Origin of the sequence: Engelhardtia mirabilis, from assembly GCF_007748095.1 — a bacterium.
Lineage (GTDB): Bacteria > Planctomycetota > UBA1135 > UBA1135.
Map to the genome: position 1 here is coordinate 4,208,681 of NZ_CP036287.1, position 57,671 is coordinate 4,266,351.

40 protein-coding genes (2 of these 40 running past the window's edge) are annotated in these 57,671 nt (G+C 70.5%); 28 read left to right on the plus strand and 12 right to left on the minus strand.

Features of this window, described 5'->3' with window-relative positions; genetic code table 11:
- A protein-coding gene (locus Pla133_RS15625; RefSeq protein WP_145066865.1) for a sulfate/molybdate ABC transporter ATP-binding protein crosses the window boundary here: on the plus strand, window positions 1–63 show its 3' portion. The gene continues 990 nt to the left of window position 1, outside the view; the window shows 63 of its 1,053 coding nt (coding positions 991–1,053); the start codon falls outside the window, past its left edge; its stop codon occupies window positions 61–63.
- A 70-nt stretch (window positions 64–133) separates the two neighbouring features.
- Window positions 134–1,369, plus strand: a complete 1,236-nt coding sequence (locus Pla133_RS15630; RefSeq protein WP_145066867.1) for an ankyrin repeat domain-containing protein — start codon at window positions 134–136, stop codon at window positions 1,367–1,369.
- Between the two features lie 61 nt (window positions 1,370–1,430).
- Here Pla133_RS15630 and Pla133_RS15635 read toward each other — a convergent pair whose 3' ends face one another.
- Window positions 1,431–3,074 (minus strand): tetratricopeptide repeat protein, encoded by a 1,644-nt coding sequence (locus Pla133_RS15635; RefSeq protein WP_419191580.1) that lies wholly within the window; start codon window positions 3,072–3,074, stop codon window positions 1,431–1,433.
- Window positions 3,075–3,243: 169 nt separating this feature from the next.
- Window positions 3,244–4,356, minus strand: coding sequence for an alkene reductase (locus Pla133_RS15640; protein WP_145066871.1), 1,113 nt, complete (start codon window positions 4,354–4,356; stop codon window positions 3,244–3,246).
- 506 nt (window positions 4,357–4,862) lie between these two features.
- On the opposite strand from Pla133_RS15640, the gene Pla133_RS15645 reads away from it, so the two are divergent.
- From Pla133_RS15645 to ppc, 10 genes are all read left to right on the plus strand, one after another.
- Window positions 4,863–5,186 (plus strand): RNA recognition motif domain-containing protein, encoded by a 324-nt coding sequence (locus tag Pla133_RS15645; RefSeq protein WP_145066873.1) that lies wholly within the window; start codon window positions 4,863–4,865, stop codon window positions 5,184–5,186.
- 248 nt (window positions 5,187–5,434) lie between these two features.
- Entirely contained in the window at window positions 5,435–5,785 is a 351-nt protein-coding gene (locus Pla133_RS15650; protein ID WP_145066876.1) for a hypothetical protein, read from the plus strand.
- Window positions 5,786–6,051: 266 nt separating this feature from the next.
- A complete protein-coding gene (locus Pla133_RS15655) occupies window positions 6,052–8,667 on the plus strand; it encodes a DEAD/DEAH box helicase (protein WP_145066878.1) in 2,616 nt (871 codons plus the stop codon).
- A gap of 199 nt (window positions 8,668–8,866) precedes the next feature.
- Complete coding sequence (locus Pla133_RS15660; protein ID WP_145066880.1) at window positions 8,867–9,856, plus strand: endonuclease/exonuclease/phosphatase family protein; 990 nt, start codon at window positions 8,867–8,869, stop codon at window positions 9,854–9,856.
- Window positions 9,857–10,278: 422 nt separating this feature from the next.
- On the plus strand, window positions 10,279–13,026 hold the full coding sequence (locus tag Pla133_RS15665) for an outer membrane protein assembly factor BamB family protein (protein WP_145066882.1): 2,748 nt from the start codon (window positions 10,279–10,281) through the stop codon (window positions 13,024–13,026).
- Between the two features lie 147 nt (window positions 13,027–13,173).
- Window positions 13,174–13,515 carry an ArsR/SmtB family transcription factor gene (locus Pla133_RS15670; protein WP_419191581.1) on the plus strand — a complete coding sequence of 114 codons (342 nt, stop codon included), beginning with the start codon at window positions 13,174–13,176 and terminating at the stop codon, window positions 13,513–13,515.
- Window positions 13,505–14,047 (plus strand): SRPBCC domain-containing protein, encoded by a 543-nt coding sequence (locus Pla133_RS15675; RefSeq protein WP_145066886.1) that lies wholly within the window; start codon window positions 13,505–13,507, stop codon window positions 14,045–14,047. Before Pla133_RS15670 ends, Pla133_RS15675 begins: the two co-directional genes overlap by 11 nt.
- A 30-nt stretch (window positions 14,048–14,077) precedes the next feature.
- Entirely contained in the window at window positions 14,078–14,641 is a 564-nt protein-coding gene (locus Pla133_RS15680) for a DUF4287 domain-containing protein (RefSeq protein WP_145066888.1), read from the plus strand.
- A 161-nt stretch (window positions 14,642–14,802) separates the two neighbouring features.
- The gene (locus Pla133_RS15685) at window positions 14,803–16,203 is read left to right on the plus strand and encodes an Ig-like domain-containing protein (protein WP_145066890.1); all 1,401 of its coding nucleotides are present in this window, start codon (window positions 14,803–14,805) and stop codon (window positions 16,201–16,203) included.
- Between the two features lie 233 nt (window positions 16,204–16,436).
- A complete protein-coding gene (gene ppc, locus Pla133_RS15690) occupies window positions 16,437–19,163 on the plus strand; it encodes a phosphoenolpyruvate carboxylase (RefSeq protein ID WP_145066892.1) in 2,727 nt (908 codons plus the stop codon).
- A gap of 17 nt (window positions 19,164–19,180) precedes the next feature.
- Here ppc and Pla133_RS15695 read toward each other — a convergent pair whose 3' ends face one another.
- Both Pla133_RS15695 and Pla133_RS15700 read right to left on the minus strand, forming a co-directional pair.
- Window positions 19,181–21,310: a hypothetical protein gene (locus tag Pla133_RS15695; protein WP_145066894.1), complete on the minus strand. Its 2,130-nt coding sequence runs from the start codon at window positions 21,308–21,310 to the stop codon at window positions 19,181–19,183.
- 102 nt (window positions 21,311–21,412) lie between these two features.
- Window positions 21,413–23,248, minus strand: coding sequence for a chemotaxis protein CheA (locus Pla133_RS15700; RefSeq protein ID WP_145066896.1), 1,836 nt, complete (start codon window positions 23,246–23,248; stop codon window positions 21,413–21,415).
- Between the two features lie 512 nt (window positions 23,249–23,760).
- On the opposite strand from Pla133_RS15700, the gene Pla133_RS15705 reads away from it, so the two are divergent.
- The 6 genes from Pla133_RS15705 (at window position 23,761) to Pla133_RS15730 (ending at window position 35,743) form a co-directional block, all read left to right on the plus strand.
- Complete coding sequence (locus tag Pla133_RS15705) at window positions 23,761–26,292, plus strand: hypothetical protein (protein WP_145066897.1); 2,532 nt, start codon at window positions 23,761–23,763, stop codon at window positions 26,290–26,292.
- A 217-nt stretch (window positions 26,293–26,509) separates the two neighbouring features.
- On the plus strand, window positions 26,510–30,211 hold the full coding sequence (locus Pla133_RS15710) for a PSD1 and planctomycete cytochrome C domain-containing protein (RefSeq protein WP_145066899.1): 3,702 nt from the start codon (window positions 26,510–26,512) through the stop codon (window positions 30,209–30,211).
- 1 nt (window position 30,212) lies between these two features.
- Window positions 30,213–31,700, plus strand: a complete 1,488-nt coding sequence (locus tag Pla133_RS15715; protein ID WP_145066901.1) for a DUF1501 domain-containing protein — start codon at window positions 30,213–30,215, stop codon at window positions 31,698–31,700.
- Window positions 31,701–31,708: 8 nt separating this feature from the next.
- Window positions 31,709–33,406 (plus strand): c-type cytochrome domain-containing protein, encoded by a 1,698-nt coding sequence (locus Pla133_RS15720; RefSeq protein WP_145066903.1) that lies wholly within the window; start codon window positions 31,709–31,711, stop codon window positions 33,404–33,406.
- A gap of 164 nt (window positions 33,407–33,570) precedes the next feature.
- A complete protein-coding gene (locus tag Pla133_RS15725) occupies window positions 33,571–35,406 on the plus strand; it encodes an ATP-binding protein (protein WP_145066905.1) in 1,836 nt (611 codons plus the stop codon).
- A gap of 118 nt (window positions 35,407–35,524) precedes the next feature.
- On the plus strand, window positions 35,525–35,743 hold the full coding sequence (locus Pla133_RS15730) for an amino acid transport protein (protein ID WP_145066907.1): 219 nt from the start codon (window positions 35,525–35,527) through the stop codon (window positions 35,741–35,743).
- Window positions 35,744–35,916: 173 nt separating this feature from the next.
- Here the strand turns inward: Pla133_RS15730 and Pla133_RS15735 are convergent, their stop codons facing one another.
- The 3 genes from Pla133_RS15735 to Pla133_RS15745 are packed head-to-tail and all read right to left on the minus strand — an operon-like array spanning window position 35,917 to window position 39,511.
- Window positions 35,917–36,768 carry an FAD binding domain-containing protein gene (locus tag Pla133_RS15735; RefSeq protein WP_145066909.1) on the minus strand — a complete coding sequence of 284 codons (852 nt, stop codon included), beginning with the start codon at window positions 36,766–36,768 and terminating at the stop codon, window positions 35,917–35,919.
- Complete coding sequence (locus tag Pla133_RS15740; protein ID WP_145066911.1) at window positions 36,765–37,244, minus strand: (2Fe-2S)-binding protein; 480 nt, start codon at window positions 37,242–37,244, stop codon at window positions 36,765–36,767. Before Pla133_RS15740 ends, Pla133_RS15735 begins: the two co-directional genes overlap by 4 nt.
- Window positions 37,241–39,511: a xanthine dehydrogenase family protein molybdopterin-binding subunit gene (locus Pla133_RS15745; protein ID WP_145066913.1), complete on the minus strand. Its 2,271-nt coding sequence runs from the start codon at window positions 39,509–39,511 to the stop codon at window positions 37,241–37,243. The genes Pla133_RS15740 and Pla133_RS15745 overlap by 4 nt, the downstream gene beginning before the upstream one ends.
- A gap of 166 nt (window positions 39,512–39,677) precedes the next feature.
- On the opposite strand from Pla133_RS15745, the gene Pla133_RS15750 reads away from it, so the two are divergent.
- Window positions 39,678–40,118 carry a nucleoside deaminase gene (locus Pla133_RS15750; RefSeq protein ID WP_419191582.1) on the plus strand — a complete coding sequence of 147 codons (441 nt, stop codon included), beginning with the start codon at window positions 39,678–39,680 and terminating at the stop codon, window positions 40,116–40,118.
- A gap of 56 nt (window positions 40,119–40,174) precedes the next feature.
- Here the strand turns inward: Pla133_RS15750 and Pla133_RS15755 are convergent, their stop codons facing one another.
- From Pla133_RS15755 to Pla133_RS15765, 3 genes are all read right to left on the minus strand, one after another.
- Window positions 40,175–40,612, minus strand: a complete 438-nt coding sequence (locus Pla133_RS15755; protein ID WP_419191583.1) for a thiol-disulfide oxidoreductase DCC family protein — start codon at window positions 40,610–40,612, stop codon at window positions 40,175–40,177.
- A 132-nt stretch (window positions 40,613–40,744) separates the two neighbouring features.
- Window positions 40,745–42,292, minus strand: a complete 1,548-nt coding sequence (locus Pla133_RS15760) for a hybrid sensor histidine kinase/response regulator (RefSeq protein ID WP_419191584.1) — start codon at window positions 42,290–42,292, stop codon at window positions 40,745–40,747.
- A 205-nt stretch (window positions 42,293–42,497) separates the two neighbouring features.
- Complete coding sequence (locus tag Pla133_RS15765) at window positions 42,498–43,955, minus strand: ankyrin repeat domain-containing protein (protein WP_145066919.1); 1,458 nt, start codon at window positions 43,953–43,955, stop codon at window positions 42,498–42,500.
- Window positions 43,956–44,456: 501 nt separating this feature from the next.
- On the opposite strand from Pla133_RS15765, the gene Pla133_RS15770 reads away from it, so the two are divergent.
- The 8 genes from Pla133_RS15770 to Pla133_RS15805 all read left to right on the plus strand — a co-directional run bounded on the left by Pla133_RS15770 (window position 44,457) and on the right by Pla133_RS15805 (window position 52,424).
- Window positions 44,457–45,467 carry a DnaJ C-terminal domain-containing protein gene (locus tag Pla133_RS15770; protein ID WP_145066922.1) on the plus strand — a complete coding sequence of 337 codons (1,011 nt, stop codon included), beginning with the start codon at window positions 44,457–44,459 and terminating at the stop codon, window positions 45,465–45,467.
- Window positions 45,464–45,715, plus strand: a complete 252-nt coding sequence (locus tag Pla133_RS15775; protein ID WP_145066924.1) for a hypothetical protein — start codon at window positions 45,464–45,466, stop codon at window positions 45,713–45,715. Before Pla133_RS15770 ends, Pla133_RS15775 begins: the two co-directional genes overlap by 4 nt.
- Window positions 45,716–45,973: 258 nt before the next feature.
- Window positions 45,974–47,047 (plus strand): RMD1 family protein, encoded by a 1,074-nt coding sequence (locus Pla133_RS15780; protein WP_145066926.1) that lies wholly within the window; start codon window positions 45,974–45,976, stop codon window positions 47,045–47,047.
- Window positions 47,048–47,050: 3 nt separating this feature from the next.
- Entirely contained in the window at window positions 47,051–47,773 is a 723-nt protein-coding gene (locus tag Pla133_RS15785) for a cysteine peptidase family C39 domain-containing protein (RefSeq protein ID WP_145066928.1), read from the plus strand.
- Window positions 47,774–47,785: 12 nt separating this feature from the next.
- Window positions 47,786–49,249: a RimK family protein gene (locus Pla133_RS15790; protein WP_145066930.1), complete on the plus strand. Its 1,464-nt coding sequence runs from the start codon at window positions 47,786–47,788 to the stop codon at window positions 49,247–49,249.
- Complete coding sequence (locus Pla133_RS15795) at window positions 49,246–50,487, plus strand: carboxylate-amine ligase (RefSeq protein WP_145066932.1); 1,242 nt, start codon at window positions 49,246–49,248, stop codon at window positions 50,485–50,487. Before Pla133_RS15790 ends, Pla133_RS15795 begins: the two co-directional genes overlap by 4 nt.
- The gene (locus tag Pla133_RS15800; RefSeq protein ID WP_145066934.1) at window positions 50,484–51,179 is read left to right on the plus strand and encodes an N-formylglutamate amidohydrolase; all 696 of its coding nucleotides are present in this window, start codon (window positions 50,484–50,486) and stop codon (window positions 51,177–51,179) included. The genes Pla133_RS15795 and Pla133_RS15800 overlap by 4 nt, the downstream gene beginning before the upstream one ends.
- 57 nt (window positions 51,180–51,236) lie before the next feature.
- On the plus strand, window positions 51,237–52,424 hold the full coding sequence (locus tag Pla133_RS15805; protein ID WP_145066936.1) for an ATP-grasp domain-containing protein: 1,188 nt from the start codon (window positions 51,237–51,239) through the stop codon (window positions 52,422–52,424).
- Window positions 52,425–52,454: 30 nt separating this feature from the next.
- Here the strand turns inward: Pla133_RS15805 and Pla133_RS15810 are convergent, their stop codons facing one another.
- Window positions 52,455–55,529, minus strand: a complete 3,075-nt coding sequence (locus Pla133_RS15810) for an efflux RND transporter permease subunit (RefSeq protein WP_145066938.1) — start codon at window positions 55,527–55,529, stop codon at window positions 52,455–52,457.
- A complete protein-coding gene (locus Pla133_RS15815; protein WP_419191585.1) occupies window positions 55,526–56,707 on the minus strand; it encodes an efflux RND transporter periplasmic adaptor subunit in 1,182 nt (393 codons plus the stop codon). Before Pla133_RS15815 ends, Pla133_RS15810 begins: the two co-directional genes overlap by 4 nt.
- A gap of 333 nt (window positions 56,708–57,040) precedes the next feature.
- Here Pla133_RS15815 and Pla133_RS15820 point away from each other — a divergent pair, with 333 nt between their 5' ends.
- A protein-coding gene (locus tag Pla133_RS15820) for an MFS transporter (RefSeq protein ID WP_145066942.1) crosses the window boundary here: on the plus strand, window positions 57,041–57,671 show its 5' end (the start). The gene runs 782 nt beyond the window's last position; only the first 631 of its 1,413 coding nucleotides appear in the window; it begins with the start codon at window positions 57,041–57,043; its stop codon lies beyond the right edge, outside the window.

Sequence of the window (57,671 nt, forward strand, 5' to 3'; positions counted from 1 at the left end):
GGGCCGGGGGCCGCCCTGTGGATCGCGGTCAAGGCGACCGAGATCAGCGCCTACTCGGGCTGAGGCTGCGCGCCCGGCCGATTGGTCCGGCGGCACGGGGACCCTCTGCGCGCGCCCGGGCTATCGTGCCGCCATGGCCGAACTTCCGGAACCTGCACTCCAGGCCCTGATCGGCGCCGCCCTGCGCGGCCGCGCGCCCCAGGTCGAGACGCTGCTCGCGATGCACCCCGGCGCGGCGTCGCGAAACGTCCACGCCGCGGCGGTGCTCCTGGATGCCGAGGGGCTGGCGCTGCTGCTCGAGGCGGGTCCCGACTCGGCGCAGCGCGCGGGTCCCGGCGGCGCGACGCCCCTGGCCCTGGTGGGCGCCTCGCGCATGGAGGACGACCAGCGCGCGGCCGCCGCGGCCAAGGTCCTGCTCTCCGCCGGCGCCGACCCCAACGACGGACGGGCCCTCTTCGCGGCCCTCGAAGGCGAGCGCACGTCCCTGCTCGACGCGCTGATCGCCGGCGGCGGCGATCCGACCTCGAGCGACAACCCCCGGAGGGTGAGCCTCTTGCACTGGGCCGTCGACCTGTGCTGGAAGCCCGGTCCGGTCCGTCGACTGCTCGAGGGTGGCGCGAACCCCGATGCGCGCTGGGGCCCACTCGACGAGACGTTGCTGCACGTGGCCGTACGTCGCCGGCGGTTGGACGGCGTGCGGATGCTGGTCGAGTTCGGCGCGACGGTCGACGCCCCCACCAAGGGCGGCGACACGGCCTGGCGCCACGCGCTCCGACGCCCCTTCCCGGAGGTCGCCGAGTTCCTGGCGAGCCAGGGTGCGAGCACGCAGCTCCGGCCGGCGGACGAGTTGGCCGTGGCCCTGCTGCAGGTCGACCTCGGGCGCGCCGCCCATGTCGCCGACGCCCACCCGGACCTCGTCGCGAGCCTGAATGTCGAGGAGGCGCGGTTGCTCGGCGACCTGGCCGGCCAGGGCAAGCTGGCGGCGGTCGAGTTCCTGCTGGACCGCGGCGCGGACATCGAGGCGCGCGGCTTGGACGGCGGCACGCCCCTCGAACAGTGCGGCTGGTTCGCCCAGCCGGACGTGGCGCGGCTCTTGATCGCGCGCGGCGCCGACATCCACGCCAGCGGCTGTGACCACGAATCGACCCCACTGGGTTGGGCCGTGCACGGCTCGCGCTACTCGGGCGGCGCCGACGGCAATCAGGCCGCCTACCTCGAGCTGGTCGATCTGCTGCTCGATGCGGGTGCAACCGTGGACCTGCCGGGCGATCCTCCCAACGTCCCGGGCCAGCGCCTGTATCGCGACGCGACGGAGACGATCCGCGCGCGCCTGCGAGAGCGCGCGTTCCCCGACGGCGTGCCGCTCTGAGACGGGGGCGGACCCGCCGGGGAGCGAATCCCGGGCGGGCCCACACCGAACAGGCAGGCGCTCAGCCAGCCAGGTCCAAGCCCTTGCAGAAGCAGGAGCCGGGGATGACCACGTCCGAGCGTTTCCAGGCCGCGTCGAAGCGCTCCTGAACGCGGGCCGCCTCGGCCGTGCGCCCCTGGCCGCGCAGGCACTCGGCCAGGCCGTGCAAGGCCCAGCCGTTCTCCGGGTAGCGGCGCAGGTTCTCGCGGTAGACCGCTTCGGCCTCGACGTAGTGGCCCTGCTCGGTCAACAGCGCGCCCAGGGCGTGGCGCACCGGCTCCATCCAACCCCAGGGCTCGTCGTAATTGAGCCGTTCGTCGTAGGCGACGGCGTCGCGCAGGGACGCGAAGGCCTGGTCGTAGTCACCGCGGCGGTAGGCGATCTCGCCTTCCAGCACCCGGTCGGCGACCTCCAGCACGTTGGCCACGGGGTTCTGGAACAGGAAGCGCGACTCGGGCACGGCCGCGCGCGCAGCGCGGAAGGCGAGTTGCTCACGCTGCGCCTCTTCGACGCGGCCGAGCGACGCCAGCGCGACTCCGCGGGCGTAGCGCCACACGGCGCGGGCCGCCTGCCGATCCGCGGCGGGCTCGGGCTCCGCGAGCAGTTCCTCCCACAGGCCGAAGCGCACCATCACGTGGTACGGCGTCGCCGTGAAGACTTCGAACAGGTCGGGCATCTGCTCGATCAAGCTGTCGGGGATCTCCCGCACCAGTTGCCGCGCGTACTCGAGCGCCAGGTCGCGTCGCCCGTCCCACATCGCCCCGTAGGCGACGAAGTGGTAGTTGTGGATGCGGTAGGCCGTGTAGAGGTTCTCGCGGCCAGCGAAGTCGGCGTAGGCGTCGTCGACCTCCACCGCGCGCAGGTTGACGCGCACGACGTCGTCGTAGCGCCCGGTCCAGGTGTAGATGTGGCTGGGCATGTGGACCAGGTGACCGAGGCCCGGGGTGAGCGACTCGAGCGAGCGGGCCGCGGGGATGGCACGCCCGACCTCGGGGCCGGCTTCCATGGCGTGGATATAGAGATGGCACAGGGCCGGGTGGTCGGGCCAACGCTGTAGGCCCTGCTCGAGCACCGGACGGATCCGAGCCAGCTCCGGCGCCGGCTCGCCCTCGTGCGACCAAAGGGCCCAGGGGCGCAGCTGCATCAGCGCTTCGGCCGTGAGCGCCGCCACCTCGGGATCGTCAGGGTAGGCGCCGTGCACGGTCTCCATGGCCTCGGCGTACGCGGCCTCGAGCTCAGCTCGGTCCTGCGGCGCGGGCCAGGTGAAGCGCTTCGACATGGCGTCGATCAGGGCGCGCTCCACCGCGGTGGCGGAGTCCGCCAGCTCGACCGCCCGCGCGATGGCGTCGAAGGCGGCGTGGCTGGCCTCGTCGGACATGAACGGGCTGTTGTAGTTGGTGCCCTGGGCGTAGGCCTGGCCCCACCAGGCCATCGCGCACTCGGGATCGGCGTCGACCGCCTGGCGGAAGCACGCCAGGGCCTCCTCGTGGTTGAAGCCGAAGCACAGCCCCAGCCCGCGGTCGAACCACAGCTGGGCCTCGGGCGAGTCGGTGGACACCGTGCGATGCACGACCCCCACGTCGTAGTAGAGCGGCGCGCTGGCCTCGAAGCGCGGGCTGTTGCAAGCGGCCAGGGCGAGGGCGGAACAGAGCAGGAAGAGTCTCATCGGCGGGCACCGTGCGGTCGGGTTCGGGGTGATGTGAGGTCGAGCCTCACCACCCATGGCGCAAAGCGCCATGGCCGGGTGCCACACAGGACTCGCCACGCGCCAAATTCCTCGCCGGAGCGGCCGTCACAGGCCAGGGCCTGGCCTGCGACGGCTCCACCCGAGTCGGTCAGGCGCTGACTTCTTCCCGGTACACCGGGTAGTCCGTGTAGCCCGTGGCCGGGTCCTCGCTGAGGTACCAGGTCGAGGGATCGGACTCCGCCAGGGGCAAGCCCAGTTCGAGGCGTTGCACCAGATCGGGGTTGGCGATGAAGGGGCGACCGAAGGCGATCAGATCGGCGGCGCCGCTGTCCACCGCCGCCTCCGCCTGCTCCAGGTCGTAGCCGCAATTGCCCATCAGGGTCCCGTGGAAGACGCCGCGGAAGTCCTTCAGGGTCAACGGCTCGCCGAGACCGTGGAAGCCGAAGGCCAGCCCGTCCATGACGTGCAGGTACGCCAGGCCGAAACGATCCAGCTGGCCCGCCGCGTAGAGGAAGGTCTCGCGGAAGTCCGGCGACCCCATGTCGTTGAACACGCCGTTCGGCGACAGGCGCACACCCACGCGGCCCGCCGGGAAGACCTGGGTCACGGCCTCGACGACCTCGCGCAGCAGGCGGTAGCGGTTCTCGAGGCTGCCGCCGTAGGCGTCCGTGCGGTGGTTCGTGCGCGACTGGAGGAACTCGTCCAACAGGTACCCGTTGGCCGAATGCACCTCGACGCCGTCGAAGCCCGCAGCGAGGGCGCGACGGGCCGCGGACACGTAGTCGGCCACGATGCCCGGCAGCTCCTCCTGCTCCAGCGCGCGGGGCGTTTCGTGGGGTTGCTTGCCTAGCGGTGTGTGCACGCCCTCGCCCTCCATGCGGATGGCCGAGGGCGCGACCGGCAACTCGCCGGCGTGGAAGCTCGAGTGGGAAGCACGGCCGGTATGCCAGAGCTGGAGGAAGATGCGGCCGCCACGGGCGTGGACGGCATCGACCACCTGTCGCCAAGCTTGCCCCTGCTCGTCGGTGTAGATGCCGGGCGAACCGACCCAACCGTTGCCCTGGGCCGAGACGGTGGTGGCTTCGGTCAGGACCAGTCCGGCGCCCGATCGTTGGGCGTAGTACTCCGCCATGACCGGGTTGGCGAGGCGCTCGGACCCCGCCCGGCCGCGGGTCATGGGCGCCAGGACGATGCGATTCGAGAGCGGAAGGTCGCCCAGGGTCACGGAACCAAAAAGAGCGCGGTCGGGGTTGGAGGTCATGGGCGAGAGTCGGTCGGGGGTCGCGTGGTGTGGGCAGTCGGAACGTCCGACCGGACAGGCTTCTAGACCGATCGGTCTCGATCGAAAGGGGGAATCCGGGGTTCCGGGTAGCGTCACGGGGCCCAGGGGGCGGTTCGGGCTCGCGACCGGCGGTCCGGAGCGGTGCCAATTCCGGCTCGGGGGCGGCCATCGCTCGGCGAGATTCAGGTCCCACACGACCCGCTGAGGAGTCACTCCCGGGGGCCGCGACACGCCCGGGACATGGAAGCGGCCGACAGGAAGAATGGACTTCCGGTGGATCAAACTTCCAGGGCATCGGAATCCGGGGCTCCTGGGCGCTATGATCTCCGCTCGATCCGAATTCTCCCGATCGGTTGCCAACGCAGCCGCCGGAAGCGTTCGGGTCATGTCCCGCCCGCCTGCCCCGCCCGCTCCGAGTCTCGGGTCGTCCGGTCAGCCGAGCACTTCAGTACCACGACCCTCAGACCGAGCAACAGAACCTGACCATGGGTAAGCGACTTTTTGTCGGCAACCTGTCCTGGGATACCACCGAGGACGACCTGCGCGCGGCTTTCGAAGCCGGCGGACGCACTGTCACCGACTGCCATATCGTCTCCGACCGTGAGACCGGCCGCCCCCGCGGCTTCGCCTTCGTCGAGATGGGCAACGACCAAGAGGCCCAATCGGCCATCGAAGAAATGGACGGCCAGAACCTTGACGGCCGCGACCTCCGCGTCAACGAGGCGCAAGAGCGTCAGTCCCGCGGTGGCGGGGGTGGCGGCGGCGGCGGTGGCCGTGGTGGCGGAGGCGGCGGCGGCGGCCGCTGGTAGGACTGCTCCAGTAGCCCTGATCGGCTAGGACTACTTCGGTAGCCCCATTCGGCCAGGACCACTTCAGCAGCCCGGTTCCAGCAGCCCCGACGCCAACAACCGGGTCGACTCACCGTATTCGATCCGGTTGTTCGCCCGAGAAGACGATTGTGCGCGGCCCCGCTCCAACTGGAAGGGCCGGGCCGACCACAACCAGAGCGGGATCCAGTCGACTCGGATGGATCCCACCCGAACAACCGGGCCGGTCGATGCCTTCGCAATCTGCGAGTGCATCCCATGACCGGCCCGGTCCAAGATCCGCACCTCGCCCGCGCGGCCCTTGCTCGCTTCACCTCTCCGACCGCGTTGCGACGTGGTCCCGCCTTCCTTACGAGGTCAAAGTCATCGGAAAGAAACCCGGACAATCCGTCGAGAAGCGTCGACGGGAACGTGAGAAGCACCTGAAGCGTCAGGACAAGGCTGCTCGCAGACGCGACTACAAGGAAGAGAAGGAGCGTCGCAAGGAAGCGGGCGAAGAAGAGGTCATCATCAACCCGCTCGACGTGCACCTCGACACGGACATTCCGATCGAGGAGCCCGGGAACCTCGTCGACGACTGAGCGCGCCCGCTGATCAGGGCGATGAAGACAGAGTGAGCACGCTGCTCGGCGGCTCGCCGGCCCCCTCCGGACCGGACCGTAGTTCCGAGCAGGCAGAGATTCCGAGGTAGATTCAGGGCAGCGTATGCGCTGCCCTATGGCCGTCCGACGGTCCCGTGCGGGATCCGGAGCCAGGCCCGAGGTTGTGGATCGGGAGGGGCGCCACTACGCTAGTTCGCCCTTTTGTCCGGAAGAGCCCGGACTCGCTCCCCGACCAAGGCCTCTCCGTGACCGAACCGATCCTGGACCCCCGTATCGCTGAACCCCTGCGCGCTGCCCTGCTGCGGCGCGGGTTCGACTCCCTGACGACGGTCCAGGAGGCAGCCTTGCAGGCTTGCGGTGAGAACCGCGATCTGCAGATCTCCTCCCAGACCGGGTCCGGCAAGACCGTGGCCTTGGGTCTGGTGGCAGCGCCCGTACTGCTGGCCTCGCCCGACGCTCCCTTCCCCCCGGTCATCGAGCCTGAACCGGATGCCGGTTCGGACGTTTTCTCCGAGACGGAGGGGACTCCGGAGGCGTCTGAGCTGGCTGCGGTCCAGTCCGAGGCAGCCGATGCCGAAGCGGCGACGTCCGATGAAATCGGCGAGCGTGCGGACGACGATTCGGTCGACGGGGCGATCGAGCCGGCAGCCGAGGTCGATGCAGACAGCGAGAACTCCAACGAACAGGAGCTGGCGGCGTCCCAAGCACCGGCCCAGCGCCAGGACGACGCGCCCCGCAAGTCCTCGCGTCCCCGCGGACCCCAGGTCCTGGTCATCGTCCCCACCCGCGAGTTGGCGGCTCAGGTCCGCAGCGAGCTCGAGTGGCTCTACGCCGACGTCCCCGGCGTGACCCTCGACTGCGTCACGGGCGGCACCAACCTCTGGCGCGAGCGCGAGCGCCTGCGTCGCCCGCCGCGCGTCCTGGTCGGCACCCCCGGCCGCCTGCTCGACCACCTCACCAGCGAGGCCCTGGTCCTCGACCAGGTCTGCCACCTGATCCTCGACGAGGCCGACCAGATGCTCGACCTGGGCTTCCGCGAGGAGCTCGAGGCGATCATCGAGGCGACGCCGGACCATCGCCGCACCCACATGGTCTCGGCGACCCTGCCGGACGGCATTCGGCGCCTCGCCGAGCGCTACCAGCACAACCCACTGCACGTCGAAGGCACCCGCCTGGGCGTGGCCAACGCGGATATCGAGCACATCGCCTGCCGCGTCCACGAGCGCGACCGCTACTCGGCCCTGGTCAACCTGCTGCTCGTGTCGGGCACCGAGCGCACGCTCGTCTTCGTCAACACGCGGGTCGAGACCAGCGAGTTGGCCGAGAAGCTCTCCGACGACGGCTTCGCCGCCCTGCCCCTCAGCGGCGAGCTGGCCCAGGCCCAGCGCACGCGCACCTTGGCCGCGTTCCGCTCCGGCGCCGTCCCGATCCTCGTCGCCACGGACGTGGCCGCGCGCGGCCTGGACGTGCCCGAGGTCGCGACGGTCGTGCACACCGCCCCCTGCCGCGACGCCGAGGTCTACACCCACCGCAGCGGTCGCACCGGCCGCGCCGGCAAGAAGGGCGTGAGCATCTCGATGGTCCCCCACCGCCGTCAGAAGCGGATGGAGTTCCTGCTGCGCGATGCGGGCATCGACGTCGAATGGCGTCCGATCCCCAGCGCCGACGACGTGCGCCGCGTGGTCGAGGAGCGCGCCCGCGAGGCCACCGCCAAGGCCCTGGCCGAGGCCCCGACGCCGACGGAAGAACAGCTCGTCGACGCGCGCGCCATGCTGGAAGACCGTGAGCCTGCCGAGCTGGTCGCGGTCCTCTTGCAGATGGCGCGTCCGTCCAAGTCACCGGACGCCCGCGACATCGGCCAGGCCGACAACGACTCGGACGACCGCGGAACCCTGCGCCCCCAGCGTCGCAACGACGGCCGCGCGCCGTTCCAGCGCGAGGACCGCCAGTCCTTCCAGCACGACGCCCACCGCGGCGCGCCCAAGGACACGGTCAGCTTCCGGATCAACTGGGGCTTCGCCGCCGGTGCCAATCCCAAGCGCCTCTTGGCCCACATCTGTCGCCGCGGTGATGTCCAGGGTCGCGAGGTCGGCGCCATCCGCTTGCAGGCCCACTTCAGCACCTTCGAGATCACTTCGGGCGCCGCCCAGGCCTTCGAAGGTCGCGCCCGCGAGCGCGACGAGCGCGATCCCCACCTCAAGATCCAGCGCGACTTCCCCAGCCGCCGCCCGGTCAACCGCGAGGAGCGCGTCGACCGCCCCGGCTTTGGTCGGGGTGAGGGCAACGAGCGCAGCGGCGGCTTCGATCGGCGCAACTACGGCGGCGGTGGCAATGGACGCCCCACGGGTGGCGGGTACCAGCGCGACGAGCGCCCCGCCGGCGGCGGTTACAAGCGCGCCGATCGCCCCACTGGCGGTGGCTACCAACGGTCCGATCGCCCGACGGGTGGCGGCTATCAGCGGGACGAGCGCCCCGCCGGTGGTGGTTACAAGCGCGCCGACCGCCCCACAGGCGGTGGCTACCAACGGTCCGATCGCCCGACGGGTGGCGGCTACCAGCGGGACGAGCGCCCCGCCGGCGGCGGGTACAAGCGCGCCGACCGGCCCACTGGCGGCGGCTACAAGCGGGAGGAGCGGCCCACTGGTGGCGGCTACCAGCGCAGCGAGCGTCCGGCCGGTGGCGGCGGCTACGTTCCGCCCTACAGGCGCCCCGAGATCGTCGGTCAGAGCGACGCCTCGACGAAGCCCGATGGCGATCAGCCCAAGAGCACGGGCTCGGCCCGTTACAACCACGACCAGTACCGAGGTGGAGGCAAGAACGGTTCGAACGACCGTTCGCGTCGATTTCTGGCCCGGGTCTAGACCCCGCTAGTCCCCAGGACGCCTCGCCTCGGGAGAGCACTTCGGGCCCGCGCCTCGGCGCGGGCCCGAAGTTCGTTCGGGGGGAGCTCGACTGTCGCTCGGGATCGCGAGGACGAGCACTGGTTGATAGAGCGTCTCGCCTGGGTCACAGCTGACTTCGACTCCGGCCCCCTTCGGCGAGTTTGGTTAGAACTCGGGGGTGCGGCGAGTCCTTCGATTCACCCTGGTGCTGGTCGTGGTGCTCAGCGTCTTTGCAACGTGGGCCCTGCGTGCGTCCGACACCTGCTCTGCCCTCGAACTCGCCAGCCACACTCGACCCGCCGTGGCCTACACGATGGCACTCCTGGGCTGCTTGCTCGCCCTGCGTCCGCGACGCTGGTCCGGACCGATCCTTCTCGCTTGCGCGCTCGTCATCGGCTGGCCGACCTTGAGGCTCAGCTGGGGCGCCGGGGCGCGAGCGCCCGATGCACTGCTCCTGCGGGTCGCGGCGGCCAACCTCCTGCTCGAATCCGACGCGCACCGAGCGCTCTTGGAGCTGGTGGATGCGAGCGACGCTCCGGACATCGTCTTCATCAGCGAAGGCAACCAGGCGACGCTCGCCAGCATCGACGCGCTCGGGTCGGCTTACCCCCATCAGCTCCTGTGGCCGGCGCGCGAGAGGTGGCACGTGCGCTCGATGGGCGACGCGATCCTGTCCAAGCGACCGTTCGTCGATCAGATGGTCCACGAGGATGGTGCGATCTTGCAGGTGGCTGTCGAGCACGACGGCGACGTGGTCACGATCCTGGGCGCCCACCCCATGCGCCCGGGGCGACCGATCGACATCGCCCGCCGCAACCGCACCCTAGACCGCCTCGCCGAGCTCGCCGAGCCCTTGGACCATGTCGTCGTGCTCGGCGACCTCAACGTCACCGAGGGCTCGCGCAGCTATGCGCGTCTGCTCCGCGGCGGCAACCTGCGCGACAGCCGACGGGGCTTCGGGCGACAGCCCACTTGGCTGATCGACGATCGCTTCGTTTCATCCGATCAGCGCTGGCTGGCGCGCCTCGTCCCGGCAATGCCCCTGGACCACGTGTTGCTCGGCGACGGACTCGTCTGCACGGAGCGCCATGTCGGCCCCGACATCGGGTCGGACCACCTACCGGTTTTCGCGACCCTGGCTCGCAGGGCCGGGTTCGCGGCGCGCTGAGCCCGCTCGCTTGCGCTCCGCGGCGCGCTGCCGCGCACGATCCGCGCCTGGGTGCCGTGGGGTCGCAGTCTGCGGAATCCGGTAACTGGCGGGAGCTGGCGCCCTAACTTGGGCAGGGCGCGCACCCCGGCGCGCCCGCGCTTCTCGCTCGGTACCCCATGGGCAGTCAGCACTCCGCAGCGGAGCCGTGACTTGCGCCGCCGAGCCACGATTTTCACCCGTCATCAATGCTTCAAACGCCTCTGCTCCCCGCCCTGCTCCTCTCCGCCCTGCTTCCCACGCAGGAGATCTCGACCGGAGCGGCGGTCGACTGATCGACCCCGGTCGACGCACTCGACAGTCCGTCGCTCGGTGTCTGTGCTCTATCTCTCAGCGCCACGACCTCCTTCTCGGTCGTATGCCCCGTCGACCAGTCCGCGTGGTTGGTCGCCAAGGACCGCTCGACCGGCGTCGAACTCTGGAAGCGCCAACTCGTGACGTCGCAGGAGAGCCACCCAAAAGGCCAAGCGTTCGTGGACGTGTCCCCGGCGGGTGATCGCGTGGTCGCCTTGATCGAGCCCAAGATCGGTGCCAGCCCCTTCCCCAGGGTCACGTCCTTCGACGCCGCGACCGGCAGCCTGAACTACGAGTTCACGATCACGCCGTCGTCCGGATTCACCAACGTCGATCCGAAGGGCTTGGCCCTCTCCCAGAACTTCGACTACCTGACCTACAGCGAGAACGATCCGGCCTTCCAGGTCAATGGAGGCGGCGTCCTGGCCATCAACCCGACCACCGGAGCGACGGCTTGGTCGGCGTTGACGGATCGTCCGTCGGGCTCCCTGTCGCTGGACAATCAGCGCCTGTACGTGGGTTCGAACCAGCCCTCGGCGGGTGGTCAGACCACGACCTCGACGGTCACGGCCCTGGCGCTCGCGACGGGCCAGGTTCTCTGGCAGACGCCGGGCCCCCAGTCGACCGTGTACGCCGTCGACGCCTACGGCGCGTCGGGGATCGTGGCGGCGTCCTTCGGTACCAGCGGTGACCTGCTCGCAATGAATGCGAGCACCGGAGCGGTCCTGCGCGCGATGCAAACGGGCAACCCGACCTACCAAGTCCTGGTCGACCCGGCCGGGGCGCGGATCCACGCGCCCGTCTTGGGCCCGCTATCCCCCACCGGCCTCTCGAAGCCGCTCTCGGTAGCGTCCTTCGGCCTCTCCGGCGCCGCGGACTGGTCGGCCCCGTTCCTGACGCCCTGGGGCACCGCCAGCGATAACGATGTGGCCCCGGACGGGATCCAGGATCAGATCCTCGCCAGGGATGCGGTCACCGGCGCGTTGGTCGTAGCGGGGAGCGCACCCGGCAACCAGGTGGTCAAGAGCTTCCACCTGCGCCAACTCGATCCCTCGAATGGCTCGACCGTGGCTACCGCGACCGTCGACCTCACCGGAAAACAGGGGCCGCAGGGCGGAGCGCGCATCGCGGTGGCCGGATCGCGGGTGACGCTCCTCGGCTGGGGCTACCTCTCGCCCAACGAGTCCAAGGGAGTGCTGGCCGAGTTCGGCCTGCCCGGTCTGGTCTTGCAGTCCTCCTCCGTGATCGCCCTCCTGATCGAGACGGCCGATCGTGCTGGCTCTCTGTCGCTCTCGCCAGACGGCTCGATCCTCCTGACCACCAGCTCGACGCTCCTCGACGTCTTCGTGACCGCCGTCGACGCGGTGACGGGCGGCATCCTGTGGGGCCCCATGGCCGCTTCGACCGACGTCCTCCAGCAGGGCAAGTCCCGCGCGGTTATCAGCGGGAACGGCCAGGCGGCTGCGGTCGGGGCCGGGCTGAACCTGGGCGGCACCTTGGCACTCACGGGCCTGGTGCCCCAGACGGCCGCCGTGCTCTGGAAGGCCTCCGTGCCCCAGTGGAACAGCAACGCCTCCAGCATCGTCGAGGCCGGCGTCGATCGGTTCTTCACCGCGACGGACGACTCGATGGACACTTCGCTGGTCCGAGCCCTGGACGCGGCGACCGGAGCGACCCTCTGGAGCAGGTCGTTGGACTTCTCACCGGGCGGTGAAGAGGACGCAGTGGCGATCTTGGCGGGCCAGCCGGTCGTGGTCGCCGGCCAGGCCTACCTTGGATCGGACGTCCAGCCCTACCTGAGTGGATTCCATCCGGGGGACGGCTCCGACGCTTGGACCGCCGTCTTCACGCCCCCGGCCGGCAAGCAGCTCGGCTCGACCCTCGGCCTCGCCCGCAACCAGAGCACCATCGCCTCGGTGGTGCGACTGGACTCGGACCGCAGCCTGCTGATCGGGTTCGCCAGCGCCAACGGCGTCCAGCAGTGGTCGCAAGAACTCGAGTCGATCAGCATCGACGTCGCCGTGGCCTCGGCGCCGGACGGTTCGGCATTCGTCGTCGCAGGGACTCCATTCGGCAGCCAACTCCAGACCTCGTCCGTCGTCGAGGCAATCGACGCCGCCACGGGGACCGAGCTGTGGACTCGGGCGCTCGACTCTCTCATCGACCTGAACGGCCCCCACGACCTCACCATCGACGGCGAGTCGTCCACCGTCTACGTCTCCGCGAGTGTCAGGATTTCGCCGGGCATCTTGGGTTCCGCCGTCTTCGCGCTCGACCTGGCGACCGGCGACGAACTCTGGCGGGCAACCTACCCGACGAGCCAATTCGGCGGCGGCACCACGCCGCTCCAGGTCGCGCTCGATTCGAAGGCTTTGTTCGTGGCGACGACCGATGCCAGCTCCCAGGACATTTCGGTGGACGTGACGCGTTACCAGGTGCCGCGCCTGACCGCGAACCCGAGCGCGATCTCCCTGTCCTCGGGCGGGGTCCAGCGGCTCGACCTGCGCGGGGGCTCGGCCTTCGCCGGCACCTTCCACGCCCTCGCTGGAAGCGCCACCGGCACCGCGCCGGGGATCCCCCTGGACGGCCTGGTGCTGCCCCTGGTCTTCGACGCCTACACGCTGCTGCCGATCCAACTCGAGGGCGGAGGCGTGTTCTCCGGCGGCGCCGGCGTGCTGGATTCGAAGGGTCTGGCCCAGGCGACGATCAGCCTGCCGGCGGGCACCGATCCCGCCCTCGCTGGAGTGACCCTGTTCCACGCCTGGCTCGGAATCGACCTGACCCTGTTCGGGGTTTCGATCACCAGCAATCCGACCGAGCTGCTGCTGGCGAACTGACCCGCTCCCAGCCACGCCGGGTCCGGTCCTCGATGACCTGGCCGCGCCCCCATGCCGGGCGGCCCCACCCAGGGCCGCCCGGCTCGCGTTCGGAGCTCCCTCGGCACCTTGACAGGCCCGACCCGACAGGTAACATTTTGGTTACCCATGGACGTCGACCCCCACAGCCTCGTCTTCGGCGCGCTCTCCAGCGCCACCCGTCGGCGGATCCTCGACGTCCTCAAGGCGCAGCCCGGGTGCAGCGTGAACGACGTGGCGAGCCACTTCGAGATGTCGCGCATCGCCGTGATGAAGCACCTGAAAGTGCTCGAGGGGGCGGGCCTGGTGCTCTCCCGCAAGGAAGGGCGCCGCAGGGTGCTGCACTTCAACCCCGTACCGATCCAGGAGATCTACGACCGGTGGACAACCGAATTCAGCAAGCACTGGGCCGCGCGCATGACGCGGGTGAAGTACGTCGTCGAGGCGCAGGGGGACTCCGATGAGCGCTGACGAAGCAGGCACCAGCCCCGCCGCCGTGACCATGGAGACCGAGGTCTTCGAGGTCATGATCCGCGGCTCGATCGAAGCCGTGTGGCGCGAGATCACCAAGACCGACGAGCTGCAGGGGGCGATCTTCAACGCGCGCATGCACACCGACGGCCTGAAGCCCGGCGGCCAGATCCGCATGCGCACGGCCAGCGGGGCCTACACCAGCGTGGTCGGCCACGTGCTCGAGTTCGACCCGCCGCGACGCTTCGTCCACACCATGGCGTTCACTACCCAGGACGATCCCGAGAGCACGGTGGAGTACGACCTGGAGCAGCAGGGCGACCAGGTGCGCTTCCGGCTGACCGTGACCATGCCCGCCGGCACCAAGTCGGCCAAGCAGATGCGCCAGGGCGGCACGATGATCGTGAACACCCTCAAGCGCATCGTCGAGACCGGTCGGCCCTCCCTGGGCATCCGCCTGCTGTACCGCCTGTTCACGCTGCTCGAGGGCATCTCGCCCAAGCGCTGCCGCAGCGAGAACTGGCCCCTCTGACCCCCCCACCCCTATTCGAGGACGAGACCGATGGCGAAGTCCCCCGACGAGATGGCCGCGACCATGGTCGCGAACCTGAAGGAGAAGACCGGCAAGACCCTGCCCCAGTGGTTGAAGGTCGCCGCGTCGAGCGGTGCCTCCAAGCACGGCGAGCTGGTCAAGCACCTCAAGAGTGACCACGGCATGACCCACGGTTTTGCCAACCTGGTCGCCCACGAGCACTTCAAGTCCGCCGCGGCCAGCAGCGACGCGGGCGACCTGGTCGAGGCCCAGTACTCGGGCAAGAAGGCCGACCTGCGCCCGATCTACGACAAGCTGCTGACCCTGCTCACCAAGCTCGGCGCCGACGTGGAGGTCGCGCCCAAGAAGGCCTACGTGAGCTTCAGGCGCTCGAAGCAGTTCGCGATCGTGCAGCCCTCGACGGCCACGCGCGTGGACCTCGGGATCAACCTGAAGGGCGTGCCGCCCAGTGGCCGTCTCGAGGCATCCGGCAGCTTCAACGCCATGGTCAGCCACCGCGTCCGGATCGAGTCCGCCAAGGACGTCGACGCCGAGCTGAAGGCCTGGCTCACCCAGGCCTACCGGGCCTCCTGACGGCCCGGGTGGCAGTCCCGGTGCGCCTCGTCGGCGGGAGCCCAGGGCTCCTGGCCGACGGGCAACGACCCGCAATCGCCCGACCGACGCCCGCCGGCGCCAGTCCGGGTGGATGAACCCCTTGTCATGTTCGGGTCCAAGAGCAGACCTAGGCTCCGGTGATGGACTCTGCCCAGCCCCGCCACCTCCTGGCCCTGCTCTCTGGCGCTCTACTCCTCGGCGCGCTGCTGACCGCCCCCGCCGCGGCCATCCCCCTGGGATCCGGCGGGGCGCCGGTCGCCGCGCCCGACTTCTACACCACCGCCACCGGCGACAACCTGAGCGTCGACGCGCCCGGCGTCCTGTCGAACGACAGCGACCCCGAGAATGACACCCTCACCGCCGTGAAGATCAGCTCGGCCGGCGCCAGCGGCAACCTGATCCTCTACTCGGACGGCTCGCTGGAGTACGAGGTCGCGACCGGCTTCGTGGGTACGGACACCTTCACCTACGTCGCCAACGACGGGACCCAGAACAGCGCGCCGGCGACGATCAGCTTCGAGGTCACCGGCGGCAGCGTCTTCGGACCGACGACCTACACCAACCAGAACGCCTTCCTGGCGGCGATCAACGCCCAGGGTTGGACCGTCGAACAGGAGAGCTTCGAATCGCCCGTCTGGCCGCGCACCCCGGCCACGGCGGCGAGCGTGACCAACCTGGACGTCACCTGGACCGGCAACAACGGGACCAGCCAGGTCACGACCGGAACCGGACCGGCGATCTTCGGTCAGTACGGCTTCTTCCAACTGCCCCACGGCAGCTACACCACCGGCACCGGCTGCAACACGCCCGGCAACTGCACCGACGGCTGGATCGCCACCTCCGACACGGGCAAGTTCCGGGCCGCCGGCATCTGGATCCACTGCAACGCCGGCACGGCCGGGATCGAGGCCATCCTCGACGGCACGCACGTGGACTTCCAGGGCGCGGGCCTCCCGGCCGGCTCGACGGGCTTCTTCGGCGTCATCGACGCGAGTGGCTTCCAGACTTTCGAGATCCACGAGACCGAGGGCAAGGCCGAGGACGCGTCCTACATCTTCGCGGACCTGTTCAGCTTCGCCCGCGCGCCCGAGCCGCTCGCCATCCCCTACGGCTGTGGCGTGAACCCGGCCGGTAGCCTCACGATCCTGTCCGGCGCGCCGGTGCTGGGCACGTCGATCGAGCTCGGCATCGACAACCCCCTCGCGACCCAGTCGGCCGGCTCCCTGCCGCTGCTTGGCATCGCCGCGGCGCCTGCGCCCGGCTTCCCCTGCGGGCTGGTGCTGCCGGGCCTGGGCATGGGTGGGGCCGGCGCTCCGGGCGAGGTGCTGATCGACATCGGACCGGCTGGCGGTCTGCTCACCCTCTACGGTTCTGCCTGGACTGGCACCGGCAGCCCCGCGTCGATCAGCGCGGCGATCCCGGCGGACAGCGCCCTCGTCGGCTTGTCGGTCTACGCCCAGGGTCTATTGCTCGACCTGGCCCCCGGCGCAGGTGTGCCCCTGGGTCTGACCGAGGCCCTGCAACTGCGCTTGGGTCTGTAGCGGTAGCCGCGATCGGCGCCAGGTTCCGCGGGGCCGGTTCAACCGATCGATGACACCAGGTCGGGGGCGCGGGATCGAGCTGTCGACAAGCCACGGCGCCTCGCGGCCACGACCCCGATCACGCCCGACGAAGCCAGTCGGATGACGCCGACCTGCGCTATCGCGGGGACTTTGCACCGCGGATTGAAGAGCGGGACCATCGGACCCGCTCTCCGGCGCGGCAGGATGGCGCCATGGATCCCCGAATCGAGGGCGCTGGCGTGCGCTTCGACGCCAAGGACCGCCCCCTGCGGCGGGAGGTGGCGCGCTTGGGCGCCCTCTTGGGCGAGTTGCTGCGCGAGCTGGCGCCGCCGGGCGTCTACGAGACCGTCGAGGCCGCGCGACTCGCGGCGCGCCGACGGCGCCGCGGGGACGCGAGCGCGGGCGCCGAGCTGGAATCGCTCTTGGGGGCCCAAGACCCGGCCACCGCGCTCGAGGTGGTGCGCGCGTTCAGCGCCTACTTCGGCGTGGTCAACACCGCTGAGCAGACCCATCGCCTCAGGCGCCGCATGGACTACCTCACAGCCGGCATCGCCCAGCCCGGCAGCCTGCGCGCGACGGCCCTCGAGCTGCGGCGCCGCGGCACGACCCTGGAGCAGGTGCGCGAGGCCCTGGCCACGGTAGTCGTCGAGCCGGTGTTCACCGCCCACCCGACCGAGTCGGTGCGTCGCACGCTGCTGCGCAAGGACCAGCGCCTGGCCCAGGCCCTGGTCGAGCGATTCGGCGAGGCCACCCTCGATCCTGTCGCCCTGGAATCGCTCGAACAGCGCATCGCGCTCGAGATCGCCGCGGCCTGGCAGACCGACGAGCAACTCCCCGGGCGCCCCACCGTCGCCGACGAGGTGGAGCATGTGCTGTTCTTCCTCTCCGACGTGCTCTACCGGGTGATTCCCGCCTTGCACGAGGAGCTCGAGCGGGCCCTGGCCCTGGCCTACGGCGGCGAGGTGCCGGTGGTTCGACCGGTGGTGCGCTTCGGCTCCTGGGTCGGCGGCGACATGGACGGCAATCCGGCTGTCGGCGCCGACACCATCCGCGCGGCACTGGCCCGCCATCTGGAGCTCGTCCTGCGGCGCTACCGCGAAGAGCTCAAGGGCCTGCATGAGCACCTGTCCCAGTCGACCTCGCGGGTCGACGTCGACGATGCCCTGCTCGAGCGAGTGCGCGAGTACGAGGCGCTCTTGCCCGACGCGGCCGCGCGCATCCCCGAGAGCTACTTCGATCTGCCCTACCGCCGGATGCTGTGGCTGATGGACGCGCGCCTCGCGGCCAAGGGTGAGGGCGACGAGCGCGGCTACGGCCCGCCCGACGACTTCCGCGCGGACCTGGCGTTGATCGCGGGCAGTCTCGAACGACACCACGGCGCCCGCGCCGGGCTGGCCCTGGTGCGCCGCGCCCTGTGGCGCGTCGACGTGTTCGGCTTTCACCTGGCGACCCTGGACGTGCGCCAGGACGCGGCCGTGCACCGGCGGGTCGTCGGCGCGGTGCTCGGCGATGGTGAGTACGAGGGTCGCGACGTCCACGAGCGCACCGCGCGCCTCGCCGCCGCCCTGGCCGGCCCTGCCCCCGCGCCGCCTTCTGACCCCCAGCCCGAGAGCGCGGCGACCCTCGAGGTCTTCCGCGCCCTGGCCGAGGCCCGCACGCGTTACGGCCCGCGCGCCATCGGGCCCTTCGTCGTGTCCATGGCCCAGGGTGCCGACGACGCCCTGGCAGTCCTGCTGTTGGCCCGCGTCGGCGGTTGCGAGCTCGAGGGCTCGCGCGTGCCCCTGGACATCGCCCCGCTGTTCGAGACGGTCGACGACCTGGAACGCGGCCCCGACGTGCTGCGCGCCCTGTGCGCCGACGCGACCTACGCCGCACACCTGGACGGTCGCGGGCGCAGGCAGGTGGTCATGCTGGGCTACTCCGACAGCAACAAGGACGGCGGCATCGTGGCCTCGCGCGTGGCCCTCGACCGCGCCCAGGAACGCCTGGTCGAGGCAGCGGCGGAGCTGCGGCTGGAGTTGGTGCTGTTCCACGGCCGCGGCGGCTCGGTCAGTCGCGGCGGCTCCAAGCCGCGCGCCGCCCTGCTCGCCGCCCCACCCGGCGCCCTGGCCGGGCATGCGCGCTCCACCGAGCAAGGCGAGATCATCGGCGCCAAGTTCGGCCTGCGCGGGATCGCCACGCGCACCCTCGAGTTGACCCTGGGCGCCCTCCTCGAGCGCACCGCCGGCGGCGACCCGGCCCAGCCGGCAACCGACGAGCAGCGCGCGATCGCGGCCACCCTGGGCCAGGCCAGCCGCGCCTGCTACCGCGCCCTGGTCCACGACGAGCCCGACTTCATCGCGCTGTTCGAGGCCATGACGCCGCTCGACGTGATCACGCGCTTGCAGATCGGCTCGCGCCCGGCGCGGCGGCGCTCGATGCGCGGCGTCCAGGACCTGCGGGCGATCCCGTGGGTCTTCGCCTGGACCCAATGTCGCTTGGTCCTTCCCGGTTGGTACGGCGTGGGTACCGGCCTGGAAGCCGCGATCGCCGAGCACGGGCTCGACACCGTGCGCCGCGCGGCCGAACAGTGGCCCTTCCTGACGATGCTGCTCAGCGACGTCGAGATGGTCCTGGCCAAGAGCGACCTGGGTATCGCCGCGCGCTACGCCGAGCTGGCGGGCGACGTGGGCACGGCCCTGTTCCCGCGCCTGCGTGCCGAGCACGAGCGTTCGGTGGCTCAGGTCCTGGAGCTCGGCGGCGCGCGCGAGTTGCTCGAACGCGACCCGACGCTCCAACGCTCGATCCGCCTTCGCAACCCCTATGTGGACCCCATGAGCTTCGTCCAGATCGACCTGCTGCGCCGCTGGCGGGCGGGCGGCCGCGAGGACGCCGGGCTCGAGCGGGTGTTGATCCAGACCGTGCGCGGCATCGCCCGTGGTCTGCGCAACACCGGCTGAGCCCGGCGCCCGTCCGCTCACTCCTCGATGTCGGTCACGGTTGTCGTGGCGAAGGGCGCCAGGCCGCCCGGGACGTAGTCGTTGCTGACCCAGGTCAACTCGTCCGTGACGATCGTCTGGGCCACGGCCTGCTGGTGGTTCGGGAAGGTCCCCATGGCGTAGTGCGTCGACGTACCTCCCGATCCAGCCGCGAGGTCCACCAGCGGGCTCGCGCCGGCCTTGACCAGCAGGAGGTCGCTGTCGGAGTTGCCCGAGAAGCCACGCGAGTTGCCCACGGCGAGCAGCCCGCCGTCCGGCAGGGTCCGCACGCGGCTCAAGCTGTCGTAGAGCGGCGTGTCGTAGACGCCCACTTCGATCAGGGACTGCTCGGCGCCCAAGACCCAGATCCAGGCGTCCTCCTCCACCTGCTCGCTGCACTTGCCGACCATCGCGAAGCCGGCGCCCAGGGGCACGACGTCGTAGGCGCGATCGCGCACGGACATGCCGAAGACGGCGACTGTCCCCTGGAGCGCGCCGTGCAGGTACTCCTGGTCCGAAGCACCCGTGACCAGGTCGACGGTGCGAGTCCAGATCGTGAAGTCCGGGTCCGGCACCAAGGCCCCGATCGAGCGGTGGCCCATGACCAGCAGCTCGCCCGAATCGGTCTCGGTCACTGCCGTGGCGCGACGTACGTTCCCGCCCTGGTCGGGCACCACGCTGCTCCACACCCGTTGCCCCTCGGCGGAGACCTTGGTGACCAGCGCGCCGGGAGTGGCGCCACTCTCGTCGTAGCGGCCGACCATCACGAGCGCGCCGTCCGAGGTCAGGATCATGTCTGCGAAGGAATCGCCCAAGTAGCCGTAGCCGAACATCTTGACCCAGACCACCTGTCCCTGTGGGTCCACGCGCATCAGCGTGCGTCGATTGACGTTGCCGGCCACGGAGGTCGTTCCACCGAGCACGAAGTCGCCTTCCGGAAGGGTCACCACGCGCTCAGGGATGAACCAGCGCCAGTTGCCTTGCTCGTAGACCTCGACGCGCTTCGAGAAGCCGAACGACCCGCCGCCCGCGTAGTCGGCGAACCACACGCTGCTGCCGACGGCGCCGGCCAGCAGGGTCCCCGACGCGCTCGGCGTGCCGTCCGAGGGGCGCGCGCCGACCCAGTGCCAGGCATCGATTACCTGACCCTGGCGGTCGACCTCGACCACTCCCGTGTTGCTATCGACGCCGATCACCGTGGACCAGGGGTCGCCCGGACGAGGCAGCACGAAGGTCGCTTCGTCGTAGCCGCCGAGGTCGAGGGTCTGGGCCCAACGGGGATCGTCGAGTTGGCCCGCGTCGCCGATCGCACCACCGGCGTCGGCGCCGGCGAGGGGTAGGCTGGCCAAGAGCTGCGGCGGCACGAGGAAGCCCGCGGGCAGGCTGCCGAAGGCGGCGTAGACCGCCAGGTCGCCGTCGATGGACCACCAGGGGTCGGCTGCGGGCGCGACCTGTAGGGTCACCTCCGGACCGACCAGGAATGAAGGCGACGGCACCGGGATGCCCGCCACGGCCACCTGGAACTCGACCGCGGCGAAGGCCCCCACGGTGAAGCTCGCGGCCGCGCCGCCTGTGAGTTCCGGCTTCGAAGTCAGGAGTTGGTCCGGCTGCGGCAGGGCCACGTCGAAGGCGAGTCCGGGGTCGAACTCCATCGCCGCGGAGAAGGGCGCCTCGAAGGCGGCGTCGAAGTGGGTCTGCGCGCCGATGGACCCCGAGGCGCTCAGGGCACCGAGGAAGCGCAGGGAGACGGTGACGTCGACACCGCCGACGGGAACCGTCAGCAGTAGCAGGGGCGGCAGACCCGGGTCCGTGAGCCACAGCTCGTCCACGCTCGCGGCCAGGCCGGCGTCGACACTGAAGCTGGCCAGACCGGTCACCTCGCCGCCGGCCTCGAGCACGTGCTGGCAACTCGTCGACGGGTCCCAGCTCGAGCAGACGAAGGGCACCAGGTCGAGTCCGATCTGACCCGTGAGCCGCACCTGGTCGCCATCAGTGGCGGGGTCCCCGTCGGCGTCGTAGAGCACGAAATCGTCGTAGGGGATTCGAAAGCCCTCCAGGTCCTGAGCGGCGGCGGGGGCGGCGAGGAGCAGGGAGGCCAAGGCGGCGCGGGTCGTGAGGGTGCGGGGCATGTGATGACTCCGGAAGGGGGTTCGCTCCCGGGCAGAGCCCTTTCCCGCGAGGGCGCACGCGATTCTTCGAGCAGCGCGCCGTGGCGGGCCGACGGCCCCCACTCAGGCCGCCGACCGACGGACCAGGAACTGGTCCAGCTTCTCGACCGTGACCATGAACCCGATGCAGCCGTTCCCGAGCACGAAGGCGCCGCTCACGATCGGATCCTCCTTGAGCCAACTGCCCGTGGAGACGACCAGGGCCTTCTGCCAGCCGATGACGTCGTCCACGCGCAGGACGAACTTCCGCTCGGTGCGATCGTGCAGCAGGATGGCCGTGCCCACGAAGGCGTCGTCGGGACCGAAACGACGTCTCCCGGACAGGCCCTCCAGCTCCACGATCGGCACGCTCGTGTCATCCAGGTGTGCCGTCCTCGCGCCCGAGGGCAGGAAGGACGTCTTGACGCCCTCCCACGGGAAGAACTTGAGCACCGACTTCGACGGAAGCATGTAGACCACCTGGCCCACGCGCGCCGCGAGCCCCTCCACCACCGGGGAACCCAGCTTGGGCAACTCGAGGACGAAGGTCGTTCCCTCGCCTTCCTTGGTGGAAGCGCGGACCCGCCCTCCCTCGCTGCGCAGGGCGGAGAGGACGACGTCCATGCCGACGCCCCGGCCCGAGAGGTCGGTGGCCTTCTCCTTGGTCGACAGCCCGGGGTGGTAGATGAGCTCGATGCGCTCCGTCTCCGTGAGCGTCGCGGCCCGCGCCTGGGTGATGACCCCCTGTCGAATCGCCTTGTCGGTCACTGCGCCCAGGTTGATCCCACGACCGTCGTCGCGGATCGAGATCTCGATCGTCTCCTCCTCCTCGGAGATGCAGAGTTCGATCGTGGCTTCCTCGCGCTTGCCGGCGGCCCTGCGATCCTCGGGTGCTTCGATGCCGTGGTCGATGCTGTTGCGGATCATGTGGACCAGGGGATCGCCCAGGATCTCGATGATCCGCTTGTCGAGCTTGCGCTCGTCGCCGGTCTTGACGAACCGAATCCGCTTGCCACTCGAGCGGCACAGCTCCCGCACGAGCCGGTCCAGGGGTCTGGTCAACTGCATCGCCGAGACCATCCGGATCTTGTGCATCTGCTCGTAGAGCCGATCCATGACCCCGTCGAAGTCCCTGGCGATTCCGAGCACAGCCCCCTTGTTGGCGGCGCTGCTCGACTCGCTGAGCGCTTCGTGGATCCAGTACTTCAGGCGCTCATCGATGCTGTAGAGCTCTCCCGCCAGGACCATCAGCCTGTCGAACTGCTCGATGCCGACCCGCAGGGTGATCGAGGGCGGGCCATTGACCTGCGCCGCGGCCGAGGTTGGCGCCTCCTCGGTGGGCGCCTCCTGCTTTGCCCCCGCCTTCGTGGTCTCGGCCTGCCCAGCGCCCTCGGGGCTCGAGTTGCCCCCATCGAGCAAGGCCGCCAACTCGCGCAACTTGGGATGGTTGCGTAGATGGTCGTCGGACTGGGCAGCCTCGAGCCAGGCCCGAAGGGCATCCGGGAGGGATCCTGCGTCCTTGGCGAAACAGGCCTCGAGGGCCGCACGACAGTCCTCCTGCAGCTCTCCGAACGGTTCGGCACCCGTCTCGGGATCGATGCCCTGCAACAGCGCCAGGAGTGCATCCGTGGATTGCACGAGGACGGCGATGCGCTCGCTCGTGACGTCCAGCTTGCCTTCGCGCAAGCTGTTGAGCCCCTCCTCGATCTCGTGCGCGAACGCAGGCACCACCGTCAGCCCGGCCATGCCGGAGTTGCCCTTGATGGTGTGGAAGCTGCGGAAGATCTGGTTGATCAGGGACGAGTCGTCGGGACGCTCCTCGAGCTCCCGCAAGAGCGGGTCGATTCCATCGAGAATCTCCAGGCTGTCGACGACGACAGCCTGGAGCATCTCGAGATCGAGGGGTGACGACTCACTCACGTTTTCCCCGAGGTCGGTGGGTAAGGGTGCAGGGGGATCATCCGCGGTGGCAGGGGCTGAAGGGCCCGCGACCGCGGTCTCGATCGACCGTCGGGAGGTGTCGCCATTCGGCCGTCAACGGCTCCAAACCCAACTTGTCTCGGCAGCGGAATCCTCGACATCTCCAGAGAAGCTCACCGGGTATTCACCACTCCAGAGAAGCGATTTGACTTGGGCCCAGAGCCTGATATCGAGGCAGACCGACGCTTCGATTTGTTGCTCCGATGCCCGAGGCCGCGCGCCCTCTGGGACCTTCGTGAATCAATGCCCACGACAGCGGACGGGTAGGGCCCTCGGGCGCGAAGGGAGGGCGCGACGGCACCCGAGTCGGCTCGTGGCCAGGAGGTACCGAGGCCGGGTTCCAATCGGACTCGAGCCACTCTGTCGAGATGTGTGCATCCGCGCAGGGGCCCGCTCCGTAACGGCCGGTGTCACCCCCGCCCCCCCAAACCCGAGCCGCCCCTCAGAGATCGATGAACACCCATTTCCGACTGCTCCCCTGCGCGGCCCGCTGCGGCATCCTGCTCGCCGCTGCAATTGCGGCCGTGCCGTCCACCGGTCGCGCCCAATCCGTCCTGTCCGTCAGTGGCTCGGGTGCGAGCATGGATGCCACGCAGGTCTACTTCGCGATCACCGCCAAGTCCGAGGATCTGCGTATCTGCGGCCTCTCCTATGTGCGCGACGATCAGGATTCGAAGGGGATCGCCTATTTCTCCTCGGCGGATGTCTCCGTCTGGTCGGCCCCCAGCGGTACCAGCACGACCAGCCAGGCCGGATGGCTCCCGAGCTTCGTGGGCACGATCACGCCCGAGTTTGCGTCGACCCTGACCTATGTCCCGTTCGACATCGACATCGAGATCCCGGCCGGTGAGACCCGCTCGGTCTCGGTCATCTCCGTCGATGGTGCAGGAGGTCCGATCGACGAGACGATCGGCCTTGCGGTCCAACAGGTCTCAGGACTCGGCATCACGGAGAACGACGATTTGATCGTCGGTCCCGGCAGCTCGAGCGGCTCCACGACCACATTCACCGGCGGTCAGACGCCGGCCGTCTTCTACGGGCTCTTGCACTATGCCGTGGGCGACGATCCCTGTGGCACGGGCGACCTGCCGATCACGCTGCTGCCACCCATGCTGTACGACGGTCCCGAGCCGGGCGGCGTCGGCCCCTTGTCGGCCGGCCAGGTGTATGTGGTCCAGCCCGGCACCTTTGGCTGGGCCGAGATCCCACCGGGCAAGACCCTCACCACGGCTCCGAACACGATCATCAAGCTCGGCAACGGTAGTGAGGCCGCCAGCCGAATCAACGTCAAGGGCACCGCCAACTGGAACGACACCGCCGTCACTTCGATCTACGACGACGAGATCGGGGGCGACACCGACGGTCAACTCGGACTGACCTCGCGCGAGCCCATGGCCGGGGACTTCGAGGGCCTGCACTTCCAGGCCAGCTCGGACGACAGCATCTGGGACGGCGGTAGCGTGCGATTCGCCGGCAGCAACTCCTCCCTCGCTCCCGTTCACCTGTTCGACACGGACGCGACGGTCCGCAATCTGATCGTGACCGACAACGCTGCCCCCGGCGGATTCGTGATCGACGCCAATGACCGCGGTCAGCCGACGGTCGAGCGCAACTTCATCGCGGACAACGGTGGTGCAGCGATCGGCGGGGTCAGCTTCGACATGCTCGGCGGGTTCCTCGACAACCTGGCCCTGAACAACGCCGTGGGCGACTACCTGCAGATCACCGGCAGCAAGATCGGCTGCACCTCGACGGGTCCCACCGCGGTGACCAAGGACGTGAACGTGACCACGTCCCACTTCCCCGGTCCGGTGCTCGTGATCGACGGGAACGTCTGCGTCCAATCGGGCGCGATGCTGACCTTCGGTCCCGGCATCGCCATCAAGTTCACGCCGGGGACCGGCGGTGCGATCGAGGCGCGCAGCGGCAGTGTCCTGGAGTTCAACGGCACCGGTGCCGAGCCGATCCGCCTGGCCTCCCTCGGCAATGACTCGCTGGTAGGCGATACCGACAAGAACGGCGCGGACACGGCTGCGCCCGGCGACCTCCGGGGGATCCACTTCGCCCCGGGTTCGATCGGGCGCATGGTCCACACCGAGGTTCACGACGGCGGGGTCGGGGGTGCGGCCATCACCCTGCAGTCCAGCCAGGTCGCGGCCGAAGCGTTGGTCTCGGAGCGGTCGAGCACCCGCGGCCTCGAGGTCTCGGCGCTCCAGGGCGACCTGTTCAACTTGCAGGTGCGCGGCAGCCTCGGCGACGGCATCTACGCCAGCGGCTTCGGCGGCTCGATCGAGCACGCCACCGTGACCGACAGCGGGGGCGACGGGTTCGGCACGGCGGGCGGGACCTTCAGCGGCAAGGTCCGCAACTCCATCGCCTGGAACAGCGTCGGCTCGAACTTCGGCCTGGGCTTCGACGCCGGCAACGTCAGTTACTCACTGGGTGGTTTCACCACAGGAAGCGGCAACCTGAACCAGGATCCGCTGCTCGACGTCCAAGGCGTGCCCAGCGCCAACTCCCCGGTCGTCGACGCCGGGCAGAGTGGTGGTGGCCAGTTCACCGACCTGGACGACGGAGATCGCTTCGCCATCGGGACCCTCGGCCCCTACCCCGACATGGGCGCCTTGGAGTACCGCAAGGCCGACCTGACGGCGGAGCCATTCGCGGCGGGCGAGTCCGTCTCGATCACGGCCACCTCGCCCTTGGGTGACGGCCTACCCACCGTGTTCGCGGTCGGGGTCCCCAACGCCGTCTACCTTCCCGGCCTGGGCTTGATCGGCTTCGACGTCGCGAGCTTCCTGATCCTCGGCCTGGGCCTGACCGGCACGGAATTCCTGGTTCCCACCCCTGCCCAAGCTCCCGGCGGCACGTCGCTGGTCGGCGTGCACTACGCCTTCCAGGCCTTCGTCGCCACCCCCGCCGACGGCCTGGTCCCGACGCCCTTCGCGGAGCTCACCGCGCAGAGCAAGGTCTTCGCCGACTGATCGCCGCGGAGTCGCGCCCGGCTCCGACTTCGCGCGGGGCGACCTCGACTTCGGGGCCGCCCCGCGCGACCTGGTCGGACTCGTGCAAGGCGTCGGGCGTGGATCCAGGCCATCTGCGTCGCGCAGCCGCGTCCCACAGCGCGAGTGCGGGACCGAGCCCCCCTCGACCGACGGCCGTGCAGCGCGATCCGGGGTCGACCCACTAACATGGGCGTCCATGGGTCTCCCCTCCCTCCCTCGCCCCGAGCGGCCGATCGCGGCCCTCGCCCTGCTCCTGCTGGCCGGCACCGGCGCATCCCTGGCCCTGGCCGGCGCGCCCACCGGCGGCGACGCCGATCCCCGAGTGCCGGTGCGCTATTCGCGCGACGTGCGGCCGCTGCTCTCCGACCGCTGCTTCCTCTGCCACGGCCCAGACGAGGCCGCCCGCGCGGCGGACCTGCGACTGGACACCCACGCCTTCGCCACGGCGGAGCGCGACGGGGGACCGGCCATCGTCCCCGGTGACGCCGAGGCCAGTGAACTCTGGTATCGGATCACGACCGACGACGCCGAGGACGCCATGCCGCCGAAGCGCTCCCACCGCGAGCGCTTCAGCGCCCAGGAGCGCGAGCTGATCCGGCGTTGGATCGACGACGGGGCGCAGTACGAGGAGCATTGGGCGTTCGTACCCCCCGTGCGACCGACGCCGCCGACGGTCGCGGACTTCGAGCACCCCGTGGATGCCTTCGTCGCCCGGCACCTCGGCGAGCTGGGGCTAGCGCCCTCGCCCGAGGAGCGCTCCGACCTGTTGCTGCGTCGCCTGTTCCTGGACCTGACGGGTCTGCCCCCGACCCCCGCCGAGTTGGACGCGTTCCAAGCCGACTACGATGCCCCCGGGTCCGATCGCGACGCGGTCTGGCTCGCTTGGATCGACCGCCTGTTCGGCGAGGAGCCCTACCGCTCGCGCTATGCGGAGCGCATGACTGCGCCCTGGCTGGACCAGGCCCGCTACGCGGACACCTCGGGCATCCACATGGATGCCGGGCGTCAGATCTGGCCCTGGCGCGACTGGGTCCTCGCGGCCTTTCGCGACAACATGCCCTTCGACCGCTTCCTGACCGAGCAGCTGGCCGGGGACCTCCTGCCTGACGCGACCGTCGATCAGTTGGTCGCCAGCGGCTTCAACCGCAACCACGTCACCACCGACGAGGGCGGTGCGATCGACGAGGAGTACCTGGTCGAGTACGCCGTCGATCGCGTCGACACCACCGGCCAGGTGTTCCTGGGTCTGACCGTCGGCTGCGCCCGCTGCCACGACCACAAGTTCGATCCGATCACCCAAGAGGACTTCTACCGCTTCTTCTCGTACTTCAACTCGAACGAGGAGCCCGGGCTCTACTCCCAAGTGCCGAATCCCAACCGCGCCCTCGAGCCCTTCATCGAGGTGCCCAGCGCGGAGCAGGTGCGGGCGCGTGAAGAGTTGGCGTCGGACCTCGCGGCGCTGCGTGCGGAGCTGGGCGAGCCCAGTGAGCAGGACCGCGCGGCCTTGGCCCAGTGGCGCAGCGCGCTGCCCGGGGACCTGGGCCTGCAATGGGTCTCGACGACCCTCGTCGATGCGAGCTCCAGCGCCGGCACGACCTTCGTCGAGTTGGACGACGGTAGCCTGCGCGCCGAGGGCCCCGCGCCCGCGACGGACGTCCACCGCATCACCCTGCGGACCGACGCCACCGACCTGCGCCTGTTGCAGCTCGACGCCCTCGGTGACGCGCTGCTGGAGAACGGCGCCCCCGGCCGCGCCGACAACGGCAACGCGGTGCTGACCTCGATCCGCGTCGAGGCGCGCTCCGTCGCCGACCCGAGCGTGTCCGAACCGGTCGAGTTGACCTGGGCCTGGGCCGACTACGCCCAGACCAACGACGACTACGGCGTGCTGCGTGCCTTCGACCAGCGCCACAACACGGGCTGGGCCATCGCCGGACACACGGACGGCTCCGAGCGCACGGCGCTGTTCCTGGCCGACCATCCGTTCGGCTACGAGGGCGGCACCGAGGTCACGGTGACCCTGGGCTACGAGTCGATCTGGAACGGCCACTCGTTCGGGCGCACGCGCCTGGGCCTGGCGACCCTGGGCGAGGCGGGCGTCGCCGACCTGCCCCTGGCCCAGGGGCCCTGGTACCAGGCCGGTCCCTTCGAGCTTCCCACGGCTACGGGCGCCTACCAGCGCGTCTTCGGGCCGGAGTCCGACACGAGCCTGGACCCCATGCTCGAGTTCGAGGCCCTCGAGGGCTCGCCTCGCCGCTGGACCTACCGCAGCGACTTCGCCGACGGCGTCGTGACCTCCCTCGCCGGCGGCGTCAACGTGCACTACGTCGCCAAGGAGATCTGGTCGCCCGAAGACCGCTCGGTCGAGGTCTCCCTCGGCAGCGACGACGGCTTCACGATCCTCGTGAATGGCGTCCAGGTGGCCGCCAGCGAGTTGCCGCGCGGCGCGGCCGCCGACCAGAACCGTGTCACGCTCCCCCTGCGCGCCGGTCGCAACGCACTGGTATTCAAGGTCATCAACACCGGCGGCGCGGCGGGCTTCTACTTCAGCGCACTCGAGGGCGACGAGGTCTTGGGCCAGGGTCTGGTCGCTGCCCTGGTGGAACCGGGCGCGCGCGCCGACGCTGCGCCCGACTACGTTCCGCGCGAGACGGCCGCCGCCCCCACCCTCGGCGCGTCGATCCTGCACGGATTCCGGCTGACCCGCTCCCCCGACTACGCCGCGCGCCTGGCCCGCGAGGCCGAGTTGGTGGCCGCGACCGAGGAGCTCGAGGCGTCGATCCCGCGCACCATGGTCATGCGCGAGCGGATGGAGCCGCGCCAGACCTTCGTGTTGAGTCGGGGCGAGTACGACAAGGCCGATCCCGAGCGCCCGGTGGAGCCGGGTATTCCCTCGCTCTTCGCGGGGCTCGCCACCCAGGGCGAGGCCGCGGGCGGCGAGCGGGCGACGCGCGTCGACCTGGCGCGCTGGATGACCTCCCCCGACAACCCCCTGGTCGCACGGGTCGCCGTCAACCGCTACTGGCAACTGCTCTTCGGGACCGGGCTCGTCGCCACCTCCGGGGACTTCGGCTTCCAGGGCTCGTGGCCCACCCATCCGCAGCTGCTCGACTGGCTAGCAACCGAGTTCGTCGAGAGCGGCTGGGACGTGCAAGGCCTGCTGCGCACGGTCCTGACCAGCGCGACCTACCGTCAGTCCTCGCGGGTGCGACCCGAAGTCGCCGCGATCGACCCCGACGGCGCGCTGCTGGCGAGCTACCCCAGGCGCCGGCTCGAGGCGGAGGCCATCCGCGACCTGGCCCTGTACACCTCCGGCCTCCTGGTGGAGGAGTTGGGCGGCCCCTCGGTCAAACCCTACCAGCCGCCGGGCCTGTGGCAGGAGATCGCCATGTTGGGCTCGAACACGCGCCTGTTCGAACGCGGCACCGGCGAGGACCTGTGGCGGCGCAGTCTGTACACCTACTGGAAGCGCGCCGCCCCGCCGCCGGCCATGCTGACCTTCGACGCGCCGACGCGCGAGTCCTGCGTGATCAAGCGCGGCGTCACCAACACCCCACTGCAGGCCCTGGTCCTGTGGAACGACGAGCAGTACGTCGAGGCCGCGCGCAAGCTGGCCGAGCGCAGCCTGGCGGAGGCCGAGGGCGACGCAGCCGTGCTGACGCTGATGTTCCGTCGCTGCACCGGCAGGGCGCCGGAGCGAGCGGAGTTGGCGATCCTGACCGCCGCCCTCGACGACCACCGCGCGCGCTACGCGGCCGCTCCCGAGGACGCCGCCGCTCTGGTCGCCGTGGGCGAAGCGATGCTCGCGGAGGGCGCCCCCGACCCGGCCGAGCTGGCCGCCTGGACCCTGGTGGCCAGCGCGATCCTGAACCTCCACGCCACGATCACCCAGGGCTGAGATGACCAACGACGAACACTTGGATCCGATCGACGAGCGGCGGCGACTGCTCACGAGGCGACGCTTCTTCGGTCTCGGCGCCGCCGGCGTGGGCGGCTTGCTGGGCCAAGCTGCTCTGGGTTCGCTCCTGACCGGTGGCTCCGCGTCCGGTTCAACGGCGGCCAACTCCAGCGGACTGGCGGCGGGCCCCCACTTCCGGCCCAAGGCCAAGCGTGTGATCTACCTCCACATGGAGGGCGGGCCCAGCCACTTGGACCTGTGGGACTACAAGCCCGGCCTGCGCACGCGTTTCGACGAGGACCTGCCGGACTCGATCCGCAAGGGCCAGCGCCTGACGACGATGACCAGCGGGCAGTCGCGCTTTCCCGTCGCGCCGAGCATGTTCCGCTTCAGCCGCTACCCCAACGAGCAGGACGGCGCCTGGGTCAGCGAGGTCATGCCCCACACCGGCGGCATGGCGCGCGAGCTCTGCATCGTGCGTTCGATGCACACGGACGCGATCAACCACGAGCCGGCAATCACGTTCTTCCAGACCGGCAGCCAGCAGCCCGGGCGCCCGAGCTTCGGCTCCTGGATGAGCTACGGCCTGGGTAGCGCCAACGAGAACCTGCCCACCTTCGTGGTCCTGATCACCCAAGGCATCGGGAACATGCAGGCCCTGAGCGAGCGCTTCTGGGGCAGCGGCTTCCTCGACGGACGGCACCAGGGTTGCAAGATTCGCAGCGGCAACAACCCGGTTCTATACCTGAGCGACCCCGACGGCGTGGAGCGCGACGACCGCCGGCGCATGCTCGACGCCGTTGCGGCCCTGAACCAGCAGGAGGCGGAGCGCACCCTGGACCCCGAGGTCTCCACGCGCCTGGCCCAGTACGAGATGGCCTACCGCATGCAGATGTCGGTGCCGGAGCTGGTCGACTTCTCGGACGAGGACCCGCACACGCTCGAGATGTACGGACCGGAGGTCTCCAAGCCCGGCAGCTTCGCCGCCAACTGCCTCCTGGCGCGCCGTCTGGCGGAGCGCGGGGTGCGCTTCATCCAGCTCTACATGCGCGGCTGGGACGCCCACGGCAACCTGCCCAGCGAACTTCGCAGCCAGGCCGGCGCGGTGGACCAACCCCAGGCCGCACTGCTGCGCGACCTGGCCCGGCGCGGCCTGCTCGAGGACACGATCGTGCTCTGGGCCGGCGAGTTCGGTCGCACCGTCTACAGCCAGGGCACACTGACGCAGACCAACTACGGGCGCGACCACCACCCGCGCGCCTTCTCCCTGTGGTTGGCCGGAGGCGGCTTCCAGCGCGGCATCGTCCACGGCGCCACCGACGACTACGGCTACAACATCGTGCGCGATCCGGTCTCCGTGCACGACCTGCACGCGACGATGCTGAACCAACTGGGCTTCGACCACGAGCGCCTGACCCACCGCACCCTCGGCCGCGACTACCGCTTGACCGACGTCGCCGGACGGGTCGTCCCCGAGCTGCTCGCCTGAATCGCCCCGTGATCGACCTCTCCATCTTCGAATCCGTGGACTGGGCCGCGGCCGTGGCGCGCTTGCACCCGGTCGTCCTGCACCTGCCGGTCGGGCTGTTGGTCGCCCTCGCCTGCGTGGAGCTGTGGCGCCTGGTGCGTCGTCGGCGCGAACCCGACGGCAGCCGCGCGGTGCTCGTCTTCCTGCTCGCGGTCACGGCGCCGATGGCTGCGGTGTCCGGTTGGCTGTTGCACGAGACCGAGAGCTACGGCGCGGGCGTCGAGTGGCACGAGTACCTGGGTATCGCGCTGATGGTGCTCTGCCTGGGCACGGGTCTCGCGTTCTGGCGCGGGTCGCGGGGCTACGCCTGGCTGTTGGCCCTGTCGGTCGGTCTGCTCCTGCCCACCGCACACCTGGGTGGAAGCCTGACCCACGGCGACGACTTCCTGACCGAGCCCTGGACCGAGGCGCTCGAGGGCGCGGACGCAGATCCGCAGGCGTCGGGTCCCCTGGCGGACTCGCTCGCGACCGACTGCTGGATCGAGGTGGCGCCGGTGAGCCACGACTTCGATGCGGTTGCGCCTTTCTTCGACAGCTACTGCACCCGCTGCCATGGCGAGCGCAAGCAGAAGGGCGGTCTGGCCCTGCACGACATGGCTTCGCTGCTGGCGGGCGGTGAGGACGGACCGGTAGTGCTCGCCGGCGATCCCGCCGGAAGCCCCCTGGTGCGCCACCTGCGACTGCCGCTGGAGGACGACGACCACATGCCCCCGGCCGAGAAGGCCCAGCCCACGGCCCAGGAGATCGAGGCCGTCGCGGCCTGGATCGGGACCCTCGGGGCGCCGGGCGCCGAGGCCGTCGTGACCGGCGACGCGGACGGCCGGGCTGCAGCGCTCGCGGTCCCAACGGCCGCGCCCAGCATTGCCGAGCCGCAGGTCGCCGAGTCGACCTCGGCGGCGTCCACCGACGAGCCCGCCACCCCGTCAATCGAACCGAACGCCATCGAACGCAGCGCCTCGATCCGGAACCTGCGCGAGCTGCTGGTACACGTGGAGGGCCTGGGTCGCGACTCGGACGACCTCGCCGTCGACTTCACCGCCGCCACGATCGAGCCTGGCCAGATCGCGGAACTGCTGGACTCCATCGCCAGCTCGGTCGTCGAGCTGAACCTGAGCGCGACCCCGCTCGCGCCCGCCGACCTCGAGTATCTCGCGCGGATACCGCGCCTCGAGCGACTCGACCTGCGGCGCTCGCCGGATCCGTCGACGGACATCGGCCCGCTCGCCAACTGTCCGGCCCTGACCCTCCTGAACCTCTCGGGCACCGGGCTCGCCCCGGGAGCCGTCGACAGCGTCGCCTCCATCGCGAGCCTAGAGACCGCCTACCTCTGGGGCTGCGGACTCGACGAATCCGAGCTGCAACGCCTCGCGGCCCTGCGCCCTGCAGTTCGAATCGTGGGCTCCGTCGACGGTCCCGATGCTCCCCGGGAGGTCGAGCCAGACGTGGTCTTCGTGCGCGCCGATGTCGCGGCTGAAGCGCCGCCCGCGATCGCGTCGACCACCTCGCTGGCGCCGATCAACGACATCTGTCCGGTCTCGGGCACCCCTGTCGACCCGCGCTTCACGATCGCCCACGAAGGCCGCGTGGTCGGCTTCTGCTGCTCCAACTGTCCCAAGACTTTCTGGGACGATCCGAGCCGCTTCGAGGTTCTCCCCGCCGGCAACTGAGACCGTCGCGGGCGGCTGAGATTGCCGCGCGCACTCACAGATCGCGACGGCCGCCGATCCATCGCAGCTTCGAGACGCGTCGAGCATTTGGTCGGCCCACAGGCTCACCAGGCCCCCTATGTTGACCGGGGCTCCAACCGCCCCTGGACCGCGGCTCCCCCAAGATGTTCCTGCTCGAGATCGTCGATCTGATGGCTCTGGTTGGCCTGCTGGTCCAGGCCTTCACTGCATGGGTGTTCGTAGCCGTGCTGGCTTCGCTCCAGGTCGACCGCAGAGCGAATGGTGCGTATCGAGCCTTCCTGCAGGCCTTCGTGGTCCTGTCCGTGGCGTTGACGCTGATGAGTGTGCGGTTCTTCCGCGCCCACGATACGCAGACCTCCTACGACCTGTGGGCCGACGGCGCGCTGCTCCCGACCCTGTGCTACATGGCCTACATGGGCCTCAAGGCGGCATTCGGCCTGCTGCTCGTGCGCGGTAGCTCGCGGCTGGTCGGCGTCGATCGGTCCCCGCGGCACCCATGGGCTCCCTGGGGGTTGGTGCTCGCCTACTCGGCGACGCCGATCGTCGTCTCCAACATCGACCTGCTCCTGGCTCTGCAAGCACCGATGATGATCGCTTGCTCCGCCGTCGCGCTGCGCCTGCTCTCGCCCTCGCGAGGGTCGGGCACCGGGACTCGGCTCCTGTGCTGGTCCTTCATCGGCCTGATCGTCTCGTGGGCGGTCCATGCCACCTCGGCGCTGACTACCCAGTTCGGCGACACGGACCTGCTGCGCCCCCTGCTCTCGCTGAACTCGTTCACGGACCTCGGCGTGCAGATGATCCTGGGCGTCGGCCTGGTGGTCGGGCTGCTCGAGTCGTCCCACCAGGAGTTCCTGCGGTCCGAACAGGAACGACAGCGGCTCGCCCGCGCCCTGGCCAGGGACGAGCGCCTGCGGGCCCTCGGGACGGCCGTGTCGGGCGTCGCGCACGAGCTCAACAACCCGCTGACGGTGATCTCCGGCTACTCCGAACTGCTGCTGCTCGACGATCCGAACGACCGCCGCGCGGTGCTGATCCACGAGCAGGCTGCACGCTGCAGGGGGATCGTGCGCAACCTCTCGACCCTGGCGGGCCAGTCGCTCCACCCGACCCAGGCGGTGGAGGTCGACGAGCTGCTCGAGCGTGTGTTGCGAGGACTGCCGGACGGGGAGACCACCGGCGGGCGGAGCGTACGCGTCGAGCCCCTCTCCCACCTGTGGATCGCCGCGGACCCCCTGGGGATCGAACAGGTGCTGTCCAACTTGATCGTCAACGCCCTGCACGCCAGCCCGCCGGGTGGCACGGTGTCGGTCGGCGGTCGCGCCACCGACCAGGGAATAGAGCTCACGGTCAGTGACCAGGGCTCCGGCGTCGATTCGCATCTGCGCGAGCGGATCTTCGAGCCCTTCTTCACGACCAAGTCCCCGGGCAAGGGCACAGGGCTCGGCCTCTCGATCGTGCACGCGATCGTGCGCGGGCACGGCGGCTCGATCAGCGTGGAGCAGGCGCCAGAAGGCGGCGCTCGATTCCGCCTGCTGCTGCCCCGCGCGGATCCGCGACCGACGGAGCTGACTCCCGCGGCGCGGCCCCGGTCCACGGCCGGTCGGCCACTGCTGATCGTGGACGACGACGACGCCGTACGCACGATCCTGCGCGAGCATGGCGAGGCGCGCGGTTGGCGGGTGCGCGAGGCGAACACGGCCGAGGCGGCCCTGGGCCAGGATCTGGTGGGCGTCGCAGCAGTGGTCTGTGACCTCCGCATGCCGGGCATGGGGGGCGCCGGATTCCACGACAGGCTCGCGGCGAGCCAACCCGCGGTCCTGGCTCGGGTCGTCTTCGTCACCGGCGACATGGCGTCGACGGAGTCCACGGCCTTTGCTGCGCGCTGCGAACAGCCGCTGTTCGAGAAGCCCTTCGACTATGAAGAGCTCTTCGAGCAGCTCGAGTCAATCGCTTCCTCGACGGCCAAGACCCGCGCCTGAGCCGTCCGGGCGCCGCACCGAGCGCGGACAGCGCCGCGAGTGATGCCTGCCACGCGGCCAGCCTGGGATTTCGGACATTCCCTCGTCCCCCACTCTGCCCGGCACCGATCGACCCCGGATGGACCTCTCCGCTGCAGACCTGATCGCCAACCTCGTCATCAGCAGCGTGGGCTTCGGCCTCTTCATCTTCGGCAAGAAGCAGGGGCGCGTGGCCCACTTCACCGTCGGGGTGGCCTTGATGGGCCTGCCCTACGTGGTTCCCGCGGCCGCCGCCATGTGGGCGATCGCAGCAGCGCTGAGCCTGGGGCTGTTCCTGCTCGGGCGCATGGGCATCTAGTGTCCTGGATCAGGCATTCGGCGTCACTTCCCGGAGGTCCGATCGATGCTGGCTAGGCGCGCTGACGACGCGTATCCGCTGCGATACTCGGAGGAGGCGCTGGTGACGCCAGCGGCGATCGGAGCCCGGGAAGTGACGCCGAATATCTGATCCAGGACACTAGCCCACTTCGGTCAGGCTGAGATATCGCCGACGAGCCGCCGCACCACTCGCCCTAAGACGTGGGCGCGGTAGCGGGCGGTCGAGCGGGCGTCGTCGATCGGGTTGACCTCGGCACGGGCCTCGCGCGCGGCTCGGGTTGCGGTGTCCGCGCCCACGGGCGCTCCTTCCAGCAGGGCCTCTGTCCTGCGCAGACGGATCGGCATCGCCGCAACCGCGCCCGCGCCCAGGCGCACGTCCGCCAGGTGCTCCTGGCCGCCGACCTCGACGCGGCGGGCGCTCAGGGCGACGACCACCTTGCTGATCGCCTGGGCCTCGCGGGTGCCGACCTTCTTGAAACCCTGGAACTGGTCGGGCAGCGCGTGGGGCACGCGCACGCGCACGATCAACCCTCCGGGCTCGAGGACAGTCTCGCGGTAGCCCCGGTGGAAGTCCGCATAGGACACACGCCGCTCGCCGGAACTGCTCGCCAGGACCAGCTCCGCTCCCAGGGCCAGGAGCACCGGCAGCGAGTCCCCGACCGGCGAGGCGTTGGCGATGTTGCCGCCGATGGTCGCGCGATTCTGGATCTGCCAGCCGCCGATCGTCGCGGCGGCCTGGACCAAGATCGGCGCGTGCTCGGCCACGAGCGCCTCCCTGCGCAGTTGCGAAAAGCTCACGGCGGCACCGATGTCGATCCAACCGCCGTCGTCGCGTACGCCCGCCAGTTCGGGCAAACGCTGTAGATCCACCACCGCGCCGTGACGGCGGCCCGTGGCCGTGTCGACCACCATCAGGTCGGTGCAACCGGCGACGGCGACGGCATCGGGCGCCCCCATGGCGTCCAACGCTTCGGCCAGGCTACGAGGCCGGAAGGTGCGGGTCACAGCGCCCCCCGTGGGCGTTGGTCGACCAGCTTCTCCACCGCGCGGAAGATGCGTTCGTAGCCGGTGCAGCGGCACAGGTTCCCGGCCAGGGCCTCCCGAATCGCGGCGCGATCCGGCCGCTCGCTGCGCTCCAAGAGGACCGCGGCCGTGAGCACGATGCCCGGGGTGCAGGCGCCGCACTGGACGCCGCCCTCGGTGACCATCGTGTCCTGCAGCGCGGCCAGGCCCGGGACGGCGGTGGCATCCTCGATCGTGCGCACGTCGCGCCCCTCGACCTGGAACACCGGTACCAGGCACGAACACACGACATCGCCGTCGAGCAGCACGCTGCACGAGCCGCACTCGCCCTCGCCACAGCCCTCCTTGGTGCCGACCAGGCCCAGGGACTCGCGCAGCACGTCGAGCAGTCGCGTCATGCCGTCACCGACGAAGGTGCGCTCCTCCCCATTCACGCTCAGCGTCCAGCCCTCGCTCATCGCAGGCCCTCCAGCGGCTCTCCGGCCTGCAGCGCGCCCGCGACCGCTTCCGGCCCGAGGGTGCGACCGGCCAAGAGGTCCTCGAGCAGCACCTCGGGCGTGGCCGGCGCCCGCGTGGCCACGATCCCCGTGGCGTTCTCGATCGCAGCGACCAGGGCCGGCCCGCCGCCATCCATGGGCAACTCGCCCACGCCCTTGGCGCCCTGTGGACCGGAGCGCGTCGGGTTCTCGATCAGGATCGTGTCGAAGTCGGGTGCGTCGACGGCGGTCGGGATCACGTAGGTCGACAGGCTGTCCTGCAGCGGCCGGCCCTCGGAGAGGCGCAGGTCCTCCAGATGCCCGAAGCCGAAGGCCTGCAGCGACCCGCCCTCCACCTGTCCCGCACACAGCACCGGGTGGATCGCCTTGCCCACGTCGAAGACCAGGGTCGCGCGCTCGACCCGCGTCGCCAGGGTGTCCGCGTCCACGCGAACCTCGGCCACGTGCACGCCCCAGCCGTAGGCCGAGTAGGCCGTGCCGGTGTAGGTCGTCTCGTCGAAGGTCTGTCCGGGGGCGGGTTCGAAGCGTTCCTCGACCTCCAGCTCGCCGTGCTGCGTCAGGTAGGCCCGCGCCAGCTCGACGAACTCGGCGGGCGAGGCCGGCGGCGCACCACCCTGTCCCAACTCGCGCACCAGACGGCGCCCGGCCCGCTCCAGGATCCCGCCCACGACCATCACCGTTCGCGAGGCGACGGTCGGACCCGAGTCCGGCACCTTGGACGTGTCGGGATCGACCACCCGCACCATCTCCGTCGGCAGGCCGAGGGCGTCGGCGACGATCTGCGACAGGACGATCGTCGTGCCCTGGCCGAAGTCGCAGGCGGCCACGCGCACCTCCACGCAGTCGGGGGCGACCAGGGCCAGGCGCACGGGCGAGCGCATGCGCTGCTCTCCCTCGCCGGTGAAGCCCGCGCCGTGCCAGGACAGGGCCAGGCCGATGCCGTGCAGCGCGTGACCTTCGCCGGACGCGCGCGCGTCCTCGATCTCATGCCAGCGGCGCTTGAAGTCGGTGCGCGCCTGCGCGGCGGCCAGGCACTCGAGCGCGCTGACGCTCTCCTCGAGCACCTGGCCCGTGGGAGTCACGTCGCCCAGGCGGTAGGCGTTGCGTTCGCGCAGGGTCAGGGGGTCCGTGCCGATCAAGCGCGCGATGCGGTCCATCTGGCGCTCCACCGCGAATTGGGTCTGGGGCGCGCCGAAGCCGCGGAATGCCCCACTGGGCACCGTGTTGGTGGCGAGGGCGCGGCCCTCGATCCGCACGTTCGGACAGGCGTAGGCGCCACCGGCGTGCAGGACAGCGCGGGAGAGCACGACGCCCGAAAGGGTCGTGTAGGCACCACCGTCCAGGATCACCTCGATCTCCATGGCGCAGAGCTTGCCGGCGGCGTCGACGCCCGTGCGGTGGCGCACACGCGAGGGATGGCGCTTCGGCGTCGCCTGCATGTCCTCGTGGCGGTCGTAGACGATCTTCACCGGCCTGCCCACCCGCCGCGCCAACAGGGCCGCGTGGGCCGCGATGGCGTCGGGGAACTCCTCCTTGCCGCCGAAGCCGCCGCCGGTGGGCGCCTGGCGTACGCGCACCGGCTCGTCGAAGAGCAGCGCCAGGGCCTTCTGCACGTAGTAGGGGCACTGCAGGGAGCCGATCACCTCGAGCTCGCCCTGGGCCGTGGGCCGCGCGACCATGCCCTGGGGCTCGATGTAGACGTGTTCCTGGTGAGCCGTGTCGTAGACCCCCTCTACCACGTGGGTCGCGGCGGCGAAGCCGGCCTCCAGGTCGCCGCGCTCGATGCGGCAGGAGGCCAGGATGCGCGGACTCGCCAGGGCCTGGTCCAGGTCGTGGATGCCGCGCTCCACCTCGTAGCGGACTTCGACTCGTCCGACCGCCGCGCGGGCGCGCTCGCGGGTCGGCGCGGCGACCAGGGCCACCGGCTCCGCGAAGTGGTTCACGCGACCGTCCGCGAGGACCGGCCAGTCGTCGGCGATCAGGCGCAGCACGTTGGGGCCGGGCAGGTCCCGCGCCGTCAACACGACGACATCGGGATCCGCCAGGGCCGCAGCGGCGTCGATCGCGACGATCCGCGCGCAGGCGTGGGGTGAGCGCACCGTCGCGCCGTGCCACAGTCCATCGAACTCCAGGTCGTCCACGTAGCGGCAGAGGCCGCGAACCTTCTGCGCCCCGTCGGTGCGCGCGGGGCTGGTCCCCACCATTCGTCCGTGGTCGATGTGTGCCATGGTCTCGTGCCGGCGCAGCGTGCCCTGGTTGCCGCGCACATTGCAAGGGCAGGGCCGTGTTGTGGGGCCCCGGGGACCCGGCTAGGATCGCCGAGGCGGCGCCGACATGCGTTGGCCCGTTGCCGCGTACCGCGCACCCAGGGGAGCGCACGACCCCCTACCGAACGTGAACGACCCCTTCCTCCGAGCCGCGATCGACGAGGCGCTCCTGGGCCTGAGCGAGGGCGGCATCCCGATCGGGAGCGTACTCGTGATCGACGGCCACATCGTCGCACGCGGACACAACCGGCGCGTGCAGCAGGGCAGCGCCGTGCTGCACGCGGAGATGGACTGCCTCGAGCGAGCGGGACGCCTCGCCGCCGCGGACTACCGCCGGGCCACCCTCTACTCGACCCTCTCGCCCTGCGACATGTGTAGCGGGGCGATTCTGCTGTACGGGATCCCACGAGTCGTCGCCGGTGAACACCGCACCTTCCGCGGCCCCGAGGACTACCTGCGCTCGCGTGGCGTGGAACTCGACGTGCGCGACGACGGGGAGTGCGTCGAGCTGATGCGGCGCTTCATCGAAGCGAGGCCGGAACTGTGGAACGAGGACATCGGGGTCTAGCCCCGACACTTGCCCGCATCAGCCACCAGGATCCGCGCCCGAGGGGCGCACCAACTTCAGCGCAGGAAGCGCGCCGGACGCTTCGGATCCGGCAAGCGGCAACTGTCCGCTGATCCGAACCAGCGCAGGCGACGGCGGGCGATCCACTTGTAGACCCCGTCGCGCAGCAGGGGCGGCAGGACCAGGCCGGCTGCGAGCAGGGGCCATGGCGCCCGCAGCCGCGCTGCGATTCGAAGGGCGGCTCCACTACGCAGGTGCATGCGGCCGGCCTCGTCCCGCAGGACGATGGTCTCGAGTCGATCGGGGTCTGCGCCGATCGATCGAATCAGGTCTCGGGCGAGCTGCGACTGCAGGGGCGCGAAGACGAAGCGCTCCTTGGGGTCGCGCTCGAGGATGAACTGCACGCTGCGCTCGCACAGGCCGCAATCACCGTCGTAGAGCACCAGGGGGCGCCCCGCGGCCACGTCGGTCAGGTCCGTCGGAGTTTCGAGCACGCCCCAAGATAGGCCATCCCCGGTGGCTAGACAGGGTCGAGTGGGGCTCGACTACGGTCCGTGCACGCCCCCCCCCGGAACGCTCGGGAGCGCGACTGCCGGCCGGGTTGCAGTCGCCGCCGCCGCGCCGCGTCAACGATCCAAGGCCGCGCGCACTCGCTGGGCGATCGTCGCGCCGTCGAAGGGCTTCTCGAGCACGTCCAGGTCCTCGCCCAGCTCGTGCAGCACGGTCAGGTTGTCGTCGGTGTAACCGGACATGAACAGCACGCGCGGAGCGTGCCCGAGTCGCGTCAGCTCCGCGACCAGGGTCGCGCCGCCCATCTGCGGCATGATCACGTCGGTCACCAGCAGATCGATCTCGTCCGGTCGCGCGCAGTAGGCCTCGAGCGCCTCCACGCCCGTCTGGCAGGTCATGACCCTGTAGCCGCGGCCCTCCAGGGCGCGCAGCACCAGCCGAGCCACCACCTCCTCGTCCTCCACCACGAGGATCAGCTCATTCCCACGGTCGCGCCCCGAGACCGAGCCGGCACTCGGTGCACGCTCGGGGATGGGCTCGCTGGTGATCGGCAACAGCACCTCGACGCGCGTGCCGTGGCCCACTGCACTTCGAAGGGAGACCGAGCCTTCGCTCTGCTTGACGATCCCGTAGACCGTGGCCAGGCCCAGTCCCGAGCCCTTGCCCGTCTCCTTGGTGGTGAAGAAGGGGTCGAAGGCGCGGTCGAGGGTCTCGGGATCCATGCCGCAACCGGTGTCGGTCACCGACAGGGCGGCATACTCCGCATGGACCGGGTCCGCGCCCGTGATCCTGCGAACGTGGTCCAACGAGGCTCTCGAGGTCTCGATCGTCAGTTGCCCCCCATCGGGCATGGCGTCGCGCGCGTTGGCCGCCAGGTTGAGCAGCACCTGGCTGAGCTGCCCGCTGTCCGCCCTGACCGGAATCGACTCCGTGCTCAGATCGAAGACGAGGGTCACGTCCTCACCGATCAAGCGCTCGACCAGTCGCAGGAGCTCGCGGGTCAGGCTGTTGAGGTCGAGAACACTGGGCAGCAACTGCTGCTTGCGGCCGAACGCCAATAGTTGGCGCACGAGCTCCGCCGCACGCGCTCCGGCGTTCTCGATCTCGGTCACGTGCTCCAGGGCCTGGGGCGAGTCCGCGAGCAGCTCGTGCAAGAGGTCGGCGTGACCCAGGATCGCTACCAGCAGGTTGTTGAAGTCGTGGGCGATGCCGCCGGTCAACTTGCCGACGGCCTCCATCTTCAACGCCTGACGCAGCTCCTCCTCGAGGTGCTTGCGAGTAGTGATGTCGCGCCAAACCACGTGCAGGGACCGACGCCCCGGCTCACTGACCGCGGTCAACAGGACCTCGACCGGAAAGACCTCGCCGTCGGCACGCTTGTGATCCCACTCGAACCGGTGGCTGCCCCGCTCGAAGGCGATGGCCATCATCTCGTTGGCCTTCTCGAAGGAGTCTCGGCCGTCCGGCTGGGTCGGTGGCGAGAGCTCCGAGGGATGGGTCTCGAGGACCTCGCCCTTGCTGCCGTAGCGCAGCATCCGCACCGTCGCCTGGTTGCAGTCGACGAAGGTCTCGCCCTCGATGATCAAGATCGCGTCCGCGGAGCGCTCGAAGAGCTCGCGGTAGGGATCGCGCGCGGCGTCCGGGTTCTCTGGTTGAGGCGACATCACCTGGAGGTCCGAGGTCTGGGGGCCTGCTGCAGAGCCATGAGACCGACTCACGCTTCGCAGGAGAATGCAAAAACGCAGTCGCTGGCGAGAGGTGCTCGATCCGAGGACAGTGGGGCTCGCGCGCACCCCGGCCGCGATGCGATCGGGAGCAGGTCCCCCAAATGGGGGATCCGCTCTCCGCATGCGGCGCTCAGGCTCGGGCTCAGAGTTCTCGCAGACTCGCCGCCACCCGCTCGTGACCGCCGGCGAGGGCCAGATCGAGGGGCGTCGCGCCCGCCCGTACCTGCCGGTAGCCCACGGCATCGATCCGCGCGCCCCGCTGGACCAGGTAGCGCACGAGCTCGTCGTGCCCGCGCCAGGCAGCCAGGTGCAGCGCCGTCTCGCCGCCGCTCTCCTGCTCCAGATCCGCCCCGTACTCGAGCAACAGCTCGGCCGCCTCCACCGAACCTCCGCCGATGGCCGGGTACCACATCACGGCAAAGTCGTGCGGGCCTCGCTCGTGGATCAGCAGTGGGTCCTGGGCCAGCAGCCAACGCGCGTGCTGCAGGTCCCCCACGCTGATCGCCGTCGGCAGGGAGAGCGGAGCACCGTGGTCGAGGTGTACCTGAATGAGCTCGGCCTGCCCCGTGTGCCCGCAGGCCTCGATGGCCAACTCGTCATCGGCCGAGATGGCGTGGACCAGACGCGGCTCGGCGGCGAGCAGTTCCGCCACCCGCGCGCGATTGAAGTGCGACAGTCCCGTGATCTCGCTCTGTGCGGCTTGCGACACGTCATCGAGGGGATCGAGCACGAAGGGCTGGCGACTCTGGTCGAAGGCGAACCGGGAAGCGCGGTGGTCCCGCGCGATCGACGACTGCCGCTCCAGGAGCTCCACTCCCGGCGCCCACTCCAGCTCACGAGCCAGGTCCAAGGGCCGACGTCCGTGCTCGTCGCAGGCGTAGGGATCGCCGCCCTTGCGCAGGACCATGGCCACGAGCCGCGTATCGCGCGCCCGCACCGCGCCGTGCAGCACGCTGTCGCCCCTCGCCTGGGGCACGTTCGGATCGCCGCCGTTGCTGAGGATGTCCATCCCCGCGAGCAGGGCCCCCACCGGGTCGCGGCACTGCATCGCCGCCCGCGCCGGACTGAAGCCGCTGCCCCCCACCGGACGCCCGTCCGAGTCGCATCCGAGCGACCGCAGCCGGTACTGCTCGGCGCCACCAACCAGAGCACTGGCGTAGAGCGGATTGCCGCCGATCGGATGGGAACGGTTGATCGCCCGGGAATCCGCGGCCGCGAGCTGTTCCACCAGCGGCCAATCCGCCGCCAACACGGCCTCGACCAGGTCGAGCTCGAGGCCCCGCTCCCGGAGCAACTCACCGATCTGCCCGTGGCCCGACAGGTGCGCCAGCACGAACGCCGAGCGCCCCTGACCGTCGACCACCCGCACCAGCCGCGCGTCGGTAGCGAGCATGCGACCGACGCCCGGTGCATCCCCCCGTTGGACGAGTTGCAGGAACCGGCGACTGGACGTCTCGAAGGAAGTGGGCGGAGTCGCGGAGCAAGCCCCCAGGGCCGCACCCGCCGCGCCACCGCCGATCAGGGCCAGCAGCCGACGACGGCTGAGCGGTGGACCCAGGTCGAAGCAGCCGGCGTTGCGACGATTCGAGGCGGTGCTCATGGGCGCTATCCTGGCCCGCCCAGCGAGCGGGCGACAACGAACCTGCCCCCCCGCAGCCCGGGATCCCCTCGACGGGGGGCCCGTGGCCGACGCGAGTCGGGCCTCCCCGCCCCGACCGTCGCGGCCGAACCGGGGGAGTGTCCTCGCGGGTACCACCCCGACGACCAAGCCCGCTTCGGTCACCAGGATTCGTGGCCAGTGCGTCCGACTCGTCCGTCGGCCGCCGCTTGGGCGTGCTGGGCGCGGATCCTGATGACCGAAGTGGGCAAGTGTCCTGGATCGGAAATTCGGCGTCACTGCCCGGAGGTCCGATCGATGCTGGCTAGTGTCCTGGATCCGAAATTCGGCGTCACTTCCCGGAGGTCCGATCGATGCTGGCTAGGCGCGCCGACGACGCGTATCCGCTGCGATACTCGGAGGAGGCGCTGGCGACGCCAGCGGCGATCGGAGCCCGGGAAGTGACGCCGAATTTCGGATCCAGGACACTAGACTCCGCCCAGATTGAAGTTCCAGGACTACTACGAGGTCCTCGGGGTGGAGCGCGACGCGAGCCCCGAGCGGATCAAGAAGGCCTACCGGAAGTTGGCCTTGAAGTGGCATCCGGACCAGCACTCCAGCGGCGACACGGCCGAGGCGGAGGCGCGCTTCAAGCGCATCAGCGAGGCCTACGAGGTGCTGTCGGACCCCGAGAAGCGGGCCCGCTTCGACCGCTTCGGCGAGCACTGGGAGCAGGGCCAGGACTTCCAGCCCCAGCCCGACCAGCCGACCATGTCGCGCGAGGAGTTCGAGCGCGCCTTCGGTGGCGGCGGCGGCTTCTCCGACTTCTTCCAGAGCATGTTCGGCGATCAGGTCCGCGGGGACTTCGGCGGCGGACCGGGGCGTCACGGGCGCTACCGCTACCGCGGCGCCGACGTGCGAGCCGAGCTGCGACTGTCGATCTCCGACGCCCTCGCCGGCGGTCGGCGCAGCTTCCAGATCGCCGCCCAGGCGACCTGCCCGAGCTGCGCCGGCACCGGCTTCGTGGGCCAGCACGTCTGCCCCTCCTGCGCCGGGGTGGGCAGCGTGCCGCAGTCCAAGACCGTCGAGCTCAAGATCCCCACCGAGCTGCGCGACGGCTTGCCCCTGCGGCTCAAAGGTCTGGGCGAGCCCGGCCCGGAGGGCAGCGAGAACGGCGACCTGTTCCTGACCCTGCGCCTGGACGACGACGACCGCACCCAGGTTCAGGGTGACGACTTGGAGACGCGTGTGACGGTCACGCCCTGGGAAGCCGAGGACGGCACCAAGGTCGACGTGCGCACGGCCAAGGGCCTGGCCAGCGTCAAGGTGCCGCCCGGGTCCCGCAGCGCTCGGCGCTTGCGGCTCAAGGGTCAAGGCCTGGCCAAGCGCGGCGGCGGCCACGGCGACCTGTTCGTGCGCCTGGAACTCGACCTGCCGCGCGAACTCACGGAGCGGCAGAAGCAGCTCCTGCGCGAACTCGGCGAGGCCGCGGCAGCGGGCGGAGGCTCCCAGTGAATCGCGAGCCGATCCTGCACGAGGGCGAGCGGTACCTCAGCCTCGAGGTCGTGGCCGAGATCTACCAGGTGCGCGCGGTGGTCCTGCGCGAGGTCTACGAGCGCGGCCTCCTGGGCGAGGGCCTGACCCACGATTCGACGGTCTGCATCGCCACCCTCGCCCTGGATCGAGTCGCGACGATCGTGCGCCTGCACGAGGTCCATGGGCTCGATCCCGACGCGATCGCAGCGCACCTGGGCGCGGATTGACCGGCGCGCGACGGCGGGGTGCTGCTCGCGCCCCACATCGCCCCGTGAGCGGTTTTCGCTCCGATCGGGTGCGGTCGACGACCACCACCCTCCCCGATCGCGGTCGAGCCGGTTGGCCCCATCCCGCGTGCAGTCGGCGCCCCGCATGGTTCGGCCGATTCGAGTCGATCCTCGGCGGTCCGGGCCCTCCTGCCACTTGCGCGGGAACCGGGTGAAGACGAGTATTCGTCACCCCCCGTCGTGCGCGGCGAGGGATCCATGAACCTTCGAGGTACCTGCTCCATCCTCTTCTGCCTGGACCTTGCGCGCGAGATCGATCTCACCAAGGCCCAGGACCGACTCACGGCCTGGCACCGGGCGACCTTTCACCACAAGAGCCGCGTGTTGACCGGCGACGCAGCGCTGCCGCCCCTGCGCCTGTCGATCGACGTGGTGCCGCCGGCCCTGGGCACCTGGAGCATGGCCCCGCAGGTGGAGTTCGCCATCTACGAGCAGGGCGCCCTGTGCGTCACTTGGCGCCTGCCCTTCGACGGTCCCTTGGACGAACTGGTCGACCTCTCGGTCGACCTCTACGACCACGCGGAACTCCGCGACCACTCGCGGCGGCTCGGCGTGGACCTCTTGGCTTCCCTGGACTCCGCGGCCGACCGGCCGCTGGTCTCCGATGTGATCGAGGACTACGTGGTGTTCGAGATCTCGGACCCTGAGGTCGACCTGGAGCATCCCGGCGAAAAGCTGCGTGGCGATCTGGCGCGGATTCTGCGGGCCGAGCGGGACACCCTGTCGACCCAGGAGGTCGAGGACGCCCTCTCCGACCGAGTCTCCTACCGCAAGGGCGAGGTCTGCTTCGTCGACTGGCTGGGGGCCCTGCTCGTGGGCCGCTCCACCGAGGACGAGCGGCTGGTGCTCGAGCTGGCCACCGTCGAGCTGCTCGAGCTGCGCCTGCTCGACGCCCAGCTCGACCAGGAGATCGATGAGGCCTACCGCATGATGGAGCGGCGCCCGAACCCCTGGACGGCGCTGACCGTGCAGGGCCGCGAGTTGCACCGCATCGGGCGCATGCAGGCCGACGGGGCCGTGCTCCACGAGCGCGTCGACAACGCCCTCAAGCTGCTGGGCGACGACTACCTCGCCCGGCTCTATCGAACTGCCGCCGATCGCTTCCACTTCAACGACTGGGACGTATCGATCGAGCGCAAGCTGGGCTTCCTTCGCAACACCTACGAGAGCCTGGCCGGCCTGGCCTCACACCGCCGATCCGAGTTGCTCGAGTGGATCATCATCGTGCTGATCGCGGTCGAGATCGTCCTGTACTTCTTCCCACTGCGCTGACCCATGAACGAGCGGCCGGAGGGCGAGCGGCTGGTCTCATTCGAGATCCAGCGGCAGCCGAACGACGAGACCTGCGGGGCCACCTGCCTGAGCGCGATCTACCGCTACTTCGAAGCCGAAGTCCCGGTCGAGACCCTCATCGAGCAGATCCCGACCCTGGAGGACGGGGGCACCTTGGGGGTGCTGCTGGCCACCGACGCCCTCAAGCGCGGCTACGACGCGACCCTGTTGACCTGGAACCTGCGTCTGTTCGATCCCACATGGTTCGGCCTGCCGGCGGGAGACCTGCAGGACAAGCTGCGCGCGCGGGCGGCTGCCAAGCAGAACGCCAAGCTGGGCTTCGCGGCCCAGGCCTACATCGACTTCCTCGACCAGGGCGGGAAGATCGAGATGCGCGACCTGACGCCCGGGTTGCTGCTGGGTTTCCTGCGTCGCCGCCTGCCGATCCTGACCGGCCTGTCGGCCACCTTCCTGTACCGCGATCCGCGCGAGCGCCCGGCCGACGACACGCCCGATGACATCGCCGGTGATCCGGTCGGGCACTTCACCGTGCTCACCGGCTATACCCCCTCCTCGCGAGAGCTGCTGGTCTCCGACCCACTGCACCCCAATCCCCTCTCGGTGAAACACACCTACCCGGTCGATATCGATCGCCTGGTGGGCGCCATCTACCTCGGTGTCCTGACCTACGACGCCAATCTGGTCGTGATCGAGCCGCGAGGCTGAGGCCCATCTCCCATGCGGACCATTGTCGTCGTCAGTCGCCCCAGTGACTGGCCCTTGGAGATCCCAGGGGTCGAGGTCGTGCGCGCCCGTGACTACCTGACCGACCCGGCCTGGGTCGCCGAGCGGGGCGTGCGGATGTTCAACCTGACGCGCTCCTACCGCTACCAGTCGGAGGGCTACTACGTGTCCCTCCTGGCCGCGGCGCGGCGCCACCGGCCCTTCCCGGATCTGATGACGATCCTGGACATGAAGAGCCGCTCGCTGGTCCGCAACGTGGACGACGAGCTGGACGACCTGATCCAGAAGAGCCTGCAGGACATCCGTTCGGAGCGCTTCGAGCTGAGCGTCTACTTCGGCAACAACCTGGCCAAGCGCCACCAGCGCCTGGCGCGCAGCCTCTTCGCGCGCTTCCCGGCGCCCCTGTTCAGGGCCGTGTTCCAGGGCGGTGAGCGCTGGCACCTGACGAGCCTGGCGCCGATCGCCCTGCGCGAGGTGCCCAAGAGCCACTGGGAGGCGCTGCAAGAGGCGGCGGTGGAGCACTTCGCGCGGCGGCGCTATCGCACCCGCTCGCGCAAGGAGTCGCGCTACGACCTGGCGATCCTGCACGACCCCGAGGAGGAACTGGCGCCCTCCGATCCCAAGGCCCTGGAGCGCTTCCGCACCGCGGCCGAGAGCGTGGGCTTCGGGGTCGAGATGATCACCCGCGACGACTTCGGACGGCTGGGCGAGTTCGACGCCCTGTTCATCCGCGAGACCACCGCGATCAACCACCACACCTTCCGCTTCGCCCACCGGGCCGAGGCCGAGGGCCTGGTGGTGATCGACGATCCCCAGTCGATCCTGCGCTGCACCAACAAGGTCTACCAGACCGAGGCCCTGGCCCTGGCCGGGGTGGCCGTGCCCAAGACCTGGATCACCGACCGCGTGGACGCCGACGAGGTGGCCGAGCGGATCGGATTCCCGTGCGTGCTCAAGCTGCCGGACAGCGCCTTCTCCCAGGGCGTCGTCAAGTGCGCCGACGCCGCCGAGCTCGAGGAGGTCGGCGCGCGCATCCTGGGTCAGACCGAGCTGCTGCTGGTCCAGGAGTTCACGCCCTCCGAGTTCGATTGGCGCGTGGGCGTGTTCGCCGGAGAGGTGCTGTACGTGTGCCGCTACCTGATGGCGCGCGGGCACTGGCAGATCGTCAAGAAGAACGACAGCGGAGGCTTCCGCTACGGCCGCACGGAGCCGGTGGATCCGGCCGAGGCGCCCGCCGCCGTACTCAAGGCCGCCCTGCGTGCCGCGGTCACCATCGGCGACGGCCTGTACGGCGTCGATCTCAAACAGTTCGGTCGCCGCGTGGTGGTGATCGAAGTCAACGACAACCCCAACATCGACGCTGGCTGCGAGGACGCGCTCCTCAAACAGGAGCTGTACCGTCGAATCATGGCTGGCATGCTGGCGCGGGTCGAACAGAAGAAGGGCGTGGGGAGATGACAGAGCGGACGTTGGGCCTGTTCGAGGGTTACGGGATCGAGATCGAGTCGATGGTCGTCGATCGCGAGAGCCTCGACGTGCGCTCGATCTCGGACCAGGTGCTGCGCGAGGTCACCGGCGCGGACGAGTGGATCGAGGACCACGACGACGGCCCGATCGGTTGGTCGAACGAGCTCGTGACCCACGTGCTCGAGCTCAAGACCAACGGACCGGCGCCGTCCTTCCGGGGGCTGGCCGCGCAGTTCCGGGACAGCGCGCGCCGGCTGGGTGTCGCCCTCGAGCGGCACGGCGCGCGCACCATGCCGACCGGCATGCACCCCTGGATGGACCCGACGCGCGAGACGCGCCTTTGGCCCCACGAGACGGGGCCGGTCTACCGCGCCTACGACCGCCTGTTCGACTGCCACCGCCACGGCTGGGCCAACCTTCAGAGCGTGCACCTCAACCTGTCCTTCGACGGCGAGGACGAGTTCGCGCGCCTGTTGGCCGCGGTCCGCATCGTGCTGCCGCTGATCCCGGCCCTGGCCGCCAGCACGCCGATCGTCGAGGGGCGCGTGACCGGCCTGCTGGACAACCGCCTGGAGGTCTATCGCACCAACGCCGAGCGCACACCGGCCATGACCGGCGACGTGATCCCCGAGCCGATCTTCGGCTTCGACGAGTACCGCGAGGTGGTGCACGGCGCCATCGACCGCGAGCTGGCCGTGCTGGGCGCCGATCCGATCCTACGCGGACAGGAGTGGACCAACGCCCGCGGCGCGATCGCGCGCTTCGATCGCATGGCGGTCGAGGTGCGCCTGATCGACGCCCAGGAGTGCGCCCGGGCGGACCTGGCCGTGGCCGCGGCCGTCGCGGGCCTGGTGCGCGGCCTGGTGGAAGAGCGCTGGGCTGCCCACGAAACCCAGCGCGGGGTCCCCACCGCGCCCCTGGCGACGTTGCTGCAACGCACCATCCGCACCGGCCCCGCGACGCCCGTCGACGACCCGGCCTACGCCGATCTGTTCGGCTTCGGGCCCGACGAAGTCGAGACGGTCGGCGAGCTCCTCAAGCGCGTGGTCGAGCCCTCCTTCGCCGACGCGCCCGAGCTCGAGGAACCCCTGGACGTGATCCTGCGCTCCGGCACCCTCGCCCAGCGCGTCCTCGACTCCACCGGTCCCGAGCCCGACCGCGGCACCCTGCGCGAGGTCTACCGCGAGCTGTGCGACTGCATGGACGAGGGGCTCGTCTTCCGGCCGTGAGCCCCGAGTTGGTGCTGTCGTGTGAGCACGGGGGCAACCGCGTGCCGGCCCGCTACCGCAACGTCCTGCGGGGTGCCGAAGCGGCCCTGGCCAGCCACCGCGGCCTGGACCAGGGGGCCGCGCAGCTGGCGCGCCAGGCGGCACGGGCCCTGGGCGCGCCCCTGGTGCTCTCGACCACCACGCGCCTGTTGGTGGACGCCAACCGCTCGCACGACAACCCGGGCTGCTTCTCGGAATGGACGCGCGGGCTGCCCGCCGCGGAGCGAGAGCGACTCCTGGAGCGCTACTGGCGTCCGCACCGGCTCGCGGTGGAACAGGCGGTGGTCGCCAAGGGCCGCCGCCGCGTGCTGCACCTGTCGGTGCACTCCTTCACGCCGGTCTGGAAGGGCGTACAGCGGGACGTGGACGTCGGCCTGCTCTACGACCCGGCGCGGCGCCTCGAGCGAGCCTTCGTGGACGCCTGGTTGGCCGAGCTGGCCGCGTCGCGCCCGGACCTGCGCCTGCGCCGCAACCGGCCCTACCGGGGCACGTCCGACGGATTGACCACGGCCCTGCGCCAGCGTTTCGCGCCGGCGCGCTACCTCGGAGTCGAGCTCGAGGTCTCCCAGCAGTTGACGCTCGGACCTGCGGCGCCGTGGGCCCGACTACGGCGCGAACTGGTGCGATCTCTCGGACGCGCCCTGGCCCGCTGAGCACCGGGACTGGACTGGGGCCGGCCCGCCCCCTATGACTGGCTCCGCGAGCCCCCCATGTCCAAAGGCGACGGCCCACTGCTCCTGATCGGATTCCGCCTCGGCGTGCTCCGCGCCCTGCGCGAGCTCGATCGCCGCGCCATCGTCGTCGTCGACCGCGGGCGACAGGTGCCGGCGGACGAGCGCATCGAGGCGGTGCGCGAGGTCGACCTGCACGGTCCGATCGGCGCCATCGAGTCGCAGGTGCGCGCGGCCCTGGGCCAGCGCGAGCCCGCCGCTGTGCTGGCCCTGGCCGAGCGCACGGTCGTCGTCGCCGCGCACCTGCGGGCCGCGCTCGGGCTGCCGGGCAACTCCCCCGCCACGGCCCTGGCCTGCGCCGACAAGGTCGTGATGAAGCGCGCCATGGACGCGGCCGGCGTGCCCGTGGCGCGTTGGTGCGAACTGCGGCGCGATTCCACTGCTGCCGAGTTGGTCGAGCACCTGGGCCTGCCGCTGGTGATCAAGCCGCGACGTGACTCCGGGGGCCGGCAGCAGCGCAAGCTGGACGACCTTCCGGCGGTCGAGCTGGCCCTGGCCGAGCTGGCCCGGGGCGACGGCTACGACCAGGGCTACGGCTGGCTGGCAGAGGGCTGGATCGACGGGGTCGAGATGAGCGTGGAGAGCTTCGTGCGCGGCGGCGCCTCCCTGTTCGCCAACCCGACCGAGTACTTCGTGCGCCGCCACGCGAACATCCTGCCCGCGCAGCTGCCGCAAGAGACCTGGAGCCAGGTGCGCGAGTTCGCGGCGGCCGCGGTGCGCGCCGTGGGCGTGGAGCGCGGGATGACGCACCTCGAGCTGTTCCAGACCGCGCGCGGCCTGGTCTTCGGCGAGCTTGCCGTCCGGCCGCCCGGGGGACGCTTGATGCAGTTGATCGAACGCGCCTGGGGCTTCGATCCCTGGCGGGCCATGCTCGAGCTGGAGCTGGGTCTCGAGCCGCGGTTTCCCCACGCGCCCGCGCGCTGCGCCGGGGTTTGGCTGTTGCACCCGGGCGCTGGCACCGTGCGTGCGGTCCAGGGCATCGACCAGGCCCGCGCTGTTCCGGACGTGCGGCGAGTCGTGCTCAAGGTCGGCCGCGGCGACCACGTCACCGAGCGTCTGGGCTCGGGCCAGGACGTGTGCGCCGTCTACGCCGAAGCCGAGGAGCGCGATGCCGTGGCCCGGGCGCTCAGCGCCGCGACCGACGCGATTCACTTCGAGCTCGACTGACCGCGACACTGATCGCGCGGCCGGCTGCGCTCAGCTCCGCTGGGCGCGCCGGCGGTGGAAGATCAGGTACACGGCCGGGATCAACACCAGGGTGATCAGGGTCGAGCCGGTCAGGCCGCCGACGACGGTGCGCGCCAGGGGCGCCTGGGCGTCCGCGCCCTCGCCCACTCCCAGCGCCAGGGGCACCAGGGCCAGCACCGTGGTCAAGGTCGTCATCAGGATCGGACGCAGGCGGCGCCGTCCGGCCTCGGCCACGGCGGCGCGCACGTCGCTGCCGTCGGCCACCAAGCGCCCGGCCTGGTCGACGAGCAGGATCGCGTTGTTGACCACGATGCCGCCGAGCATGATGCAACCGATGTAGGTCTGCAGATTGAACGTCGTGTTCGTCAGCCAGAGGGTCAGCAGTACCCCAACGGCGGCCACCGGCACCGAGAGCATCACCACCAGCGGATCGCGCAGGGACTCGTACTGGCAGGCCAGCACCATGTAGACCAGGGCGAGCGCGAGGGCGAAGGAGATCACCAGCTCGCGGAAGGCCTGGGCCTGCTCTTCCACCGATCCGGCCACCTCCAGGTCATGGCCGCTCGGGCGCGCGATCTGCGCCAGGCCCGCCTCGACGTCCTTGGCCACCGAGCCCAGGTCGCGGCCGGTGACGCCGGCTTGAACCGTCACCAGGCGCTGCTGGTTCTTGCGCTCGATCACCAGGGGGCCGCGGCTGGCCACGGTGCTGACGAGATTTCGCAGGGCGACCAGGTCCCCCGCCGGTGTCTGCAGGGTCAGGTCGAGCACCTCGTCCAGGGAGCGCCGCTCGGCGTCGGCGAGCTGTACCAGGATGCGGTAGGAGTTGCCCCCGGCGCGGAACTCCCCCGCACGCGAGCCGGCGAAGGCGGTCTGGATCACGTCCGACACCTGGCGCACGCTGAGGCCCACGTCGGCGATCTTCTGGCGGTCGACGCGCACCTCCTGCTGGGGGATGCCGGCGTCGCGGCTGACCTTCACGTCGGTGACGCCGTCGACCGAGCGCACGACTTCCGCGGCGCGTTCGGCGAGGCTACCGAGGGCGTCCAGGTCATAGCCCCGCACCTCGACCTGCAGACCCTCCTGCTGGCCGAGCACGCGCTCCAGCAGGAACTGGCCCTGGGGCGCGCGGGTGCGCACGACCATGCCCGGGATGCGGCCATCCACCAGGCGCCGCAGCTCGTCGGCGACCTCGACGTTGGAGCGCTCGCGCTGGGCCGCCGGCACCAGGGTCAAGCTGATCTCGCCTGTCGAGGCTGCGGACGCGTTGCGACCGGAGGCCCCCACCGTGACCACGGAGGAAACCAACTCCGGCACGGCCGGCAGGACCAGGGCCTCCATCTGGCGTGTCTGGCGGTCGACCAGGTCGAGGCGCGTGCCGATCTCCATCTCGCCGGAGACGCGCACCTCGCCCTCGTCGCTGGGCGGCAGGAACTCGGAGCCGATCAGGGGGAACAGCGTCAGGCTCGAGCCCAGCATCAGGGCGGCCACCAGCACCGTCGTCCAGGGCCGATCGAGGGCGGTTCCCAAGACGCGCCGGTAGCCCTCGTCGAGCTGGGCCAGGCCGCGGGCGGCGCCGCGCGCGATGGCCGAGCGCGGACCTCCGGCTCGGTCGGCGCCCTCCAGTAGGCGCGATGCGAGCACCGGCACCAGGCTCAGGGAGACCAGCAGCGAACAGACCAGCGCGAAGACGATCACGTAGGCCAGCTCCTGGAACAGCACCCCAGCGACTCCGCGCACGAAAGCCAGGGGCAGGAAGATCACCAGGGTCGTGATCGTGCTGGCGACGATCGCGGTGGCGACTTCGCTGGCGCCCTCGACCGCCGCGCGGCGCACGGGTAAGCCGTCCTCGACGTGCCTGCGGAAGACGTTCTCGAGCACCACGACCGAACTGTCGACCATCATCCCCACGCCCAGGGCGAGGCCGCCGAGGGTCATCAGGTTGAGGGTGAAGCCGCCGAAGTAGACCAGCGCGAAGGTGGCCACGACCGAGATCGGGATGGCCAGGGAGATGACCAGGGTGCTGCGCAGGCTGCCCAGGAAGAACAGCAGCACCAGCACGGCCAGGCCGCTGCCGTAGAGCACCGACTGGGCCACGTTGGAGATCGAGCGCTCGATGAAGTTGCCCTGGTTGGAGACGGGCACCACGCGCAGCTCCGGGTAGAGGGCGTTGACCTCGTCGATCGTCTCCAGGATGCGGCGCGACACCGCGACGGTGTTGGCGTCGGCCTGCTTGCGCACGGCGACGCGGATACCCCGGTCGCCGTCGACGCGCACCAGGCGCGTGAGCTTCTCGTAGGTGTCCACGACCCGCGCCACCTGGCCCTGGGTCACCACCGCGCCGTCGCGCTCGAGCAGCACCGTCTGGCGGATCTCGTCCAGGTCGACGAACTCCGAGGGTGCGCGCAGGGTGACATCAAAGCGGCCCTCCTCGAGCTTGCCCGCCGGGCGATCGAGGTTGGCGTCGCGCACGGCGGTCAGGATGCGATCGAGGGGCACGCCCAGGGCGTTGAGCTGCAAGGGGTCGAGCTCGATCCGCACCTCGCGGTTGAAGCCGCCCCACACGTCCACCTGGGCGACGCCGGGCACGCGCGCGAAGCGGTAGCGCACCTGGTCCTCGACCAGGGCCGTGAGCTCGACCGGGTCGAGCTTGCTCGAGATGCCGAGGATCACCACGGGGAAGCTCGAGACGTCGAACTTCGAGACCCGCGGCCGCCCGACCTCCTCGGGCAGCTCGTCGATCTCGCTCTCGAGCTGGGCCTGGAGCTCGATCGAGGCCGCGTCCAGGTCGGTGCCCCAACTGAAGCGCACGCGCACGGTGCTCGAGCCCTCGGAGGACTCGGAGGAGATCTCCTCCACCCCGGGGACCGTCGCGACGACCTCCTCGACGATCTGGGTCACCAGCCGCTCGACGACCTCGGGGCTCGCGCCCTCGAGCTCGGTGCGCACGGTCACGGTGGGCAGCTCGACGTCCGGCAACAGGTCGATCCGCAGCCGGTCGAGGGAGACCAGGCCCAGGACAACGACCATCAGGGTCACCATGCCCGTGAAGATCGGTCGGGCGACGCTCGCGCGGGGCAGGTTCATCGCGCGGCGGTCGGCTCGGGGGACTCGATCACCACGACCCGCGCGCCGTCGTCGCAGAGTTCCTGACCGAGGGTCACCACGGCGCCGGAGAGGTCCGCGCCGAGGACCTCGACGCGATCGCCTTCGCGAATGCCGAGCTCGACCGGGCGCCAGTGGACGTGCGCGCCGTCGGCGTCGACCAGCAGCACGCCGGTCTTCCCTTCGCGTTCGGTGACGGCGTCCGCGGGCACCGACAGGGCCTCGTCCACGTGGGACAGCTCGAGGGTGGCGCGCACGAACATGCCCGGCTTGAGGGCCGAGTCGGGGTTGGGCAGCTCGATCTCGACCCGCGCCTGACGCGTGGCGCTGCGGAAGACCGGCGCGATTCGGACCACGCGCCCCTCGAAGCTGCGCCCCGGGTAGGCGTCCGTGCTGAGCACCGCGCGTTGGTCGACCGAGAGCAGGCGGTAGTCGCGCTCGGCCACGTAGACCACCGCTTCGATCGGGTCCAGGCGCACCACGGTCATCAGCGCGGCGTTGGGCCCCACGTTGCTGCCCTCGTCCACGGACCGCTCGGCCACGACCCGAAACTGATCGTCACCGTTCCAATCGGCGGTCACGGCCGTGTAGGCCAGGCGGATGCGTGCGGTCTCGAGCGCCGATTCCGCGCGGGTCACGTTGGCGCGCGTGACCTCCAGGCGCGAACGGCTGGCGGCCTCCTCGGAGACCACCGTGTCGAGCTGAGACTCCGAGGCGACGCCGTCCTCGCGCAAGCTCCGCAGCCGCGCCAGGGCGCGCTCGGCGATCGTCTGAGCGCTGCGCGCCTCGGCCTCGACCGCGCGGGCGGCGGCCAGGTCGGCCTCGGCCTGCTGCACCGCCTGGACGAACTCGTCGTCGTCGAGGCGCGCGACGACCTGGCCGCGCTCGACGGGGTCGGCCAGGTCGACCTCGAGCGCGAGGATGCGCCCGCCGACCTTGGGGGCCACGACGAACTCGGCGGAGGCCTCGAGGCTGCCGCTGACGGTGCGCCGGTCGGTGAGCGGCCCGCGCTCCACGGCCCCCACCTCGACGGGCACCGCGCGCTCCTGCTGCGGGCCGGCGGCGCCCGAGGCCCCGCGCTCCGTGCAAGAGCCGAGCAACAGACCGAGCACGCTGGCCGAAGCGAGGATCCTGCGGCGGCGGAGTTGGATTGCGTTCATTGGCGCTGGGGCCAGCGCTGCGTCCATCCGCAGGGGCTCGGCGGCGGAGAGCTTGGCGTTCGACCGAGTGGCTGTCGAGTCGCCGCCGCGCCGCAGACCCCGGGGACGCGCAGCGCCAACCGCAGAAGCGCTGGCCGAGTCCGACTGCGGGCGGCGCCGGCCCCCCGATACTCGTCCAGGATTGTGGGGCCCGAGTCCCGAACCGGGCGCCGACGCCAAGACTTGCCGGTGCCCATCGAAGCCGTCGAACAGAGGCAGGGAACTTCGCACGCCAGCGAATAAGCCGCGCTCGCCGCCCTGGCAACCGGAGCGCGGGAACGGTCTGCTGAGCCCGTGCCCGGCTCCCCCCTGATCGCACTGACCGTCGCCGAGCGCGCGCGGGCCATGTTCCTGTCGCGCCTGGACGCCATCGTCTACGCGGTCATGGTCGGGCTCGGGGAGGCCTACTTCCTGGCCGACGCCGTGCGCCTGGGCGCCTCGGCCACACAGATCGCCCTGCTCGTGGGCCTGCCCCTGGCCGTCGGTGCCACGGGCCCGGTCCTGGCCCTGCGGCTGCTGGCGGCCCTGGGGCGCCGCAAGCCGGTGGTGGTGGCCGCCGCGGTCGGCCAGGCCCTGATGTTGCTGCTGCTGGCGGCGCTCACCCGCGAGGGGTCGACGGGGCCGAACCTGCTGATCGCCCTGGCGACCGCCTATCAGGTCTGCGCCCAGACGGCCGGCACCGCCTGGAGCTCCTGGTATGGCGACCTGGTGCCGGCGGACGTCCGCGGCCGCTACTTCGCCTCCCGCAACCGCGGCGCCTACGCCGGGACCCTGGTGGGCCTGGTCGCCGCCGGGCTGATCCTGAGTCAGCTCGAGCCGGCCCGCGCCGGCGTGGCCGGAGCGGGGGGCGGGGCCGGCTTCGCCCTGGCCTACCTACTTGCCGGAGCCTGCCGAGTGGTCTCGGTCGGACTGCTCGCGGCCTCGC

What these genes read in the sequence shown, in the direction of transcription:
- Pla133_RS15630 (WP_145066867.1), top strand. Translation starts at nt 134, where the DNA reads ATGGCCGAACTTCCGGAACCTGCACTCCAGGCCCTGATCGGCGCCGCC.
- Pla133_RS15635 (WP_419191580.1), bottom strand. Translation starts at nt 3,074, where the DNA reads ATGAGACTCTTCCTGCTCTGTTCCGCCCTCGCCCTGGCCGCTTGCAAC.
- Pla133_RS15640 (WP_145066871.1), bottom strand. Translation starts at nt 4,356, where the DNA reads ATGACCTCCAACCCCGACCGCGCTCTTTTTGGTTCCGTGACCCTGGGC.
- Pla133_RS15645 (WP_145066873.1), top strand. Translation starts at nt 4,863, where the DNA reads ATGGGTAAGCGACTTTTTGTCGGCAACCTGTCCTGGGATACCACCGAG.
- Pla133_RS15650 (WP_145066876.1), top strand. Translation starts at nt 5,435, where the DNA reads ATGCCTTCGCAATCTGCGAGTGCATCCCATGACCGGCCCGGTCCAAGA.
- Pla133_RS15670 (WP_419191581.1), top strand. Translation starts at nt 13,174, where the DNA reads ATGGACGTCGACCCCCACAGCCTCGTCTTCGGCGCGCTCTCCAGCGCC.
- Pla133_RS15675 (WP_145066886.1), top strand. Translation starts at nt 13,505, where the DNA reads ATGAGCGCTGACGAAGCAGGCACCAGCCCCGCCGCCGTGACCATGGAG.
- Pla133_RS15680 (WP_145066888.1), top strand. Translation starts at nt 14,078, where the DNA reads ATGGCGAAGTCCCCCGACGAGATGGCCGCGACCATGGTCGCGAACCTG.
- Pla133_RS15685 (WP_145066890.1), top strand. Translation starts at nt 14,803, where the DNA reads ATGGACTCTGCCCAGCCCCGCCACCTCCTGGCCCTGCTCTCTGGCGCT.
- ppc (WP_145066892.1), top strand. Translation starts at nt 16,437, where the DNA reads ATGGATCCCCGAATCGAGGGCGCTGGCGTGCGCTTCGACGCCAAGGAC.
- Pla133_RS15695 (WP_145066894.1), bottom strand. Translation starts at nt 21,310, where the DNA reads ATGCCCCGCACCCTCACGACCCGCGCCGCCTTGGCCTCCCTGCTCCTC.
- Pla133_RS15705 (WP_145066897.1), top strand. Translation starts at nt 23,761, where the DNA reads ATGAACACCCATTTCCGACTGCTCCCCTGCGCGGCCCGCTGCGGCATC.
- Pla133_RS15710 (WP_145066899.1), top strand. Translation starts at nt 26,510, where the DNA reads ATGGGTCTCCCCTCCCTCCCTCGCCCCGAGCGGCCGATCGCGGCCCTC.
- Pla133_RS15715 (WP_145066901.1), top strand. Translation starts at nt 30,213, where the DNA reads ATGACCAACGACGAACACTTGGATCCGATCGACGAGCGGCGGCGACTG.
- Pla133_RS15725 (WP_145066905.1), top strand. Translation starts at nt 33,571, where the DNA reads ATGTTCCTGCTCGAGATCGTCGATCTGATGGCTCTGGTTGGCCTGCTG.
- Pla133_RS15730 (WP_145066907.1), top strand. Translation starts at nt 35,525, where the DNA reads ATGGACCTCTCCGCTGCAGACCTGATCGCCAACCTCGTCATCAGCAGC.
- Pla133_RS15740 (WP_145066911.1), bottom strand. Translation starts at nt 37,244, where the DNA reads ATGAGCGAGGGCTGGACGCTGAGCGTGAATGGGGAGGAGCGCACCTTC.
- Pla133_RS15745 (WP_145066913.1), bottom strand. Translation starts at nt 39,511, where the DNA reads ATGGCACACATCGACCACGGACGAATGGTGGGGACCAGCCCCGCGCGC.
- Pla133_RS15760 (WP_419191584.1), bottom strand. Translation starts at nt 42,292, where the DNA reads ATGTCGCCTCAACCAGAGAACCCGGACGCCGCGCGCGATCCCTACCGC.
- Pla133_RS15765 (WP_145066919.1), bottom strand. Translation starts at nt 43,955, where the DNA reads ATGAGCACCGCCTCGAATCGTCGCAACGCCGGCTGCTTCGACCTGGGT.
- Pla133_RS15780 (WP_145066926.1), top strand. Translation starts at nt 45,974, where the DNA reads ATGAACCTTCGAGGTACCTGCTCCATCCTCTTCTGCCTGGACCTTGCG.
- Pla133_RS15785 (WP_145066928.1), top strand. Translation starts at nt 47,051, where the DNA reads ATGAACGAGCGGCCGGAGGGCGAGCGGCTGGTCTCATTCGAGATCCAG.
- Pla133_RS15790 (WP_145066930.1), top strand. Translation starts at nt 47,786, where the DNA reads ATGCGGACCATTGTCGTCGTCAGTCGCCCCAGTGACTGGCCCTTGGAG.
- Pla133_RS15795 (WP_145066932.1), top strand. Translation starts at nt 49,246, where the DNA reads ATGACAGAGCGGACGTTGGGCCTGTTCGAGGGTTACGGGATCGAGATC.
- Pla133_RS15805 (WP_145066936.1), top strand. Translation starts at nt 51,237, where the DNA reads ATGTCCAAAGGCGACGGCCCACTGCTCCTGATCGGATTCCGCCTCGGC.
- Pla133_RS15810 (WP_145066938.1), bottom strand. Translation starts at nt 55,529, where the DNA reads ATGAACCTGCCCCGCGCGAGCGTCGCCCGACCGATCTTCACGGGCATG.
- Pla133_RS15815 (WP_419191585.1), bottom strand. Translation starts at nt 56,707, where the DNA reads ATGAACGCAATCCAACTCCGCCGCCGCAGGATCCTCGCTTCGGCCAGC.